The 55,780-nt window shown below is 71.0% G+C and carries 57 protein-coding genes, 4 tRNA genes and 1 pseudogene (1 of these 62 cut by a window edge); 44 read left to right on the top strand and 18 right to left on the bottom strand.

The window, feature by feature from the left end:
* Positions 1–157: the 5' end (the start) of a TrkH family potassium uptake protein gene (locus OXR63_RS13140; RefSeq protein ID WP_267423955.1), read on the bottom strand. Its footprint begins 1,277 nt before the window's first position; 157 of the gene's 1,434 nt are visible here — the first part of the coding sequence; it begins with the start codon at positions 155–157; its stop codon lies off the left edge, out of view.
* 71 nt (positions 158–228) lie between these two features.
* Here OXR63_RS13140 and OXR63_RS13135 point away from each other — a divergent pair, with 71 nt between their 5' ends.
* From OXR63_RS13135 to OXR63_RS13120, 4 genes are all read left to right on the top strand, one after another.
* The gene (locus OXR63_RS13135) at positions 229–744 is read left to right on the top strand and encodes an ArsR/SmtB family transcription factor (RefSeq protein WP_267423953.1); all 516 of its coding nucleotides are present in this window, start codon (positions 229–231) and stop codon (positions 742–744) included.
* Between the two features lie 109 nt (positions 745–853).
* Positions 854–1,048, top strand: a complete 195-nt coding sequence (locus OXR63_RS13130; protein WP_071270101.1) for a helix-turn-helix domain-containing protein — start codon at positions 854–856, stop codon at positions 1,046–1,048.
* 130 nt (positions 1,049–1,178) lie between these two features.
* Positions 1,179–1,277 (top strand): 30S ribosomal protein bS22, encoded by a 99-nt coding sequence (locus OXR63_RS13125; RefSeq protein WP_003792170.1) that lies wholly within the window; start codon positions 1,179–1,181, stop codon positions 1,275–1,277.
* Between the two features lie 72 nt (positions 1,278–1,349).
* Positions 1,350–1,604, top strand: coding sequence for a glutaredoxin family protein (locus OXR63_RS13120; RefSeq protein ID WP_267423921.1), 255 nt, complete (start codon positions 1,350–1,352; stop codon positions 1,602–1,604).
* A gap of 68 nt (positions 1,605–1,672) precedes the next feature.
* Here the strand turns inward: OXR63_RS13120 and aspS are convergent, their stop codons facing one another.
* Entirely contained in the window at positions 1,673–3,013 is a 1,341-nt protein-coding gene (aspS, locus tag OXR63_RS13115; protein ID WP_267423920.1) for an aspartate--tRNA(Asn) ligase, read from the bottom strand.
* Between the two features lie 363 nt (positions 3,014–3,376).
* Entirely contained in the window at positions 3,377–3,772 is a 396-nt protein-coding gene (locus OXR63_RS13110) for a MerR family transcriptional regulator (protein ID WP_267423919.1), read from the bottom strand.
* 67 nt (positions 3,773–3,839) lie between these two features.
* Between OXR63_RS13110 and OXR63_RS13105 the strand changes: the two genes are divergently transcribed.
* The 6 genes from OXR63_RS13105 (at position 3,840) to ccsB (ending at position 10,134) form a co-directional block, all read left to right on the top strand.
* Positions 3,840–5,321, top strand: a complete 1,482-nt coding sequence (locus OXR63_RS13105) for a SulP family inorganic anion transporter (protein WP_267423917.1) — start codon at positions 3,840–3,842, stop codon at positions 5,319–5,321.
* Positions 5,322–5,388: 67 nt separating this feature from the next.
* Positions 5,389–6,045: a histidine phosphatase family protein gene (locus OXR63_RS13100; RefSeq protein WP_267423916.1), complete on the top strand. Its 657-nt coding sequence runs from the start codon at positions 5,389–5,391 to the stop codon at positions 6,043–6,045.
* A complete protein-coding gene (locus tag OXR63_RS13095; RefSeq protein WP_267423914.1) occupies positions 6,042–6,656 on the top strand; it encodes a TlpA family protein disulfide reductase in 615 nt (204 codons plus the stop codon). Before OXR63_RS13100 ends, OXR63_RS13095 begins: the two co-directional genes overlap by 4 nt.
* A 4-nt stretch (positions 6,657–6,660) precedes the next feature.
* On the top strand, positions 6,661–7,404 hold the full coding sequence (locus OXR63_RS13090) for a cytochrome c biogenesis CcdA family protein (protein WP_267423912.1): 744 nt from the start codon (positions 6,661–6,663) through the stop codon (positions 7,402–7,404).
* Positions 7,388–9,115, top strand: coding sequence for a cytochrome c biogenesis protein ResB (resB, locus tag OXR63_RS13085; protein WP_267423911.1), 1,728 nt, complete (start codon positions 7,388–7,390; stop codon positions 9,113–9,115). Before OXR63_RS13090 ends, resB begins: the two co-directional genes overlap by 17 nt.
* Before the next feature lie 5 nt (positions 9,116–9,120).
* Positions 9,121–10,134, top strand: a complete 1,014-nt coding sequence (ccsB, locus tag OXR63_RS13080) for a c-type cytochrome biogenesis protein CcsB (RefSeq protein ID WP_267423980.1) — start codon at positions 9,121–9,123, stop codon at positions 10,132–10,134.
* A 600-nt stretch (positions 10,135–10,734) separates the two neighbouring features.
* Here ccsB and OXR63_RS13075 read toward each other — a convergent pair.
* On the bottom strand, positions 10,735–11,724 hold the full coding sequence (locus OXR63_RS13075) for an o-succinylbenzoate synthase (RefSeq protein WP_267423910.1): 990 nt from the start codon (positions 11,722–11,724) through the stop codon (positions 10,735–10,737).
* 335 nt (positions 11,725–12,059) lie between these two features.
* Here OXR63_RS13075 and OXR63_RS13070 point away from each other — a divergent pair, with 335 nt between their 5' ends.
* From OXR63_RS13070 to OXR63_RS13055, 4 genes are read left to right on the top strand one after another with little or no spacing between them, the layout of a single operon-like run.
* Complete coding sequence (locus OXR63_RS13070) at positions 12,060–12,413, top strand: hypothetical protein (RefSeq protein ID WP_267423908.1); 354 nt, start codon at positions 12,060–12,062, stop codon at positions 12,411–12,413.
* A gap of 39 nt (positions 12,414–12,452) precedes the next feature.
* Positions 12,453–13,382, top strand: a complete 930-nt coding sequence (locus OXR63_RS13065) for a 1,4-dihydroxy-2-naphthoyl-CoA synthase (protein ID WP_267423906.1) — start codon at positions 12,453–12,455, stop codon at positions 13,380–13,382.
* On the top strand, positions 13,382–14,518 hold the full coding sequence (locus OXR63_RS13060) for an AMP-binding protein (RefSeq protein WP_267423904.1): 1,137 nt from the start codon (positions 13,382–13,384) through the stop codon (positions 14,516–14,518). The genes OXR63_RS13065 and OXR63_RS13060 overlap by 1 nt, the downstream gene beginning before the upstream one ends.
* A gap of 11 nt (positions 14,519–14,529) precedes the next feature.
* Complete coding sequence (locus OXR63_RS13055; RefSeq protein ID WP_276584780.1) at positions 14,530–15,534, top strand: 1,4-dihydroxy-2-naphthoate polyprenyltransferase; 1,005 nt, start codon at positions 14,530–14,532, stop codon at positions 15,532–15,534.
* 53 nt (positions 15,535–15,587) lie between these two features.
* On the opposite strand, the gene OXR63_RS13050 is transcribed toward OXR63_RS13055, so the two are convergent.
* The gene (locus OXR63_RS13050; protein ID WP_267423901.1) at positions 15,588–15,914 is read right to left on the bottom strand and encodes a DUF4229 domain-containing protein; all 327 of its coding nucleotides are present in this window, start codon (positions 15,912–15,914) and stop codon (positions 15,588–15,590) included.
* A 63-nt stretch (positions 15,915–15,977) separates the two neighbouring features.
* Between OXR63_RS13050 and OXR63_RS13045 the strand changes: the two genes are divergently transcribed.
* Together OXR63_RS13045 and menD are read left to right on the top strand one after the other, a co-directional pair.
* Positions 15,978–16,331 (top strand): PLDc N-terminal domain-containing protein, encoded by a 354-nt coding sequence (locus OXR63_RS13045; RefSeq protein ID WP_267423899.1) that lies wholly within the window; start codon positions 15,978–15,980, stop codon positions 16,329–16,331.
* A 76-nt stretch (positions 16,332–16,407) separates the two neighbouring features.
* A complete protein-coding gene (gene menD, locus OXR63_RS13040) occupies positions 16,408–18,078 on the top strand; it encodes a 2-succinyl-5-enolpyruvyl-6-hydroxy-3-cyclohexene-1-carboxylic-acid synthase (protein WP_267423898.1) in 1,671 nt (556 codons plus the stop codon).
* A gap of 313 nt (positions 18,079–18,391) precedes the next feature.
* On the opposite strand, the gene OXR63_RS13035 is transcribed toward menD, so the two are convergent.
* The gene (locus tag OXR63_RS13035; RefSeq protein ID WP_267423896.1) at positions 18,392–19,651 is read right to left on the bottom strand and encodes an isochorismate synthase; all 1,260 of its coding nucleotides are present in this window, start codon (positions 19,649–19,651) and stop codon (positions 18,392–18,394) included.
* Positions 19,652–19,826: 175 nt separating this feature from the next.
* Here OXR63_RS13035 and OXR63_RS13030 point away from each other — a divergent pair, with 175 nt between their 5' ends.
* The 4 genes from OXR63_RS13030 (at position 19,827) to OXR63_RS13015 (ending at position 24,379) form a co-directional block, all read left to right on the top strand.
* Positions 19,827–20,645, top strand: coding sequence for a demethylmenaquinone methyltransferase (locus tag OXR63_RS13030; RefSeq protein WP_267423895.1), 819 nt, complete (start codon positions 19,827–19,829; stop codon positions 20,643–20,645).
* A gap of 48 nt (positions 20,646–20,693) precedes the next feature.
* The gene (locus tag OXR63_RS13025; protein ID WP_267423893.1) at positions 20,694–21,770 is read left to right on the top strand and encodes a polyprenyl synthetase family protein; all 1,077 of its coding nucleotides are present in this window, start codon (positions 20,694–20,696) and stop codon (positions 21,768–21,770) included.
* 80 nt (positions 21,771–21,850) lie between these two features.
* Positions 21,851–23,278: an FAD-dependent oxidoreductase gene (locus OXR63_RS13020; RefSeq protein ID WP_267423891.1), complete on the top strand. Its 1,428-nt coding sequence runs from the start codon at positions 21,851–21,853 to the stop codon at positions 23,276–23,278.
* A 3-nt stretch (positions 23,279–23,281) separates the two neighbouring features.
* Positions 23,282–24,379: a heparan-alpha-glucosaminide N-acetyltransferase domain-containing protein gene (locus tag OXR63_RS13015; RefSeq protein WP_267423889.1), complete on the top strand. Its 1,098-nt coding sequence runs from the start codon at positions 23,282–23,284 to the stop codon at positions 24,377–24,379.
* Positions 24,380–24,709: 330 nt separating this feature from the next.
* On the opposite strand, the gene cls is transcribed toward OXR63_RS13015, so the two are convergent.
* Together cls and OXR63_RS13005 are read right to left on the bottom strand one after the other, a co-directional pair.
* Positions 24,710–26,170, bottom strand: a complete 1,461-nt coding sequence (gene cls / locus OXR63_RS13010; protein WP_267423888.1) for a cardiolipin synthase — start codon at positions 26,168–26,170, stop codon at positions 24,710–24,712.
* A 41-nt stretch (positions 26,171–26,211) separates the two neighbouring features.
* A complete protein-coding gene (locus tag OXR63_RS13005; RefSeq protein ID WP_267423886.1) occupies positions 26,212–26,700 on the bottom strand; it encodes a YajQ family cyclic di-GMP-binding protein in 489 nt (162 codons plus the stop codon).
* A gap of 113 nt (positions 26,701–26,813) precedes the next feature.
* Between OXR63_RS13005 and OXR63_RS13000 the strand changes: the two genes are divergently transcribed.
* From OXR63_RS13000 to OXR63_RS12980, 5 genes are all read left to right on the top strand, one after another.
* Positions 26,814–26,895: transfer RNA gene (locus tag OXR63_RS13000), tRNA-Tyr, on the top strand.
* A gap of 292 nt (positions 26,896–27,187) precedes the next feature.
* Complete coding sequence (locus tag OXR63_RS12995; RefSeq protein WP_267423884.1) at positions 27,188–28,009, top strand: inositol monophosphatase family protein; 822 nt, start codon at positions 27,188–27,190, stop codon at positions 28,007–28,009.
* Positions 28,010–28,116: 107 nt separating this feature from the next.
* Complete coding sequence (locus OXR63_RS12990) at positions 28,117–29,391, top strand: M23 family metallopeptidase (RefSeq protein ID WP_276584779.1); 1,275 nt, start codon at positions 28,117–28,119, stop codon at positions 29,389–29,391.
* 90 nt (positions 29,392–29,481) lie between these two features.
* A tRNA-Thr gene (locus tag OXR63_RS12985) sits at positions 29,482–29,553 on the top strand.
* A gap of 32 nt (positions 29,554–29,585) precedes the next feature.
* A tRNA-Met gene (locus OXR63_RS12980) sits at positions 29,586–29,659 on the top strand.
* A 165-nt stretch (positions 29,660–29,824) separates the two neighbouring features.
* On the opposite strand, the gene OXR63_RS12975 is transcribed toward OXR63_RS12980, so the two are convergent.
* Positions 29,825–30,211, bottom strand: a complete 387-nt coding sequence (locus OXR63_RS12975) for a hypothetical protein (protein WP_267423882.1) — start codon at positions 30,209–30,211, stop codon at positions 29,825–29,827.
* A gap of 134 nt (positions 30,212–30,345) precedes the next feature.
* Here OXR63_RS12975 and OXR63_RS12970 point away from each other — a divergent pair, with 134 nt between their 5' ends.
* The 3 genes from OXR63_RS12970 to OXR63_RS12960 are packed head-to-tail and all read left to right on the top strand — an operon-like array spanning position 30,346 to position 32,245.
* Positions 30,346–30,795 (top strand): FAS1-like dehydratase domain-containing protein, encoded by a 450-nt coding sequence (locus tag OXR63_RS12970; RefSeq protein WP_267423880.1) that lies wholly within the window; start codon positions 30,346–30,348, stop codon positions 30,793–30,795.
* Positions 30,792–31,214, top strand: coding sequence for a MaoC/PaaZ C-terminal domain-containing protein (locus OXR63_RS12965; protein WP_267423878.1), 423 nt, complete (start codon positions 30,792–30,794; stop codon positions 31,212–31,214). Before OXR63_RS12970 ends, OXR63_RS12965 begins: the two co-directional genes overlap by 4 nt.
* Entirely contained in the window at positions 31,211–32,245 is a 1,035-nt protein-coding gene (locus OXR63_RS12960; protein ID WP_374116133.1) for a UDP-N-acetylmuramate dehydrogenase, read from the top strand. The genes OXR63_RS12965 and OXR63_RS12960 overlap by 4 nt, the downstream gene beginning before the upstream one ends.
* Positions 32,246–32,276: 31 nt before the next feature.
* Here the strand turns inward: OXR63_RS12960 and OXR63_RS12955 are convergent, their stop codons facing one another.
* A complete protein-coding gene (locus tag OXR63_RS12955) occupies positions 32,277–33,509 on the bottom strand; it encodes a pyridoxal phosphate-dependent aminotransferase (protein ID WP_267423875.1) in 1,233 nt (410 codons plus the stop codon).
* Between the two features lie 138 nt (positions 33,510–33,647).
* Here OXR63_RS12955 and OXR63_RS12950 point away from each other — a divergent pair.
* The 6 genes from OXR63_RS12950 to OXR63_RS12925 all read left to right on the top strand — a co-directional run bounded on the left by OXR63_RS12950 (position 33,648) and on the right by OXR63_RS12925 (position 37,335).
* Positions 33,648–33,720: transfer RNA gene (locus OXR63_RS12950), tRNA-Trp, on the top strand.
* A 36-nt stretch (positions 33,721–33,756) separates the two neighbouring features.
* Positions 33,757–34,020, top strand: coding sequence for a preprotein translocase subunit SecE (gene secE / locus OXR63_RS12945; RefSeq protein ID WP_267423978.1), 264 nt, complete (start codon positions 33,757–33,759; stop codon positions 34,018–34,020).
* A 146-nt stretch (positions 34,021–34,166) separates the two neighbouring features.
* Complete coding sequence (gene nusG, locus OXR63_RS12940; protein ID WP_267423874.1) at positions 34,167–35,288, top strand: transcription termination/antitermination protein NusG; 1,122 nt, start codon at positions 34,167–34,169, stop codon at positions 35,286–35,288.
* Between the two features lie 139 nt (positions 35,289–35,427).
* Complete coding sequence (gene rplK, locus OXR63_RS12935; protein ID WP_022904426.1) at positions 35,428–35,859, top strand: 50S ribosomal protein L11; 432 nt, start codon at positions 35,428–35,430, stop codon at positions 35,857–35,859.
* 89 nt (positions 35,860–35,948) lie between these two features.
* The gene (rplA, locus tag OXR63_RS12930; RefSeq protein ID WP_071270183.1) at positions 35,949–36,638 is read left to right on the top strand and encodes a 50S ribosomal protein L1; all 690 of its coding nucleotides are present in this window, start codon (positions 35,949–35,951) and stop codon (positions 36,636–36,638) included.
* 82 nt (positions 36,639–36,720) lie between these two features.
* Positions 36,721–37,335: a Pr6Pr family membrane protein gene (locus OXR63_RS12925; RefSeq protein WP_267423873.1), complete on the top strand. Its 615-nt coding sequence runs from the start codon at positions 36,721–36,723 to the stop codon at positions 37,333–37,335.
* Here the strand turns inward: OXR63_RS12925 and OXR63_RS12920 are convergent.
* Entirely contained in the window at positions 37,332–38,018 is a 687-nt protein-coding gene (locus tag OXR63_RS12920) for a YqaJ viral recombinase family protein (RefSeq protein ID WP_374116129.1), read from the bottom strand. The two genes, OXR63_RS12925 and OXR63_RS12920, sit on opposite strands and share 4 nt — an antisense overlap.
* A 47-nt stretch (positions 38,019–38,065) precedes the next feature.
* Positions 38,066–39,277 carry an ROK family protein gene (locus OXR63_RS12915; RefSeq protein WP_267423872.1) on the bottom strand — a complete coding sequence of 404 codons (1,212 nt, stop codon included), beginning with the start codon at positions 39,275–39,277 and terminating at the stop codon, positions 38,066–38,068.
* Between the two features lie 144 nt (positions 39,278–39,421).
* On the opposite strand from OXR63_RS12915, the gene OXR63_RS12910 reads away from it, so the two are divergent.
* The 6 genes from OXR63_RS12910 to OXR63_RS12885 all read left to right on the top strand — a co-directional run bounded on the left by OXR63_RS12910 (position 39,422) and on the right by OXR63_RS12885 (position 45,737).
* A complete protein-coding gene (locus tag OXR63_RS12910) occupies positions 39,422–40,168 on the top strand; it encodes a sugar phosphate isomerase/epimerase family protein (protein WP_267423871.1) in 747 nt (248 codons plus the stop codon).
* A complete protein-coding gene (locus OXR63_RS12905) occupies positions 40,165–41,322 on the top strand; it encodes a Gfo/Idh/MocA family protein (protein ID WP_267423870.1) in 1,158 nt (385 codons plus the stop codon). Before OXR63_RS12910 ends, OXR63_RS12905 begins: the two co-directional genes overlap by 4 nt.
* 134 nt (positions 41,323–41,456) lie before the next feature.
* Positions 41,457–42,758 carry an ABC transporter substrate-binding protein gene (locus OXR63_RS12900; protein WP_267423869.1) on the top strand — a complete coding sequence of 434 codons (1,302 nt, stop codon included), beginning with the start codon at positions 41,457–41,459 and terminating at the stop codon, positions 42,756–42,758.
* A 101-nt stretch (positions 42,759–42,859) separates the two neighbouring features.
* Positions 42,860–43,852, top strand: a complete 993-nt coding sequence (locus OXR63_RS12895; RefSeq protein WP_194627079.1) for a carbohydrate ABC transporter permease — start codon at positions 42,860–42,862, stop codon at positions 43,850–43,852.
* Positions 43,845–44,684: a carbohydrate ABC transporter permease gene (locus tag OXR63_RS12890; RefSeq protein WP_071270201.1), complete on the top strand. Its 840-nt coding sequence runs from the start codon at positions 43,845–43,847 to the stop codon at positions 44,682–44,684. The genes OXR63_RS12895 and OXR63_RS12890 overlap by 8 nt, the downstream gene beginning before the upstream one ends.
* Positions 44,685–44,798: 114 nt before the next feature.
* The gene (locus OXR63_RS12885; RefSeq protein WP_267423867.1) at positions 44,799–45,737 is read left to right on the top strand and encodes a biopolymer transporter Tol; all 939 of its coding nucleotides are present in this window, start codon (positions 44,799–44,801) and stop codon (positions 45,735–45,737) included.
* Between the two features lie 137 nt (positions 45,738–45,874).
* On the opposite strand, the gene OXR63_RS12880 is transcribed toward OXR63_RS12885, so the two are convergent.
* From OXR63_RS12880 to OXR63_RS12860, 5 genes are all read right to left on the bottom strand, one after another.
* Positions 45,875–46,618: an ABC transporter ATP-binding protein gene (locus OXR63_RS12880; RefSeq protein WP_267423866.1), complete on the bottom strand. Its 744-nt coding sequence runs from the start codon at positions 46,616–46,618 to the stop codon at positions 45,875–45,877.
* Positions 46,619–46,671: 53 nt separating this feature from the next.
* On the bottom strand, positions 46,672–48,198 hold the full coding sequence (locus OXR63_RS12875) for an ABC transporter permease (protein WP_267423864.1): 1,527 nt from the start codon (positions 48,196–48,198) through the stop codon (positions 46,672–46,674).
* A gap of 121 nt (positions 48,199–48,319) precedes the next feature.
* Positions 48,320–49,030, bottom strand: coding sequence for a glycosyltransferase (locus OXR63_RS12870; RefSeq protein WP_267423861.1), 711 nt, complete (start codon positions 49,028–49,030; stop codon positions 48,320–48,322).
* A gap of 92 nt (positions 49,031–49,122) precedes the next feature.
* Entirely contained in the window at positions 49,123–50,475 is a 1,353-nt protein-coding gene (locus OXR63_RS18460) for a PIG-L family deacetylase (protein WP_267423859.1), read from the bottom strand.
* On the bottom strand, positions 50,469–51,536 hold the full coding sequence (locus OXR63_RS12860; RefSeq protein WP_267423857.1) for an acyl-CoA dehydrogenase: 1,068 nt from the start codon (positions 51,534–51,536) through the stop codon (positions 50,469–50,471). The genes OXR63_RS18460 and OXR63_RS12860 overlap by 7 nt, the downstream gene beginning before the upstream one ends.
* Positions 51,537–51,640: 104 nt before the next feature.
* Between OXR63_RS12860 and OXR63_RS12855 the strand changes: the two genes are divergently transcribed.
* The 4 genes from OXR63_RS12855 to rplL all read left to right on the top strand — a co-directional run bounded on the left by OXR63_RS12855 (position 51,641) and on the right by rplL (position 55,207).
* A complete protein-coding gene (locus OXR63_RS12855) occupies positions 51,641–52,381 on the top strand; it encodes a response regulator transcription factor (RefSeq protein WP_308202120.1) in 741 nt (246 codons plus the stop codon).
* A gap of 4 nt (positions 52,382–52,385) precedes the next feature.
* Positions 52,386–53,882 carry a sensor histidine kinase gene (locus OXR63_RS12850; protein ID WP_267423855.1) on the top strand — a complete coding sequence of 499 codons (1,497 nt, stop codon included), beginning with the start codon at positions 52,386–52,388 and terminating at the stop codon, positions 53,880–53,882.
* Between the two features lie 374 nt (positions 53,883–54,256).
* Positions 54,257–54,772 (top strand): 50S ribosomal protein L10, encoded by a 516-nt coding sequence (gene rplJ, locus OXR63_RS12845; RefSeq protein ID WP_267423853.1) that lies wholly within the window; start codon positions 54,257–54,259, stop codon positions 54,770–54,772.
* 51 nt (positions 54,773–54,823) lie between these two features.
* A complete protein-coding gene (rplL, locus tag OXR63_RS12840; protein WP_071270222.1) occupies positions 54,824–55,207 on the top strand; it encodes a 50S ribosomal protein L7/L12 in 384 nt (127 codons plus the stop codon).
* A 219-nt stretch (positions 55,208–55,426) separates the two neighbouring features.
* Here rplL and OXR63_RS12835 read toward each other — a convergent pair.
* A pseudogene (locus OXR63_RS12835) lies at positions 55,427–55,780 on the bottom strand (hypothetical protein); the annotation flags it as partial.

The raw sequence follows: 55,780 nt of genomic DNA, 5'->3' as shown, positions 1-55,780 counted from the left end.
GCGGGGTCATGAACAGGGCCGTGAAGACGAAGACCAACGCGACGAAGACCACGATCGCCAGGCGTGACGGCGACGAGCGGAGGACCGTCCCGATGCGCGACGGACGCTTGCGACTCGGGGTCGGCGGGACCTTCGGGGCCTCCGTGCGATCGAGCATCGTATGCCTCCGAGGACATGGGCGGGACGCATCGCATGGTACATCCGCGGTCGGCCGGTTAGCCTCTCCCCATGGCCGACATCTTCAGCGTGGTCGCGGACCCGACGCGCCGGGAGCTCCTCGGGACGCTGCTCGCCGCGTACGGTTCCGACGCCACCGCGGGGGAGCTCAGCGTCGGGCAGCTCGTCGAGAAGCTCGGGGTCAGCCAGCCGACGGTCTCCAAGCACCTCCGCGTGCTCCGGGACATCGGCCTCGTCACCTCGCGAGAAGAGGGGCAGCACCGCTTCTACCGGCTCGACCCGGAGCCGCTGCTGCACATCGAGGAGTGGGTCATGCCGTTCACCGGCGCGGTCGACGCCGACGGCACCCCAGCCACCACCGCGTGGACGCCCGACGGGCAGCCCGTGTCGGTGCGGCGGAACGGCGTCGCGGGCAAGGCGACGGTGGAGGTCGGCATCGAACTCGGGCGGGTCATGGCCGAGGCCTCGCACCGCGCGACCGCCGCGTTCTCGGGTGCGCAGCAGGGCTGGGAACGGGTCGTGGAGACCTCGCGTCGGCGCTTCACGAAACGGCCCGACCAGGACTGACCCGGCAGCCTGGACACGGACCGCACGCGCCCCTACAGTTGCCAGTGACCACTCAGGTCACACCAATCTCCCGCGTCCAGATCAGAGCGCGAGCGACCGAAGGCGGACCATGGCCGGCAGTTTCGACGACGTCCGCTTCCTCACCGTCGCTGAGGTCGCCGAGATGATGCGCGTCTCGAAGATGACCGTGTACCGGATGGTCCACGCGGGGGAGCTCCCCGCGATCCGGTTCGGCCGGTCCTTCCGCGTGCCGGAGTCCGCCGTCGCCGAGGTCCTGCGCGGCGGGATCGCCGACGTCGGCTAGCGCCACCCGGCCCCGGCGAGTCGGCGCGTTCGACATCACAGTCGCGCTCCGGTAGCATCGGGCAGGTTGATTTTCCGCGGCTTCATCGGCCCGGTGTCCGTACATCACCATCAGTCCGAGCGAGGTCCACATGGGTTCTGTCATCAAGAAGCGTCGCAAGCGCATGGCGAAGAAGAAGCACCGCAAGCTCCTTCGCAAGACGCGCCACCAGCGTCGCAACAAGAAGTAAGTCGAAGGACTTGCCGCAGAAGCCCCGGTTCGCCGGGGCTTTCGCATTTCCCGGGCGGTCTACCCTGGACCCATGCCAGCCGTGACGCTCCTCACCAAGCCCGGATGCCACCTCTGCGACGACGCCAGACCGATCGTCGAGTCCGTCGTCGCCGCCCACCCCGGCGTGACGCTGACCGAGCGGTCGATCCTCGACGACGAGGCACTCCGGCTCGAGTACGCGGAGGACATCCCCGTCGTGCTCATCGACGGCCGGGTGCACAGCAACTGGCGCGTGGACGCCGCTCGACTCACGGCAGCGCTGGAGCGCGCCGGCAGTCACGCGTAGTCCGCGAGACAGCGAACGCCGCCTCCCGGTGTCGGGGGCGGCGTTCGCTGTGCACTGGGACGTGGTGCCTACGGGGTGAGGCGCGTCGGGCCGCGGAACAGGTAGGTGACCTCGCGGATCGACGGCTCGCCGAGCATGAGCATCAGCACGCGCGCCAGGCCCATGCCGAACCCGCCGTGCGGCGGCACGCCGTACCGGAAGAAGTCGAGGTACCAGCCGAGCTCGGCGGGGTCGAGGCCCTTCTCCTCCGCCTGCGCGGTGAGGACGTCGACGCGGTGCTCGCGCTGGGCGCCCGTGGAGATCTCGGCGCCGTTGAACAGCAGGTCGTAGCTGTTCGTGAGCGTCGGGTCGTCGGCGTGGCGCATGTGGTAGTACGGCCGGATCGAGGCGTCGTAGTCGGTGACGAAGACGAACTCGGAGCCGTGGTGCTCCTTGGCCCAGGCGGACACGCGGCGCTCGCCCTCGGGGTCCAGGTCGCCGTCGGCGCGGACGACGTCGTGACCGCTCTCGGCGACGATCGTGCGGGCCTCGGCCAGGGTCACGCGCGGGAACGGCGTGGACGGGACCTGCAGCTCGAAGCCGAAGACCTCCTGGATCGCGTCGCCGTACTTCTCCTTGACGGCCGTGATGCCCGCGACGAGGACCTCCTCGTGCATCGCCATGACGTCCTCGTGCGACTCGATCCACGAGAACTCGGCGTCGACGCTCGTGAACTCGGTCGCGTGGCGCGAGGTGAACGACGGGTCAGCGCGGAAGGCGTCGGCGATCTCGAAAACGGCACCGAAGCCAGCGGGCTGCGCCATCTGCTTGAAGTTCTGCGGCGACTGCGCCAGGTAGGCGGTCGTCTCGAAGTACTCGAGCTGGAAGAGCTCCGCGCGCGACTCGGACGCCGACGCCATCAGCTTCGGGGTGTGGATCTCGATGTAGTCGCGCTCGACCCAGTAGGTGCGGAAGGCATGCTCCAGCGTCGTCTGGATGCGGAAGATCAGGTTCTGCTTGCGGTTGCGCAGGTCGAGGAAGCGCCAGTCGAGGCGCTTGTCGAGCGAGGAGTCGTCCGCGATCGGCGTCTCCGGGATGGCGGCGCTGACGACGGTCAGTTCGCCGACCTTGACCTCGAGGCCACCGAGCTTGACGCGCTCGTCGTGCTTGAGCGTGCCGGTCACGTGGATGAAGGAGCCGTGCGCCAGACCGGAGATCGACTCCGTCGTGGCGAGCGCGGTCGCCGAGGCGTCGTCGCCCTCGACGGCTTCGCGCGTGGCGGGGTTGACGAGCTGGACGGCGCCGGTCTCGTCGCGGAGCACGACGAACTGCACCTTCTTCTGGTCGCGGACGGTCTCGACCCATCCGGCCACGGAGACGGGACCGTCGGGGAGTGCTGCGAGGTCGCTGATGCGGGTGCGTTCGATCACGGTCGTCGAGTCTACCGGGACGGGCGCGGCGGTCCATGTGCGCGGGATTGCTTCCCTCCACAGGTCGGCTCGCGTCGGTCGTTCTCCACCGATGCGGACGGGAGGCTCGGCTCGACCCGGGCGCTCCGTAGCGTTCTCGACGTGGCCGGGTCGCGAGCAGGGGAGGAGGTCCTCATGACGGCGGGGACCGAGGTGCTCGCGGCCTGGCCGCCCGCGGCGGTGGCGACGGTCGTCGCGGCGATCGGGACTGCGGCACTGAACGAGATCGGACTCCGAGCGTTCCAGGCGGTGTACGACATGCAGATCGCTCGCGATGAGGACGTGGTGTTCGTCACGATCGTGCAGCGAGACCGGCGGCGCTGGTCAGGGGAGGGTGGCGCGCAGGGTGCCGAGCGTGCCGATGAACTCCTCGGCCATGCCCGCCCGCTCGACGAGCTTCGCGTGCCGGGCTCGGGCGTCCTCGAGGAAGGCGTCGAGGCGCGCTGCCCGTGCGGCCGTGTCGTCCGCGTCGGCGCCCGGCAACCCGTCGACGATGCTGAGCAGGTCGCCCATCTCCTCGAGTGAGAACCCGAGGGGCTTCATCCGACGGATCACCAGCAGCCGCTCCAGGTCGCCGTCGGTGTAGACGCGGAAGCCGCCGGTGGTGCGGGCGCTCGGCACGAGCAGGCCGACCTCGTCGTAGTGCCGGATCGTGCGGAGCGACATCTCGGCGCGCTCGGCGAGTTCGCCGATGTGCATGGTCTGGGTCACGTCGGACATGGTGGCAGACCTCCTCCGGCGCGTGCGGGTCTGACTCTACCCTCACGTGACGGTAGAGTCGCCCGTGATGTCGACCACCGCGCACGCCCCGACCGTCCTCTCGGCCCTCCGCTCGCCCCGGCTGCTCTCGCGCGAGGTCCTCGCGGGGGTCGTCACCGCGCTCGCCCTCATCCCCGAGGCCATCTCGTTCTCCGTCGTCGCCGGCGTCGACCCGGCCGTCGGGCTGTTCTCCAGCGTCGTGATCGCCGTGGTGATCTCGATCGTGGGCGGCCGTCCGGCGATGGTCTCGGCCGCCGCCGGCTCGGTCGCGCTCGTGATCGCCCCGCTCGTCCGTGACCACGGCATCGACTACCTCGTCCCGACGATCGTGCTCGGCGGCCTGATGCAGCTCCTGCTCGGGTTCCTCGGGGTCGCACGGCTGATGCGGTTCATCCCGCGGAGCGTCAACGTCGCCTTCGTGAACGCCCTGGCGATCCTGATCTTCACCGCGCAGCTGCCGAACCTGCTCGGACCGGACGTCCCCCTCGTCGTGTGGCCGCTCACCGCCCTCGGTGTCGGCATCATCGTCGCCTTCCCGTTCCTGACCAAGGCCGTGCCCGCGCCGCTGATCGCGGTGGTCGTCATCACGCTCATCACGGTCGTGTTCAGCATCGCCGTGCCGACCGTCGGCGACGAGGGCGCGCTGCCGACGGCACTGCCCGGGTTCAACGGCATCACCGTGCCCCTCTCCTTCGACACCCTGACGACCATCGCGCCGTACGCGTTCGGCATGGCGATCGTCGGCCTCATCGAGACCCTCCTCACCGCGCAGCTCGTCGACGCGATCACCGACACGGGGTCGAGCAAGTGGCGGGAGTCGTGGGGGCAGGGCGTCGCGAACATCGCCTCCGCGTTCTTCGGCGGGACCGGCGGCTGCGCGATGATCGGGCAGACCGTCATCAACGCGAAGACGGCCGGTGCCCGCACGCGGATCTCCACCTTCGCGGCCGGCGCCTCCGTGCTGGTGCTCACGATCGTGCTGCACGACGTCGTCGCACGGATCCCGATGGCGGCGCTCACCGCGGTGATGCTCATGGTCTGCGTGGCGACGTTCGACTGGCACAGCATCCGCCCGCGCACGCTCCGTCGGATGCCCCTCGGTGAGACGGCGGTCATGGTGATCACGGTGCTGGTGGTCGTCGCCACGGACAACCTCGCGACCGGGGTGCTGGTGGGCGTGGTCCTCGCCGCCCTGGTGTTCGCCCGGCGGGTCGCGCACGTGGTTGAGGTCGTGCGGGAGCCCGTCGACGACCGGACCGTCCGGTACCGGGTGCGCGGGGCGCTGTTCTTCGCGTCGTCGAACGACCTCGTGACGCGCTTCTCCTACGCCGACGACCCGGAGCACGTCGTGATCGACATGTCCGAGGCCCACGTGTTCGACGCGAGCACGGTCGCCGCCCTCGACGGCATCGAGCAGCGGTTCGCCAAGCACGGCTCCAGCGTCGAGGTGGTCAACCTGAACACGGGCTCGGTCGCGCTGCACGGCAGGCTCTCCGGGCACCTCGACTGAACGGTCCCGAAGCCGTGGATCCGCTGGGCGGGCAGTGGGGTCGGTGGATCGACCTACACTGGAACCCATGCCCGCGACCCGAATCCACCTCGTGCGACACGGCGAGGTACACAACCCGGACCGTGTGCTCTACGGACGGCTCCCGGGCTTCGGACTGAGCGACCTCGGCGCCCGCATGGCTGCCGCGTCCGCGACCGCGTGGAAGACCGCGGGCGTCGACGTCCGCCGGATCGTGGCCTCGCCGCTCCAGCGCACGCAGGAGTCCGCGGCGCCGTGGTCCGAGCTGTACGGGCTCGACGTCGCCCTCGACGAGCGGCTCATCGAACCGACGAACCGGTACGAAGGCCAGCCGCCCGGGTTCACGAAGCGCTCGGTCCGTCGCCCGGCCGAGTGGCCCTGGATCGCGAACCCCTGGCGTCCCAGCTGGGGTGAGGCCTACGAGTCGATCGCGAACCGCATGGTCGCCGCGATCACCACCGCCTGGGAGAGCGTCGACGACGGCGACGTCGTCCTCGTCAGCCACCAGCTCCCGATCTGGATGGTGCACCGCCGACTCGCGGGGGAGCCCCTGTGGCACGACCCGCGCAAGCGCCGTTGTGACCTGTCGAGCATCACCACCCTCGAGCGTGTGCCCGCCACCTCGAGCGGTCGGTTCACCGAGGTCGGGTACGCGGACCCCGCGCTGGAACTGCGCGCGTCCGCGATCGACGAAGGAGCAGTGTGACCGTCAGCAGCATCAGGAAGCGTCTCCTCGTGGTCGGTGCGACGGCCCTCGTCTCCGCCCTCGCCCTGACCGGGTGCTCCGGCGGTGGCGACACCCTGGCGAAGCAGTACGGCAACGGCACCACGCAGAACTACATCTCAGGCGACGGCGCGGTGACCGAGGTCTCCGCGAAGGACCGCAAGGACACGGTGGACTTCTCCACGAAGGACTCCGACGGCAAGCGCGTCTCGTCGAAGGCCCTGCGCGGCAAGGTCGTGGTGCTGAACTTCTGGTACGCCAGCTGCCCGCCCTGCCGTGCCGAGGCGAAGTACCTCAGCACGGTCCAGGCGAAGTACGCCGACCAGGACGTCCAGTTCATCGGCGTCAACGTCCGTGACCAGGCCGCCACCGCCGCCGCGTTCGAGCGCACCTTCAAGGTCGACTACCCGACGGTGCTCGACGCGGACAAGGGCACCATGCAGCTCGCGCTGTCCGGGCAGATCGCGCCGAACGCCGTCCCCGCGACGATCGTCCTCGACACGAAGGGCCGGGTCGCCGCACGCGTCCTCGGCGCCGTCGACGGCACGAGCATCCTCGACACCCTGGTCAGCGACGAGCTCAAGGCGTCCTGACCCCATGAGCGGCAACCCCTTCTCCGACGCGATCCTCAGCGGGCAGATGCTCGTCGCCCTCCCGGTGGCGCTGCTCGCGGGGCTCGTGTCGTTCCTGTCGCCGTGCGTCCTGCCGCTCGTCCCCGGGTACCTCGGGTACGTCAGCGGCATCGCGGACGCCGGTCGTCGGGGCCGCGGACGCGTCGTCCTCGGGGTGCTGCTCTTCGTGCTCGGCTTCACCGCGGTGTTCGTGGCCTACACGACCGTCTTCGGCGCGCTCGGCTTCTGGCTGGTGCGCTGGCGCGACGTGATCACGCAGGTCCTCGGCGTCGTGGTGATCCTGATGGGCCTGGTGTTCATCGGCCGGTTCACCTTCCTGCAGCGCTCGCTGAAGCCCTCGTGGACCCCGGCGACCGGGCTCGTCGGCGCTCCGCTGCTCGGCATCGTGTTCGGCCTGGGCTGGACCCCCTGCCTCGGCCCGACGCTCGCCGCCATCAACCTGCTCAGCGTGCAGTCGGGCAGCGCCTGGCAGGGCATGTGGCTCGGCATCGCCTACTGCCTCGGGCTCGGCATCCCGTTCCTGCTCGTCGCCCTCGGCGCCGGGTGGGCAGCCGGAGCGATCCGCGCCGTGAAGCGCCACATGCGCACCGTCAACATCATCGGAGGATCCATCCTGATCGTCATCGGCCTGCTCATGGTCACCGGCATCTGGTCGGCCGTCATGTCGAGTGCCGGGGCGGTGATCCAGAGCTTTGTCCCCGCGGTCTGACCCCACGAACGACGTCACGGGCACCGACGAGTCCGGCGCAGACGTCGCCTCCGACCCGCAGCGGCCGTCTGACCACGTCGACGGCACCGCACAGGCGGCGTCCGACGGCGTGAACCAGCCGAAGCTCGGCGTGCTCGGCTACGTCCGGTACTTCTGGCGCCAGCTCACGAGCATGCGCACGGCGCTGTTCCTGCTGATGATGCTCGCCCTCGCGGCGATCCCGGGCTCGCTCGTGCCGCAGCGCACCGCGGACCCGAACGGTGTCGTGCAGTACAAGGCCGACCACACCACGCTGTACCCGATCCTCGACAAGCTCCAGGTCTTCGACACCTACACCTCCGTGTGGTTCTCGGCGATCTACCTGCTGCTCTTCGTCTCCCTCATCGGCTGCATCATCCCCCGCACGCGGCACCACTGGCAGGCCCTCCGGACGCGTCCCCCGAGGACCCCGGCGCGTCTGACGCGACTCGCCGGCTTCCGCAGCGCGGCCGTGCAGCGCGACACCCTGACGGACGGTGGCAGCGAGCCGGACGCGGCCACGAGCCTCCCGTCGGTCGACCACGCGATCTCGCGCGCCACCGCGATCCTGAAGCGCTCCGGGTACCGGGTCGAGCGCTTCGGCGACTCGGTGAGCGCGGAGCGCGGCTACCTCCGCGAGACCGGCAACCTGGTGTTCCACGCGGCGCTGGTCGGGGTCCTGGTGGCCGTCGGCATCGGCGGCGGGTTCGGGTACACCGGACAGCGCCTGCTGGTGGAGGGCCAGACGTTCTCGAACGTCCTCGGGTCCTACGACTCGTTCAACCCCGGTCGCTGGTTCCAGCAGACCGACCTCAAGGGCTACAACCTGACGCTCGACAAGTTCGTGACCAAGTACGAGGAGCACAACCTCAACGCCCTCGGGCAGGCGCTGGACTACTCGGCGACCGTGACGAGCCGGGAGAAGGGCGGCACCCCGAAGACGACCCGCCTCGGCGTGAACGACCCGCTGTCGATCGGCGGCACCAACGTCTACCTCCTCGGCAACGGCTACGCGATGCAGGTCACCGTGCGCGACGGCGACGGCAACGTCGCACTCAAGGACGTCGTGCCGTTCCTGCCGGCTGACGCCAACTACACCTCGACCGGCGTCATCAAGGTGCCGGACGCCGCCCCGACGCAGCTCGGCATGGTCGGGTTCTTCTACCCGACGGCCGTCAAGCAGGCCTCCGGAGCGTTCTCGTCGTCCTACCCGGACACGGAGAACCCGGTGCTGAGCCTGCAGGTCTACACGGGTGACCTCGGCCTGGACGACGGCGTGCCGCGCAGTGTCTACCAGCTCGACACCAAGGGCCTGAAGCAGATCGCCGGGACGAAGGCCGACGCAGCCAGCGTCCAGCTCAAGCCCGGGCAGTCCAAGACCCTGCCCGACGGTGCCGGCTCGATCACGTTCGACGGCGTCAAGCGCTACGTGTCGCTCGACGTCCACCACGACCCCTCGCAGCTGTGGGTCGGCGGGTTCGCGATCCTCAGCGTCCTCGGGCTGCTGACCTCGCTGTTCGTCCCGCGCCGTCGCGTGTGGGTCAAGGCGGTGCCCCGGAACGGTTCCGACCAGGGCGAGTACGACCTCGAGTACGCGGGCCTGGCCCGCGGCGAGGACCCCAACCTCGAGCGCGCCGTCGCCGAGATCGCCAACCGGCACTTGTCGGACCTCGGAGTTAGGATGCCCTCGTGAATGACATGACTGCGAACCTCGCGACCTACTCGGTCGTCCTCACGTACTCGGCGATGGCCGTCTACGTGATCGCGTTCATCTCGTTCGCGCTGGACATGGCCAAACGCTCCGGTGACGTCCGCGTCGCCGAGGGCGCCGACCGCGGCGCGGACGTCGCTGCGACCGCGTCGAAGCGGCAGGCCAAGACCGTCGCCACCGTGCAGGGCGGCACCGTCGTGCTCGAGCGCGTCGAAGCCCCCGTGAAGTCCGGCTCCGGTCGTGGCGGCGGCTCGCGGTTCGAGCGGGTCGGCATGGCGATGACGATCCTCGCGCTCGTGCTGCACGTCGGGGCGGACGTCCTCCGGGGCATCGCGGCCGACCGTGTGCCGTGGGGCAACATGTTCGAGTTCTCCCTCACGGGCACGGCGCTGATCATCGCGATCTTCCTGCTCGTGCAGCTCTGGCAGAACCTGAAGTTCCTCGGCGTCTTCATCACCGGCCTGACGATCATCCTGCTCGGCATCGCGACGGTGAACTACTACGTCCCCGTCGTCCCGCTGCAGCCCGCCCTGCAGTCGTACTGGCTCGTCCTGCACGTGTTCGTCGCGATCTCCGGCACCGGGTTCTTCGCGCTCGGTGCGGGGCTCGCGGTCTCGCAGCTCGTCCAGACCTACCGGCTCGGCCACAGCGGAGCGGCGAAGAAGCTCCGCTTCATGGAGACGCTGCCCGACGCCGACCGGCTCGAGGTCCTGACCTACCGCGTCCTGCTCGTCGGCTTCGTGCTGTGGACCTTCACGCTCATCGCCGGTGCCATCTGGGCCGAGCGTGCCTGGGGTCGCTACTGGGGCTGGGACACGAAGGAAGTCTGGACGTTCATCATCTGGGTCATCTACGCGGGCTACATCCACGCCCGTGCGACCCGCGGCTGGCGGGGTGCGCGGTCGTCGTGGCTGGCGCTCATCGGCTTCGGTGCCGTGATGTTCAACTTCTCGGTCGTCAACGTGTTCTTCAAGGGGCTGCACAGCTACTCCGGTCTGTGAGTCGCCGCTGACGCGTCCTCCCAGGAGGCCCGGTGCAGGTCCGCCTCGCACCGGGCCTCCGGCGCGTCCGGGGTCTGGTTCGGTCTCCGTGTCGGCGTCCGGCGTTGGCGCGTGCTGAGATCGCACTCCGTGTCGGCTCCCGGTCGCCGGAGGCGACACGAAGTGCGATCTCACCGGGCGCTGCGCGCTGCGGGCGCTGCGGGCGCTGCGGGCGCTGCGCCCGGTGCACCGCGCGATGCGCGTTGGCCGGCGGCCCGGACGCCCCGGCCCGCGCCCAACGGTCGCGACACCCCGTCAGTCGGAGGCCGACCGGCCGCCGATCGTCGGTCCGCTGGCGCTGGACCGACGGTCGGAGACCGCTCGACGGACCTGAGCGGGGTGTCGTGACCGCTCGCGAGTTCGACGGTCGGGAGCCGGAGCGCGCGCAGCGCGCACCGCACACGCTGTCCCGTCCCGTCCCGTCCCGTCCCGTGAGATCGCACTTCGTGTCACCTCAGCGTCGCCGGAGGCGACACGAAGTGCGATCTCACCGGGGATGGGGCGGGTGCATGCGCCGGGCGCGCTACGCGCCGCCGCCCGCGCTACGCGCCGGCGCCCGCGCTACGCGCCGGCGAGCAGCGCGTGCACGCGCTCCAACCGGCCCCGCCACCACGCCGCCCGCTCGGGCGCGGCTCCGAACCGGGCCACGAGCTCGGGTGAGACGTCGACGCGACGGACGGCGATCCTCCCGGCTGCGGGCAGGAGCGGCGCAGCGGTGACGTCGCCCTCGAACATCACACCGGTCCCGAGCCCCGCGGCGTAGCCCGGGGACATCGCCGACGCGGCGAGGAACGCCCCCATCCCGAGCCCGACCGACGTGTCGAGCGCGCTGGACACCACGCAGGGCAGGCCGGCCTCGGCGATGACGGCCTGCGCCGCGGTGATGCCGCCGAGTGGCTGCGCCTTGACGACGAGGACGTCGGCGGCTCCGGCCCGGGCGACGGCGAGCGGGTCCGAGGCCCTGCGCACGCTCTCGTCCGCAGCGATCTGCACGCCGAGTCCGTCGATCCGGCGTCGCAGCGCTGCGAGTTCGGGGACCGTGCGGCACGGTTGTTCGGCGTACTGCAGGTCGAAGGGCGCCAGCCGTTCCAGCGCGACGACGGCCTCGTCCACGCTCCACAGCCCGTTCGCGTCGATGCGCACCGCGGCGTCCGGGCCCATCACGCGCCGGACCTCGGCGACCCGGGCGACGTCGTCCTCGACCGTGGTGCCGGGTTCGGCGACCTTGACCTTCGCCGTCGTGCAGCCGGGGTACCGCGCGAGCAGGTCCGCGACGGCCGAGGGTGTGATCGCCGGCACCGTGGCGTTGACCGGAACGGAGTCAGCGGCGGCCTCGTGCTCCGTCCAGCCGAAGTCGATCGCAGCGCGCAGCCAGGCGGTGGACTCCTGGTCGTCGTACTCGACGAAGGGCGAGAACTCGGTCCAGCCGGCCGGGCCGCGGAGGACGAGGGCCTCGCGGACGGTGATCCCGCGGAACCGGACGCGCATCGGGAGGGCGACCACGTGCGCGTCGGCGAGCAGGTCGGTGAGAGCAGGAAGTGACGGGACCACGTCCCCATCCTCCCAGCGTCGCCGCCTCCCGGTGCCGTCCGGAGGGCCTCGATCGGCGCTCGACTGCTGCCCAGCGGACCTCACGGTTCCTCGGAGGGGACCGCCAGCGCGGGGCATTAGCATGCATCGGTCGGCCCCGGTCGACCGCAGCCATGACGACAGAAGGAGGCTCCGTGACGCCAGATCCGCATCAGCGGTCGTCACGAAGCCCGTCGTCATCCCGAGCAGCGAAGGCTCCGGCAGCCAGGACGCCCGCCACGAAGGCACGGGCTGCAGCACGAGCCTCGGCGGCGCGGACCGCGCCCTCGTCGGGGACCGACGAGTTCGCCCGGCTGATGCGGAACAACACCGTCGACGTCCGCCAGCAGCAGGCATCGGCCCGGCGTCAGCGCAAGAGCCCCCTGGCCGGCAAGCTCGCCCTCGGCCTCGCGGTCGTGTCCGCCGCGGTCGACGCCAGTGCCTTCGCGGTCTACATGGGCGGCGACACCACCTTCGCGTTCGGCATCTGCTTCGTCGTCGTGTTCCTGACCCTGATCGCCGCGATCCTCGGGTTCATCGCCGCCGTCGGTGGGCTCGGTCGCTGGTACGGCGCGATCGGCGTCGTCCTGGCGTTCTTCGCCAACCCGGTGATCCTCATCGTGCTCGTCGTCATGGTGGCCCCGGAGCTCCTGACCGACATGAGCTCGTAGACCGCAGGACCCTCCGGCGAGCGGCAGTACCGTGGGGGCATGCCCGCTCCCGTCTCCGACCTGTTCGACCCCGACGTCTGGACCGAGGCCCCCGTGGCCGCCTCCTTCACGGACATCACCTACCACAAGCACGTCGACCACGGCATCGTCCGGGTGGCCTTCGACCGGCCCGAAGTCCGCAACGCGTTCCGTCCGCGCACGGTCGACGAGCTGTACCGAGCCCTCGACGACGCCCGCCAGGACCCCCGCGTCGGCGTCGTCCTGCTCACCGGCAACGGGCCGAGCCCGAAGGACGGCGGCTGGGCGTTCTGCTCGGGCGGCGACCAGCGCATCCGTGGCCGGAGCGGCTACCAGTACGTCGGCGACGAGGGCGCACCGCCGGAGGGCGTCGACCCCGCGGCCGCGCAGGCCTCGATGGGCCGCCTGCACATCCTCGAGGTCCAGCGCCTCATCCGGATGATGCCGAAGGTCGTCGTCGCCGTGGTGCCGGGCTGGGCGGCAGGCGGCGGGCACTCCCTGCACGCGATCTGCGACCTCACGATCGCCAGCGCCGAGCACGGGAAGTTCAAGCAGACCGACGCGGACGTGGGCTCGTTCGACGGCGGGTACGGCAGCGCCTACTACGCCAAGCAGATCGGCCAGAAGCTCGCGCGGGAGGTCTTCTTCCTCGCCGAGGAGTACTCCGCCCAGCGCGCGTACGAGATGGGCGCCGTCAACAAGGTGGTGCCGCACGCGGACCTCGAGCGCGAGGCGATCCGCTGGGGCGAGACCATCCTCGGCAAGTCGCCGACCGCGATCCGGATGCTCAAGTACGCCTTCAACGCCGTCGACGACGGGCTGGTCGGCCAGCAGGTCTTCGCCGGTGAGGCCACCCGCCTGGCGTACGGCACGGACGAAGCCGTCGAGGGCCGCGACTCCTTCCTCGAGAAGCGCGCCCCCGAGTGGACGTCCTTCCCCTGGCACTACTGATGCCCCGGCCACTGGTCGCGCTGGACGCGTCCGACCCGCTGGCCGTGCTGCGCGGCCTGGAGGCGGCACTCGCCGGCGGCCCCGCACTGCTGCCCCTCGACCAGGACGCCCCGGCGCTGCCGACACCGCCACCGGCAGACGTGCAGCAGCGGGTCGCCCTCGTCGTGACCACGAGCGGGTCCACCGGCACCGGCAAGCGGGTGGCGCTGTCCTCGGAGGCGCTCCTGGCCGGAGCCGCCGCCGCCGACGCGGCGCTCGGCGGACCGGGCGGCTGGGTGCTCGCGCTGCCGACGCACTACATCGCCGGCCTCAACGTGCTGACGCGGTCGATCACCGCGGGCACGGCACCCAGCGTCGTCGCACCCGGGCACTTCACGGCGACGGCGTTCGCGGAGGCGGCCGAGCGGCTCGTCACCGGGCCGGCGGCACCGCGGCGGTACACCGCGCTCGTCCCGGTGCAGCTCGCCCGGGTGCTCGACGACGAGCGTGCCGCGAGGGCACTCGCCGGCTTCGACGCGGTCCTCGTCGGCGGGCAGTCCACCCCGGCGCCGCTCCGGGCACGGGCCGTCGAAGCGGGCGTCCGGGTGGTCACGACGTACGGCGCCAGTGAGACGAGCGGCGGCTGCGTCTACGACGGCGTGCCGTTCGGGACCGTCCGCACGGAGCTGGTCGACGGCGAACTGCAGCTCGCCGGCCCGATGCTCGCCGAGGGCTACCTCGGTGACGACGACCGGACCGCGTCGACCTTCGTCGTGCGGGACGGCCTGCGGTGGTACCGCACGAGCGACGCCGCCGAGGTCGAGGACGGCCGCGTCCGGGTGCTCGGTCGGCTCGACGACGTCGTGATCTCCGGCGGTGAGAAGGTCCCGCTCGGGGCCGTCGAACGGCTCGTCCGGGAGCTCCCGGGCCAGGACGGCGCCGTCGTGACACGACGCTCGTCGGGGGAGTGGGGTGAGGTCCCCGTCGTCGTGACGGCCGTTCCCCTCGACCTCGAGCGGGTCCGTGACCACGTCGGGACCACCCTCGGTCGGGCTGCGCGCCCGGCGGCCGTGGTCCTCGTGGACGCGGTGCCGATGCTCGCGTCCGGCAAACCCGACCGTCGGGCAGTCCGCGCCGTCGCCGATCCGGACGCCTGACGCCGGTACGCTTGGCGGTCGTGGCACGAGCGAAGAACACGACCCAGAAGAAGGGCCGCTCCGGCAACCCGGCGAAGGCCGCGGCACCGGCACGGACGAAGCGACGCGCGACCGCGAGCGACTGGATCGGCGGCGCCCGCCTCCGCACCCTGACGCTCGGTGTCGTCCCGGTCGTCCTCGGCACCGCCGTCGGCTTCGTGGACAGCGGCACGACCGGCGACTTCGGGACCTACCTGCGGCAGGACGGCCACCTCGCGCTGGCGATCCTGGCGCTGCTCGTCGCACTCTTCCTGCAGATCGGCGTCAACTACAGCAACGACTACTCGGACGGCGTCCGCGGCACCGACGAGTTCCGGGTCGGCCCCGCACGTCTCACCGGGGCCGGTCTGGCCGCTCCGCGCACGGTGCTCACCGTCGCGCTGACGTTCTTCGGGCTCGCCGCGGTCGCCGGGATCGTCATCGTGGTGCTCACACAGCTGTGGTGGCTGCTGCTCGTGGGCGCGGCCGCGATCGTCGCCGCGTGGTTCTACACCGGTGGCAAGAAGCCGTACGGGTACAACGCCCTCGGCGAGGTCTTCGTGTTCGTCTTCTTCGGCCTGGTCGCGGTGCTCGGCACGCAGTACGTGCAGATCCGCGAGGTCACGGCCAGCGGGTGGGTGGCTGCCGTCGCGGCGGGGTTCTTCGCCTGCGCGGTGCTCATGGTGAACAACATCCGCGACATCGACGAGGACCGGCTCGCCGGCAAGCGGACCCTCGCGGTCCTGCTCGGCCGCCCCGTGGCCCGCGCGCTGTACGGCGTCTTCCTGATGCTGCCCTACGTCGCGCTGCTCTGGTTCGTGCTGCTGTACTTCCGGTCCGGCTTCACGTACTTCACGCTGCTGCTCGCCCTGCCGGCGCTGGTGATCGGCGTCACGTCCAGGAAGCCGCGCGAGCTCATCACCGCGCTGCAGCTGTCGTCGTTCTCGGCGCTGGCGTACGGCGTGGTGCTCGCGATCACCCTGGCCGTCCAGCCGTAGCGAGCCAGCCAACCAGCGCAGTCAGCGCAGCGACGGAGCAGCCGGGCCGGCGCTCAGTCGGCCGTCGGGTGCTCCCGACGCTCCGCGTGGCGTTCCGCGTCCGACACGGGCCGCGCCGCGGGGGCGTCGGTGTCCTCGGCGTCGACGAAGTCGTCCTCGAAGTCCGAGTCGGCGTCGTGGTCCGGACGCACCCGTCGAGTGGCCAGGCTCGTGGTCACGCGGTCGCGGAGCCGAGGCAGGGCGATGTAGGACACGAGCAGTCCGATGAGGGCCGCCCCGATGGTCGCCCAGTACCAGGGCAGCCCCACCACGAACAGGACGACGAGCGCCGCCGCGAAGATGCCGAGCCGGGCGAGGGTGTACACGAGCCACGCTTTCACCCGGCAAGTCTACGGACGCGTGACCATGAGTCGGGTCACAGAATCCCGACCTAGACTCCCCGCATGGTCCGTCTCTGGCTCGTCGTCGTCGTCGCCGCCGTGGCGTTCACGGTCTACGCGGTCATCGACTGCGCGACGATGCCGCGGCCGCGGATCCGGTCGCTGCGACGCGGACTCTGGATCCTGCTGATCATCATCCTGCCGGTGCTCGGCGCGGTCCTCTGGTTCCTGCTCGGTCGTGCGCCCGCCGCTCCGGAGCGCGTGGCCCGGTACCGTGGTCCCGAAGACGACCCGGACTTCCTCGGCGAGCAGGCTCCCGAGCGGCCCCGCACGGACAAGGACCAGGACGACGTCACCCTCCGAGATCTCGAAGACCAGTTCCACGACACCGACGACGACGGCCGCGCCGATCGCTGACGGCGACCCCGCGGCGGGCACGGCGTCCGACGGGCGCACGGCGTCCGGCAGCCCGGCGTCGGACTTCGCCCTCGCGATGCTGCAGGAGTTCGCATCCGCCGGGGTCACCGACGTGGTCGTCAGCCCCGGATCCCGGTCGCAGGCGCTCGCCCTCGCCGCGGTCGCCCTCGAGCGCGCTGGCGGCATCACCGTGCACGTGCGGCTCGACGAGCGGACGGCCGGGTTCTTCGCACTCGGGCTCGCCGTCGAGAGCGGGCGGCCCGCAGCGATCGTGACGACCTCGGGCACCGCGGTCGCGAACCTGCACCCCGCCGTCCTCGAGGCCCACCACTCCGGCGTGCCGATGATCGTCCTGTCCGCCGACCGACCGGGGGAGCTCCGCGGCATCGGGAGCAACCAGACCACCGTGCAGCCGGGGATATTCGCGTCCGCGGTGTCCTTCGTCCGTGAGGTCGAGGCCCCCACCGCCCACGGCGTCGACGCCTCCACCCGCCAGACGCTGCGCGAACTCGTCCGCCAGACCGTCGCGGCCGCTGCGGGACACACCGGACAGCCGGGTCCGGCGCAGGTCGACGTCGCCTTTCGTGAGCCCCTCTCGGCGACGCTGACCGACGTCGAGGGCGTGCCGGACGACGCGATCGACCTCGACTTCGCCCGTCGCCGGGTCCACACCGGGCTGCCCGTCGCCGAGCTCACGCCCGACGACGACCCCGGCACCGTGGTGATCGCCGGGCACGAGGCCGGCGAGGACGCCGAACGGATCGCGTGGGAGCTCGGTGCGCCGCTGCTGGCCGAGGTGTCGAGCGGGGCGCGCTTCGGGCGGAACCTCGTCGTCGCCTACCGCGAGCTCCTCCGCGACCCGGACTTCGGCGGGCGCGTCCACCGTGCCGTCGTGCTCGGCCACCCCACCCTCTCCCGGGAGGTCCCCGCGCTCCTGCAGCGCGCCGACGTCGAGGTGGTGACCGTCCGCGGGGCGGGAGCCGACCCGTTCGACCCGAGCCGAGCCTCCCGGCTGGTCGCCGACGTCCGCGTGACGGGCCGGACCGCACCGACGCACCGCGCCTGGGTCGGGCGCTGGGTCGCCGCCAGCCGGACCGCGCTCGGGGACGGCGACGCCGGTCCTGACCTCGGCGCCAAGCGGTCCGAGGACCGCGTCGAGCGCAACCGGTTCCTCAAGGACGAGGTCGCGCTGCGCCGCCGCCCCGTCGACCGCGCCATGCTCGCCGAGGCTGTCTGGGGCGTCACGTGGCCGCACGACCGGCTCGTGCTCGGCGCGTCGCAGATCATCCGGGTCGCCGACGGCCGCGTGCTGGGCAAGAAGATCCGCGTGCACGCCAACCGCGGGCTCGCCGGCATCGACGGCACCGTCTCGACCGCGCTCGGGATCGCCGCAGCACTCGAGCGCACCTCGGCGGCGGTCGGCACGACACGCGTCCTGCTCGGTGACCTGACCCTGCTGCACGACGTCGGTGCCTTCGTCACCGGCACCCACGAGCCCACCCACCGCGTCCAGGTCATCGTCGGGAACGACGACGGCGGGGCGATCTTCCGCGGGCTCGAGGTCGCCGAGACGACCCCGCCCGAGGACATGGCACGCATGATGACCACGCCGCAGCACGTCGACGTCGAGCGTGTCGTGACCGGGCTCGGGTGGGAGTACCGCCGGGCCGCGACGTGGGGCGACCTCGAGCGCGTCCTGACCGACCCCGCCGAGCGCGTCGTCATCGAGGTCCCGCTGGCCGACTGACGCGCGCGGTGCGAGGTTGGCCACCCGGTGCGCGCCCGTCGGCCCGCACGGGGTGACCGATCTCGCACCAGCCGGGGGACCGCGCACGGTGCGAGGCGGCTGCTGCCGCTGCGGACGGGAGGCTCGGTGCCGGACCGGCACCGAGCCTCCCGGCCGGTGGAGCGCAGGTCAGCGCGTGCCTGCGCGCGTGGTGCGAGGTCGGCCACCCGGTGCGCGCCTGTCGGCCCGCACGGGGTGACCACGCTCGCACCAGCCGGGGGACCGCGCACGGTGCGAGGCTGCTGCCGCTGCTGCCGCCGCCCCGCCCCGCCCGCTACGCGAGCGCGTCGCGGATCGGGCGGAACTTCAGCGCGGTCTCGGCGACCTCGCGCGCCGGGTCGGACCCGGCGACGATGCCCGCGCCCGCCCACGCGGTGACGGTGCCGTCCTCGTCGATTTGGGCGCTGCGGAGCGCGAGCATCCACTCGCCGTCACCGGACGCACCGAACCAGCCGACCGGGCCGGCGTAGCGGCCGCGGTCGCCCCCTTCGAGCTCGGCGACGAGGCGGACGGCGACGTCCGTCGGGGTGCCGGCCACGGCGGCGGTCGGGTGCAGGGCGTCCGCGACGTCGAGCGAGGTGGTGCCGACCGGGAGCGTCGCCTGGACGTCGCTCGCGAGGTGCCAGAGGTTCGGCAGCTGCAGGCGGAAGGGCTCAGGGTCCACGCGGAGGTCCGTGGCGAGGGGCCGCAGGGCGTCGACCAGGCTCGCGATGGCGAAGGTGTGCTCCTGGACGTCCTTCGCGCTCCCGGCGAGGGCCTCGGCCGCCGCACGGTCGGACAGCGGGTCGCTGCCTCGCGCGGCGCTGCCGGCGAGCACCCGTGCCGTGAGCCGGGTGCCGTCGGTGCGGGCGAGCGTCTCCGGTGTCGCCCCGACGAGCCCGTCGACGGCGAACGTCACGCACTGGGGGTAGGTCGCGGCGAGGTCGAGCAGGAGCGCACGCCGATCGGCCCCGGCGGGCAGCGTCCCCACGAGGTCGCGTGCCAGGACGACCTTGCGGGCGTCGCCGGCGGTGATGCGGCGGACGGCCTCGGCGACCGACGCGGCGTAGGCGTCCTCGTCGATGCGGCCGGGGCCGAGGGCGACGGAGAGGTGCCCGCCCACCTGGGGGACCGGGACGGACGTCCTGGTGAAGGCGAGCGGCTCCGGGTCGACGGTGGTGTCGACCGCGGTCAGCCAGGCCTTGCCGCGCCGACGTCCGACGACGACCCGCGGGACGATGAGCACGCTCGTGGCGGCGGAGTCGTCGGCGAACGCGAACGAGCCGAACGCGACGAGCCCGGAGCCGCGGAGCTGCACCGGGTCGTCCACCTGCGCGGTCGCGACGATCGAACGCCAGACACGGGCGGCGTCACGCATCCGCTCGGGACCGGAGAACTCGTACCGGACGGCCTCACCGATGCCGACGATGCCGTCCCCGTTGCGCACGAACGCGAGCGGCTGGTCGGGGAGCGTGTGGCGGAGCACGGCGCCCGGGTCGTCGAGGATCCGGGTCGAGACCGTGAGCGGCGGGGCCGCCGTGGCGGATCGGGACACGCTCTGATCGTACGCGCCGGGCGGCCCCCGGACCGTCGCGGCGGCGGTGCGTGGCTGACGCGTCCTCGGAGTGTGGTCGGTGCCCGGCCGGTGTCGGTGACGGCCAGGCGAGGTCGGTCGCACCGACTCGCCGCACGTCCCGGGAACGCACGGCACCGCCCTCTAGGATTGGACCGTGAGCAGAGCGGACATGCAGAAGCGGCCGGACGAAGTGGCGGCCATGTTCGACGACGTCGCGGAGAAGTACGACCTGACGAACGACATCCTCTCCGCCGGCAACGCCCCGCTGTGGCGGGTCGCGACCGTACGCGCCGTCGACCCCCAGCCGGGCGAGCGCGTCCTCGACATCGCCGCGGGCACCGGGACGAGCGCCGCCGTGCTCGCCAAGAAGGGTGCCGAGGTCACCGCACTCGACCTCTCCGCGGGCATGATCGCCGTCGGTCGGCAGCGCCACCCCGAGATCACGTTCGTCGAGGGCGACGCGGAGCACCTGCCCTTCGAGGACGACACCTTCGACGCCGTCACGATCTCGTTCGGCCTCCGCAACGTGAACGACCCGATGCAGGCCCTCGGCGAGATGCTCCGGGTGCTCAAGCCCGGCGGCCGCGTCGTCATCTGCGAGTTCTCCACGCCGCCGCTCGCCGCCCTGCGGTTCGGGTACTTCTCGTACCTCAAGCGCGTCCTCCCGGGGATCGCCCGCGTCTCGAGCAGCAACCCCGCCGCCTACCGCTACCTGGCCGAGTCCATCGAGGCCTGGCCCGAGCAGCAGGTGCTCAGCCAGTGGCTGCGCGGCGTCGGCTTCACCGTGGTCGCCCACCGCAACCTGACCGCCGGCATCGTCGCGCTGCACCGCGGCCGCAAGCCCGTCGCCGGTACCGTCCGCGAGTCGGCGGCACGCCGGGCCAAGGCGCGCCGCGACCACCACGCCACCGGCGAGCAGCCGACGGTCGACCCGACCGCCGATCGGCCCGGTGCCGACTCGGCCGACAGCTGACCGGTCCCTCCCCCCGCACACGGACTTCCCCCGAACACGGAGCACCACTTGAACCCGAGCGTCCCGGTCGCACGCCGCGCACCGAGTCTCCGAGCGTCGCTCGGCATCGGCGAGCGGTTGTTCGCCAGCCCCACTGAGCGCCGGTTCATCAGCGCCGTGGACGACGGACTCGAACTCGTCGAGCAGGGGCTCGAGGACGCCATGCGCTCCGCTGACACCCTGGCCGACACGACGAGCCGGTACCTGCTCTCCGCGGGTGGCAAGCGGATCCGCCCGACGCTGACCCTGCTCATCGCGCAGCTCGGCAACGGCGTGACCGACCACGTCGTCAAGGCCGCGGTGAGCGTCGAGACGACTCACCTGGCCTCGCTCTACCACGACGACGTCATGGACGAAGCGCCCGTGCGCCGAGGGGTCCCGGCCGCGCACGTGACGTACGGCAACAACGTCGCGATCCTCACCGGGGACCTGCTCTTCGCCCGCGCCAGCCTGATCACCGCCGACCTCGGGCCCGAGGGCATCCGGATGCAGGCCGAGACCTTCCAGCGCCTCTGCATGGGGCAGCTGCACGAGACGACGGGCCCGCAGCCCGAGGACGACCCGGTCGAGCACTACATCCAGGTGCTCAGCGACAAGACGGGCTCCCTCATCGCGACCGCCGCGCGCGCCGGGGTGCTCTTCTCCGGGGCGGACCGCGCCTACCTCGAGGCCGTCGGCACCTTCGGCGAGAAGGTCGGCGTCGCCTTCCAGCTCGTCGACGACGTCATCGACCTCGCCCCGGCGAAGGACAAGACCGGGAAGATCGCCGGCAACGACCTGCGCGCCGGTGTCGACACCCTGCCGCTGCTCCAGCTCCGTCGTCGTGCGGCGACCGAACCCGGCGCAGCAGCCCTGGTGGAGCGCATCGAACGGGACGTCACCGGCGCTCCCGACGACGCCGTCACCACCGACGCCTACCTCTCCGCCGTCGCGGCCCTGCGCGACCACGAGGCCACCGCCGCGACCCGTGCGCTCGCGGCGCAGTGGGCCGGCGAGGCCGTCGTCGCCCTCGAACCCCTGCCCGACGGCGTGGTCAAGCGGGCCCTCACCCGCTTCGCGGAGTCCGTCGTGGACCGCAGCCGCTGACCGTCGGCACCACCGCCACACGGACGACGGCGACACCGCCCGTCCCCGGAGCACACCGCTCGAACGAACTGGAGACCCACGTGCCCACCCTCCGCCTCGCCATCGTCGGCGCCGGTCCCGCCGGCATCTACGCCGCGGACATCCTCCTGCGGGAAGCACACGCGTACGACGTGTCGATCGACCTCTTCGAGCAGCTCCCGGCGCCGTACGGTCTGGTCCGCTACGGCGTCGCGCCGGACCACCCCCGCATCAAGGGCATCATCAACGCGCTCCGCGACGTGCTCGACAGCGGGCACATCCGCATCTTCGGCAACGTCGAGTACGGCAAGGACATCACCCTCGACGACCTCAAGAAGCACTACAACGCGGTCGTCTTCTCGACGGGTGCGGTGAAGGACGCCGACCTCGACGTCCCGGGTGTCGAGCTCGAGGGCTCCTACGGCGCGGCGGAGTTCGTCAGCTGGTTCGACGGGCACCCCGACGTGCCGCGCACCTGGCCCCTCACCGCCGAGAGCGTCGCGGTCATCGGCAACGGCAACGTCGCGCTCGACGTCTCCCGCATCCTCGCCAAGCACGCCGACGACCTGCTGCCGACCGAGGTGCCGGACAACGTCTACCAGGGGCTCAAGGCCTCCCCGGTCACCGACGTCCACGTCTTCGGCCGCCGCGGCCCGGCACAGGTGAAGTTCACCCCGCTCGAGCTCCGCGAGCTCGGTGAGGTCCCGGACGTCGACGTCGTCGTGTACGACGAGGACTTCGACCACGACGAGGCCTCGCTCACGGCGATCCAGACGAACAAGCAGGTCATGGTCATCGACCGCGTGCTGCAGCAGTGGCGCAAGCGCGAGGTCGGCACCGCCAGCCGCCGCCTGCACCTGCACTTCTACGCGAAGCCGCTCGAGTTCGTCGGCGACGACCAGGGCCGCGTCGCCGCGATCCGGTACGAGCGCACGCGTCCGAACGGGCAGGGCGGTGTCGAGGGTACCGGCGAGATCCGCGAGATCCCCATCCAGGCCGCCTACCGCGCCGTCGGCTACTTCGGGTCGCCGCTGCCGGGGCTGCCCTTCGATGAGCGTCGCGGCGTCATCCCGAACCACGAGGGCCAGGTCCTCGACGACGACAACCAGCAGATGCCGGGCGTCTACGCGACGGGGTGGATCAAGCGCGGACCGGTCGGCCTCATCGGTCACACCAAGTCCGACGCGATGGAGACCGTCCAGCACGTCGTCAACGACCAGGCCCAGTGGTGGACGCCGGAGGACCCCTCCGACGAGGCCGTGCCGGCACTGCTCCGCGAGCGCGGGGTCGAGTACACGGACCTCGACGGCTGGCACCGCCTGGACGAGCACGAGATCGCCCTCGGTGCGCCCCATGGCCGCGCCCGGGTCAAGGTCGTCCCGCGCGAGGAGATGGTCGACGCCTCGCTCGGTCGCATCGACGCGCCGAGCATCGTTGCCCCGAACCTCGACGCACCGAGCATCGACGCACCGAGCATCGACCAGGTCTGACGAATGACCGCCGTGCGCCCCGCCCCGGTCACCCGGGTGCGGGGCGCTCGCTTGTCCGGGGTCGACGTGGCCCGCGCGGTCGCGTTGCTCGGCATGATGGCCGCGCACGTCGGAGGCATCACCGACCACCTCGACTGGTCGGACCCGTCGTCCTGGTCCGCCGTCGTGAACGGCCGGTCGTCGTCGTTGTTCGCCGTCCTCGCGGGCGTCTCGGTCGGCCTGGTCAGCGGCCGCACGAGCCCGCCCGGGCCGCCGGAGATCGGTCGCGTCCGGGCACGCCTCGGGATCCGCGCCGTCCTGATCGTCATGATCGGTGTGGCGCTGATGCTGCTCGGCACGCCGGTCTACGTCATCCTCCCCACCTACGGCGTGCTCTTCCTGCTCGTCCTGCCCGCGCTCCGCTGGCCCCGGTGGGCCGTGTTCTCCGCCGCGGGGGCGTGCGCGCTGCTGTCCGCGCCGTTCGCGGTCGCGATCGCGCCCCTGTTCGCCGGCACCAGCTCCTTCGAGCAGGAGCTCGGCCTGGTCTACCCCGTGGTCACCTTCCTGACCTACGTCCTGGTCGGTCTCGGCGTCGCCCGGAGCGGCCTGGAGGCTCGCAGCACCCAGGTCGCGCTCCTCGCGTCCGGCGTCGTGGTCGCCACCACCGCCTACGTCGTCGGCGTGGTGTCCGCGCCGATCTCGGCCGACGCGGGGAACGCCTTCCCGGGGGTGCCGTACGTGCCCCGGGGTTCGACCGCGGGACAGGCCGTGGTGCAGGTGTTCCTCTCGCCGCGCGACCACTCGTCCTCGATCGTCGACGTCGTGGGCACCGTCGGGGTGGCGCTCGCGGTCATCGGGCTGTGCTCGCTCCTCGTCGACGGGCGCGCGAGGATCGTCCAGCGCATCGCGTTCCCGCTCGTCGCGATCGGCTCGATGCCGCTGTCGATCTACGCGCTGCACCTCGTCGTGATCGCCGCGGTGCCCGGACTGCCGCGAGGCCTCGCCACGTGGTGGTGGTTCGCCGTCGGTGCGGCGGTGTTCGCGATGCTGTGGCAGCGGTTCCTCGGGCGAGGGCCGCTCGAACGCCTGATCGCCCACATCGCGAGCACCGTCCCGCGCTGACCCCGCCCGTGACGCCCCCGTCCGCACGAAACGCCCCTGTCTGCGCGGAACGCCCCTGTCTGCGCGGAACGCCCCTGTCTGCACCGAACACCCCTGTCTGCGCGAGACGCCCCCGTCTGCGCCGCGGCCGACCGCCGGTGCGAGGTTGTCCACCCCGTGCGAGGACATGGGCCCGCACCGAGTGCACGACCTCTCACGGGGCGGACCGCCTCGCACGGTGCGAGCCATGCACGACCTCGCACGGGGCGGAGCGCCTCGCACGGTGCGAGCCGCAACCGCCAACGCCACCGCAGCCGACGTGGCGGACGCGGGGGAGCCTCCCGGCCGGCGCTACTGCAGGGCCGCGGTGAGCCGCGCGACGTTGTCGAGCACCTGGGACCGACGCGTCCGGCCGAGCCACTCGTCGAGGTCGAGCTCCGTGCTCTGCGAGCGGTAGGCGTCCTGCACGCCGCGCAGGGCGTTGACGAACCGCTCGCCGCGCACGAGCACCGAGATCTCGAGGTTCAGGCTGAACGAGCGCATGTCCATGTTGCTCGACCCGATCACCGCGACGTCGTCGTCGATCGTGAAGTGCTTGGCGTGCAGGACCGTCGGGGCCTTGTACAGCCAGATCTTCACGCCCGCGCGGAGGAGGCCCTCGTAGTAGGACCGCTGCGCGTGCCACGTCATCGCGTGGTCGCCGATCTCACCCACGAAGAGCTCGACCTCGACCCCGCGCTGCGCCGTCGTCGTGATCGCGTAGAGCATCGAGTCGTCGGGGACGAAGTAGGGCGAGGTGATCGACACCCGCTTCTGCGCCGAGTACAGCAGCGCGTTGAACAGGCGCAGGTTGTTCTCGCCGTCGAAGCCCGGCCCCGACGGGACGACCTGGCAGTCGAGGGCGTCGCCACGGTCGGCACGGTGGACGGGGTCGCTCTCGCGGAGCAGGAGCTCGTCGGTCTCGCTGTACCAGTCGGTCACGAACAGGGCGTTGATCCCCGCGACGACCGGCCCCTCGAAGCGGGCGAACAGGTCCTTGTAGGCCAGACCCCGCGCGATGTTGCCCTTGAGGTCGTACGACTTGTCGATGAGGTTCTGCGACCCGGTGAACGCGATCGAGCCGTCGATCACCATGATCTTCCGGTGGTTCCGCAGGTCCGGGCGCTGGAACTTCCCCTGCAGCGGCTGCAGCGGGAGCATCAGGTGCCACTCGATGCCGGCGTCGTCGAGGAACGCGAGGGTGTCCTTGAACGCCGGGTACCCGCGGCTCGCCCAGTGGTCCATGAGGAAACGGACCCGCACGCCACGCGCCTGTGCCCGCGCGAGGGCGTCGAAGAACGGTCGGGTGGTGTCGTCGAGCGTCGCGATGTAGAACTCGACGTGCACGAAGCGCCGCGAGCCGTCGATCGCCCGGGCCATCTCGAGGATCGCGTCCTCGGAGTCGGGGTAGAGCTCCGCGGAGTTGCCACCCACCAGCGGCATCGCGCCGAGCTTCCGGTTCAGCTCCGTGATGCTCTCGAACCACGGCGGCCACGGGTGGTCACGGCGCACCCGCTCGATGCCCTCGGTCTGCTCGAGGATGTACGCGTTGATCTCGGTCTGCTTCTCACGCCGGGCCTTCGGGAGCTTCGTCGACCCGATGATGAGGAAGACGATGAACCCGATGTAGGGGATGAGGAAGATCGCCAACAACCACCCGGTCGCCGTCTGCGGCTTGCGGTTGATCGGGACGTAGATGATCGCGAACACGCGGATCGCGAAGTCGAGCAGGACCAGCAGGACGGTCAGGGCGACGGTGAGCCAGTGCTCCACAGGGGTGTCGTGTCGTCAGCGGGTCGGCGCGGGCGGGCGCGTCAGCGGAAGTTGATGAACTGGAGCGGGACGTCGAACTCTTCGCCCTTGAGCAGCTGGATGGTGTTCTGCAGGTCGTCGCGGCTCTTCGACGAGACCCGGAGCTCGTCGCCCTGGATCTGGCTCTTCACCGTCTTCGGGGCCTGTGCCCGGAGGAACGCGCCGATCTTCTTCGCGACGTCCTGCTCGATGCCGTTCTTGAACTTGACCTCGATGCGGAACTCCTTGCCCGAGGCGTACGGCTCGCCGGCGTCGAGGCTCTTCAGGCTGATGCCGCGCTTGATCGCCTTGGACTCGAACACGTCGAGGACGGCCGTCGCACGCTCGGCGGTGTTCGCCTTGATGAGGACGTCCTCGCCGCTGAACGCGATCGAGGCGCCGACACCCTTGAAGTCGTAGCGCTGCTCGATCTCCTTGGCGGCCTGGTTGAGGGCGTTGTCCGCCTCCATCTTGTCGACCTTGCTGACCACGTCGAAGGAGCTGTCTGCCATGCCGACCACCCTATCCGGCGACGCCGACCTCGGGTGGTCACGACCACGTTCAGCCATCCGGTATGCTGTTCTGGCGCCTCCGGTTGGTGATCACACGGGCTGGGTGCGCACATGGCGAGTTACCCAAGCGGCCAAAGGGATCTGACTGTAAATCAGCCGGCGTAGCCTTCGGGGGTTCGAATCCCTCACTCGCCACGTGTTCATTCGCTGAAGAACGCTCTGCGAGTGGCCGAGGAACCAGAGCAGGGCCCCGTTTCTGACGGGGCCCTTTCTCGTTGCACCCTCGCGTGACGCGGTCGTGCCGGACTGGAGGCTCGGTGCCAGCTGGCACTGCGCCTCCAGTCCGTCAGTCGCGCACATTCCTTCCCCTCACGCCCGCGACGGGAAGTCGAATCGCGCGTCGGAGACCGGGAGAACGGACGCGCAACGCGCGATCCCACCGCCCGCGCCTGGGACCACCACCCGCCCGTGCTGGGAGGATCAGCGCATGAGTGCTGCGCCGACCCCGACCGAACTCGCCGACCTCGCGGAGTCCATCGCGACCGAAGCCGCGGCCCTCGCCGCCCGACACCGAGCAGAAGGCGTCGAGGTCGCCGACCGGAAGTCGAGCATCGCCGACGTCGTCACCGCCGCGGACCAGGAGGTCGAGGACCTCATCCGCGCCCGCATCGCCGCCGCCCGTCCCGACGACGCGTTCTTCGGCGAGGAGACCGGCGCGAGCACCGGCAGCACCGGCCTCACCTGGGTGGTCGACCCGATCGACGGCACCGTCAACTACCTCTACGGCAGCCCCGCCTACGCCGTCAGCATCGGCGTCGTCCGCGGCGAGCCCGACCCCGCACGCTGGGAGCCCGTCGCCGGCGTCGTCATCGCACCGGCGACCGGGGACGTCTTCCGGGCCGTCGCGGGGGAGCCCGCGACGCTGAACGGCACGCGCCTGAGCGTGTCCGAGCCGGCGTCCCTTGCCGAGACCCTCGTGGCCACCGGGTTCGGGTACACCGTCGACCGCCGCCGGGAGCAGGTCGCGGTGCTCGCCGGGCTCCTCGGCGACGTGCGGGACATCCGCCGTGGCGGGTCCGCCGCGCTCGACTGCTGCGCCGTCGGTGCCGGCACGGTCGACGCCTACTACGAGCGCGGCATCAACCCGTGGGACATGGCCGCCGGGTCGATCGTCGCCGTGTGCGCTGGCGCCGTCTCCCGCACGTGGGAGGCGGGCGGCACCCGGTCCTTCCTGTTCGCCGCACCCTCGATCGCGGAGGAGCTCGAGGTCCTGGTCCGCCGGGCGGAAGGGGACGTCCTCGGCGGCTGAGGGCTGCAGTGCCCCTCCCTCTGGGCGCATCTGTGGGCATGCCCACGACTGGCGTGACGCCGTGACCCCTGGTAGCGTCGTCGAGTCCCGTTATCTGCTCGTTACCAATGAGCGCATCTGCCCCGATCAGGATCATCACCGCACGTATGCCCCAGACTCCGCTCTCGCCCGTCGTCTCCGGACGAACCACCACCGACGCAACGGCGCAGTCCCCGCAACCGACCTCGGTCGTGCACCTCACCCGCCGCGCCCGCATCGAAGCGGAACGCGCGGCCGTGAAGCAGGGCGTCCAGCGCATGTCGGCGTCGGACACCCCCGTGCTGCCGGCTCCGGTCGCCGCCGCTCCGACGGGCACCGCTCCGGTCTCGCCCGTCACCACCGGCTCCGCTGACTCCGCCGCGATGCCCGTGACGCCGCCGGCCCCCGCGTCCCCGGTCCTGCCGGCCTCGGCGTTCGGCCCCGTGACGCCCCCGGCGCCGAGCTCGCCCGTCGTCGCACCGACCACGAAGCGCGCCAGCACCCGTCGGCGCACCCCGTCGGCCGCCACGAAGCGCGCCAGCACCCGTCGGCGCACCCCGAAGCCCGCGCCCGTCGCGAAGAAGCCCGCGGCCGTCCGCGTCGACCGTGCGACCCGCCACCTCGGAGCCGTCCAGCGCCCGACCGCGGTGCCGACCCCGCGCGGGGGAGCGGCCTTCCGCCGGAACGCCTCGCGCGTCACGGCCGTCGGCGCGCTGCTCTTCGCCGCCGGTCTGGTCGTGTCGACCTCGCTGCCCGCGCAGGCGCTCTACACCGCAGAGCCCGGTTCGCCGATCGCTGCCGCTGCCGCTGCCGGTGACGCGCAGTCCTTCCGCGCCGGCGACACCACCACGGGGTCGATCGACCGCGACGCCTACACGGTGACGGCCGCCGCCGCGCAGCCCAAGGTCACGGACTCCTCGTCCTTCACGAACGACCCCACCGGCACCATCCAGTGGCCGTTCCTCACCGGCGTCCCGATCACCTCCGGGTTCGGCGGGCGCCAGGTCGCCGGCTGTTCCTTCTGCTCCACGAACCACCAGGGCGTCGACTTCGCCCCGGGCGCCGGCACCCCGATCCACGTGATCGCCGCCGGCACGGTCGTCAAGGTGCAGGCCCACGACGGCGGCTTCGGCAACGACGTCTGGGTCGAGCACGAGGTCGACGGCAAGCAGTTCACGAGCGTGTACGGCCACATGCAGGACAACTCGTTCCAGGTCATGCAGGGCCAGCAGGTGCAGGTCGGGGACGTCCTCGGCCTCGTCGGCAGCACCGGCAACTCCACCGGCCCGCACCTGCACCTCGAGGTGCACGTCGACGGCGTCCCGGTGGACCCGCTGGCGTGGCTCAAGGCCAACGCGAACTGACCTCCGCGGACGGCACGCCCGGGCGTCGCGGTCGGTTCCAGACCACCGTCCGGGTTCTGCTATCCTCGTGTGGTGCCGCTCGCGGTACACGCCCCGATAGCTCAGTGGTAGAGCACTTCCATGGTAAGGAAGGGGTCGTCAGTTCAATCCTGACTCGGGGCTCCGACCCGGCGTGAACACAGCGCCGGATCTCTGGCGGGGTAGCTCAGTTGGTTAGAGCACACGACTCATAATCGTGGGGTCGCGGGTTCAAGTCCCGCCCTCGCTACCGCAAGCCCGGCGTCCGCGCCGGGCTTTCGTCGTTCCCGGGGCGCGATGCCGCGCGGCCAGCCGGACGGGAGGCTCCCCACCGGTCCGCCACCGAGCCTCCCGTCTGCGCCCTGGCGCCTCACCGACACGAGGCTCCCCGCCCGCGTTGCTCGCCGCCCGCGCGCTACCGCGCCCGGTCCACCCGCCCGACGAGCACGCCCGCGGACCGCAGGGCACCCTCGACCGAGGACGTCACCTGCTGCCAGCGCGCCCGTCGCCGCGACGCCCCGATCGACCCGCCCGCGACGGCGGTGCAGTGCGCCGCGTGCCGGAGCGTCAGGAGTGACCGACAGCCGGTCGTGGAGACGACGACCTCGTAGCGGCGGTACTCACGGGACGGATGGACCATCGCCCCGAGCAGCGTCGTCAGCACCCGGTTGCCGGACGTGGCGGTGATGGAGCCGGGCAGGGCCTCGACCCGGTGCCCCGCGGTGCGGAGCGCGGAGCCGGCGGCCTCCATCGCGGTCCGTCGATCGCCGGTGTGGACGGCGAACTCGATCGTGTCCTCCATGGTTCCCCCCGAGAGTCGTGACGACCCGGACGGTGCCGGGCCTGGCGACGTCCCCCGACGTCACCGCGCCCAGGGTAACCGATGCATGCTCATGGACTCCAGCGGTGTCCGGGTGCGTCGGTAGACTTCCGGTCGTGTCAGTGAACCCCGAGCTCGTCGGCAGGACGTTCCCGCCGGCCCCGCCGTACCTGGTCGGCCGTGAGAAGGTGCGCGAGTTCGCCCGCGCCACGTTCGCCACGAACCCGATCCACCACGAGACCGCCGCCGCCCGGGCTGCCGGCCACGACGACCTCGTCGCACCGGCCACCTTCGCGGTGGTCGTGCAGGAAGCCACCCTCGCGCAGCTCCTGGCCGAGCCGGACGCCGGCATCGACTTCACGCGCGTGGTCCACGGCGAGCAGAAGTTCGCCTACGACCGGCCGATCGTCGCGGGTGACGAACTCACCGCCACCCTCACCGTCACCAGCGTCAAGACCCTCGGCGGCAACGCGATGGTCACGGCGGAGAGCACCATGACCGACGCCACGGGGGAGCACGTCGTCACGGCCACGTCGACCCTCGTCGTCCGAGGAGACGACGCATGACCACCGACAGCACCACCGCCGAGGTCGGCACCGTCGTCGCCGAGCGCGACGTCCACCTCACTCGTGACTCCCTGGTCCGCTACGCGGGAGCCTCCGGCGACTTCAACCCGATCCACTACCGCGACGACGTCGCCGCCTCCGTGGGGCTCCCCGGGGTGCTCGCGCACGGCATGCTCACGATGGGCCTCGCCGTCCAGCCGGTGTCCGAGTGGCTCGGTGACCGGGGGTGGATCGCGTCCTACGGCGTCCGGTTCACCCGTCCCGTCGTCGTCGACCCTGAACAGGGCGCCACGGTCAGCGTCGTCGCGAAGGTCGGCACCCTCGACGACCAGGGCCGTCCCGCACGCATCGACCTCACCGTGACCGCCGCCGGGCAGACCGTGCTCGGCAAGGCGCAGGTCACGGTGGCCTTCCACTGACCGTGGCAGCGACGACGCTCGCCGACCTCACCACCCTCGGAGTCGGTGGCGACGCCGGCCGTCTGCTGGTCGCACACACCACCGACGAGCTCGTCGCGCACGCGCAGGACGCCTGGGACGACGACGACTGGCTCGTCGTCGGCGGTGGCAGCAACCTCCTGGTCGCCGACAGCGGCTTCGACGGCACCGTCGTGCTGGTCCGCACGCGCGGCATCGAGCACGAGCGCACTGCCGGCGGCGTCACCGTCCGCGTCGCCGCCGGCGAACCGTGGGACGCGTTCGTCGCGTCGACCGTCGAGTTCGGCTTCACCGGCCTGGAGGCCCTGAGCGGCATCCCGGGCACCGTCGGTGCGTCCCCCGTGCAGAACATCGGGGCGTACGGGGTCGAGCTCTCCGACGTGCTCACCCGCGTCGAGTTCCTCGATGCAGCCACGGGGAAGCGCGCGTGGCTCGACGCCGCCGAGCTGGAGCTCGGGTACCGCACGAGCACCCTGAAGCACGGGCGCCGCGGGGTCGTGCTCACCGTGGAGTTCGCCCTCGGCACGGACACCGACGGCGGTGTCCCGGTGCGCTACGCCCAGCTGGCCGGGTCGCTCGGGGTCGAGCTCGGTGCTCGAGTCGACCCTGCCGTGGTGCGCTCGACGGTGCTGGGGCTGCGCGCATCGAAGGGCATGGTCCTCGACGCCGCCGACCCTGACACCCGGAGTGCCGGGTCGTTCTTCACGAACCCGATCGTGTCCGCGGGCTTCGCCGAGACCCTGCCCGACGACGCGCCACGGTGGCCGGCCGGCGACCAGGTCAAGCTCAGCGCCGCCTGGCTCATCGAGCACGCCGGGGTCCACCGGGGGTACGGCATCGCCGGGTCCCGCGCGGGGATCTCGACGAAGCACACGCTGGCCCTAACGAACCGCGGCGGTGCGTCTGCCGCGCAGGTCGCGGAGCTCGCCCGGTACGTCCAGGTGAGCGTCCTGAACCGCTTCGGCGTGACGCTCGTGCCGGAGCCCGTCGTGGTCGGCGACCTGCTCGCCTGAGCCACGCCGGGCCTCCCGGCTGTTCGTCCTGTCAGCTGAAGAACGCGGCCAGGCGGGCGACGCCCTCGGCGATGTCCTCGTCGCCGAGCGCGTAGGACAGTCGCAGGTACCCGGAGGGGCCGAAGGCCTCGCCGGGGACCACCGCGACCTCGGCGTGCTCGAGGACCAGGTCCGCGAGCTCGAGGGTGGTGGTCGGGGTGCTGCCGGCCCACTCGCGGCCGAGCAGCGCGGTGACGTCGGGGTAGACGTAGAAGGCGCCCTCCGGCGTGGGCGTGACGAAGCCGGGGATCGCGTTGAGCCCGTCGACGATGGCCTTCCGGCGGCGGTCGAAGGCCTCGCGCATCGCCACGACGGGCTCCTGCGGACCGGTGAGCGCCGCGATGGCCGCCCGCTGGGACACGTTCGACACGTTCGACGACAGGTGCGACTGCAGGTTGGACGCGGCCTTGACGGCGTCCACCGGGCCGATGAACCACCCGACGCGCCAACCGGTCATGGCGTACGTCTTGGCGACGCCGTTCACCAGGATCGTGGTGTCGGCGAGTGCGGGCACGGCCTCGAGGATGCCGGTGAAGGTGATGCCGTCGTAGACGAGGTCCTGGTAGATCTCGTCGCTGATCACCCAGATGCCGTGCTCGAGGGCCCACTCGCCGATCGCACGGGTCTGCTCGGCGGAGTACACCGCGCCGGTCGGGTTCGAGGGGGAGCAGAACAGCAGCGCCTTCGTCTTCGGGGTGCGCGCTGCCTCCAGCTGCTCGACCGTCACGAGGTAGCCCTGGTCACTGCCCGCGAAGACCTCGACGGGCTCGCCGCCGGCCAGCCGGATCGCCTCGGGGTAGGTCGTCCAGTACGGAGCGGGGAGCAGGACCTCGTCACCGTCGTCGACGATCGTGGCGAAGGCCTGGTAGACGGCCTGCTTGCCGCCGTTCGTGATGATCACCTGCGACGGGTCGACCGTGATGCCGGAGCTCCGTGCGGTCTTGTCGGCGACAGCCTGCTTCAGCTCGGGGAGCCCGGTGGCGGGGGTGTACCGGTGGTTCTTCGGGTCCTTCGCTGCGGCGACGGCGGCGTCGACGACGTGGTCCGGCGTCGCGAAGTCCGGCTCGCCGGCGGCGAAGGAGATCACCGGGCGCCCGGCGGCCTTCAGCGCCTTCGCCTTGGCGTCGACCTTCAGCGTCGCGGACTCGGCGATCGCGGCGATGCGCGAGGCGATGCGCGGTCGCTGGTGGGCGGTGGACTCGGGGCCGGGGGCTGCGGTGCTCACCCGCCCAGCCTATCGGCGCGGCACGCCGGAGCACCGCTCAAGTGGACACCGCGTGACGCACTCCCGTACACTCATCTGCGGTGGTCACGGCCTGCCTGATGGCGGACGTGTCCACTCGGGAGACGAACGGTCTCCTGAAGGGCGGTGGCTCAATTGGTAGAGCAGCGGTCTCCAAAACCGCAGGTTGCAGGTTCGAGTCCTGTCCGCCCTGCACATCTGGAAAGGTGACGAGTTGGCCAGCAAAGACATGGAGACGACGGCGGACGACGTCGTCGCCCAGGCGAAGCAGGACCGGGCCACGCGCCGCGGGCCGTTCGCTGCCATCGCGCTGTTCATCCGCCAGGTCATCGGCGAGCTCCGCAAGGTCGTGACGCCGACCCGCAAGGAGCTCTTCAGCTACACCGGCGTCGTGCTGGTGTTCGTCGTCGTGATGATGGTCCTCGTGTCGATCCTCGACTTCGTGTTCGGCCTCGGCGTCGGGTACGTCTTCGGCAACGGCCCCACGGCCTGACCCGCTCGGACGCCCGTCCCGACCCACCGGCAGGCCGCCAGCGGTCGTCGTCGGCGCAGATCGAAGACCGTGCCGACGGACCTCGTCCGCACGGACAACGGGCCGACCGCAACCCGATCCGAACCACCGAACGGAAAGAACCGACAGTGTCTGACTACTCCCGCGACGACATCGACCTCGCGACCGCTGCAGAGCAGTCCTCCGAGGTGGAGGAGAACCAGGAAGGCAACGTCGAGACGGGCGAAGGCCGTTCGGCCGAGTCCGCCGAGGAGCGCGCGATCGGCATCGATGACGAGGACGACGAGTCCCTCGGCCTGAGCGCCGAGCCCGACGACGGTGACGTCGACGGCATCGACGAGACGCTGACCGCCCTCGCGGAGTCCCGCGACCCCGAAGCCGACGCCGTCGTCGACGACGCGCTCGAGATCGACACCCCCGACGAGGCCGAGGCCGCCGTCGAGGCCGTCGAGGACGAGGAAGAGTCCGAGCTCGAGGACGAGACCCCCGCAGAGGCGAACGAGACCATCGCCGCCGAGGAGTCCGCGGACACCCTCGGAGCGATCGCTCCCGAGTCCGAGGTCGACCTGGCCGCCGACACCGAGGTCACCATCGTGGCCGAGGACGCCGACACCGAGGACGACGAGGACGTCGAGGTCGACCCGTACGAGGCCTTCAAGGCCGAGCTGCGGATGAAGCCGGGCAAGTGGTACGTCATCCACTCCTACGCGGGCTTCGAGCGCCGCGTGAAGTCGAACATCGAGAACCGCATGGTCTCGATGTCGATGGAGGACTACATCTACCAGGTCGAGGTCCCGATGGAGGACGTCGTCGAGATCAAGAACGGTCAGCGCAAGCTCGTCACGCGCGTCCGGATCCCCGGCTACGTGCTCGTCCGCCTCGACCTCAACGAGGACTCGTGGTCCGTCGTCCGGCACACCCCGGGCGTCACCGGCTTCGTCGGCAACGCGCACAACCCCACCCCGCTCCGCTTCGACGAGGCCTTCGGCATGCTGAAGTCCCTGGTGCAGGTCGCCGAGACCGCACCGTCGAAGGGCGGCAAGGGCTCCGGCAACCTGCAGGCCCAGCCGGCCGCCGAGGTCGACTTCGAGGTCGGCGAGACGATCACCATCAAGGAGGGCTCGTTCGCGGGTCTCCCCGGGTCGATCTCCGAGATCAAGCCCGAGAGCGGCAAGCTCACCGTCCTCGTCTCGCTCTTCGAGCGTGAGACCCCGGTCGAGCTCAGCTTCGACCAGGTCACCAAGCTCTAGCGGTCACACATCCACTAGACTCATCGAGTTTGGGCCTGCTGCGTTCGCGCCGCAGACCCGTCACCGCGAGCCGGATCCGCCGGCCACGCGGGAGAGTGCACGGATTCCCCGTGCGTTCGATCCCAGGAGGAAAGCGAACATGGCACCGAAGAAGAAGGTCACGGGCCTGATCAAGCTGCAGATCAACGCGGGCGCCGCCAACCCGGCACCCCCGATCGGTCCGGCGCTCGGTCAGCACGGCGTGAACATCATGGAGTTCTGCAAGGCGTACAACGCCGCGACCGAGTCGCAGCGCGGCAACGTCGTCCCGGTCGAGATCACCGTCTACGAGGACCGTTCGTTCACGTTCATCCTCAAGACCCCGCCGGCCGCTGAGCTCATCAAGAAGGCTGCGGGTGTGCAGAAGGGGTCCTCGACCCCGCACACGGTCAAGGTCGCGAAGATCTCGATGGACCAGGTCCGTCAGATCGCCGAGACCAAGCAGGCCGACCTGAACGCCAACGACATCGAGCAGGCCGCGAAGATCATCGCCGGCACCGCACGCTCGATGGGCATCACGGTCGAGGCCTAGGCCTCACCGCCTCAGGCACACACCCCAGACACCCTTCCGTGGGAGAGCCTCGCCGGCTCGCCAACCACGTATCTCGCAAGGAGACCACCATGGCGAAGAAGTCAAAGGCCTACCAGGCCGCGGCCGCGAAGATCCAGGCCGACAAGTTCTACACCCCGACCGAGGCCGTCGCCCTGGCCAAGGAGACCGGCTCTGCGAAGACCGACTCCACGGTCGAGGTCGCGCTGAAGCTCGGCGTGGACCCCCGCAAGGCGGACCAGATGGTTCGCGGCACCGTCATCCTGCCGCACGGCACCGGCAAGACCGCCCGCGTCATCGTCTTCGCGACGGGCGCTGCGGCCGAGGCCGCGATCGCCGCCGGCGCCGACGAGGTCGGTGGCGACGAGCTCATCGCGAAGGTCGCCGAGGGCTACACCTCGTTCGACTCCGCCGTGTCGACCCCCGAGCTCATGGGCAAGGTCGGTCGTCTGGGCAAGGTGCTGGGCCCGCGTGGTCTGATGCCGAACCCGAAGACCGGCACCGTGACCCCCAACGTCGCGCAGGCCGTGAACGACATCAAGGGCGGCAAGATCGAGTTCCGCGTCGACAAGCACTCCAACGTGCACTTCGTCGTCGGCAAGGCCTCGTTCACCCCGGAGCAGCTCGACGAGAACATCTCGACCGCGCTCGAGGAGATCAACCGCCTCAAGCCGAGCGCCTCGAAGGGCCGCTACGTCATGAAGGGCGCCGTCTCGACGACCTTCGGACCGGGCATCCCGCTCGACGTCAACAGCATCTGATCGTCCTGATCTGATCGCCTCGAACGCCCCGTACCGACATCGGTTCGGGGCGTTCGTGCGTCCTGCCCACTAGCGTGGCACCGTGCGCACGTTCGTCAACACCCTCCGGCTCGTCGCCGTGGTCCTGGTCGTCGCCGCGATCGTCGCGCAGTTCCTGCGGAGCATCGCGAGTCCGACGTTCAACCCGTTCAACTTCTTCGGGTACTTCACGATCCAGTCGAACGTGTTCATCGCCGTGGCGCTGGCCCTCACGCTGGTGTCCGCGGCGAAGCGGCAGCGCGAGGGGCTCGGGGCGTCGGTGTTCCGCGGTGCGTCGACCGTGTACATCGCGACGACGGGCATCGTCTACAACACGCTGCTCGTGCACGCGTCGCTCGACCAGTCCTTCACGGTGCAGTGGTCGAACGACGTCCTGCACCGGGTGCTCCCCGTGTACGCAGTCCTCGACTGGCTGCTGTTCTCGGACCGGGCGCGCCTGCTGCTGCGGCACGTCTGGCTGTTCCTGATCTACCCGGCCGTCTGGCTCGTGGTGGTGCTGGTCCGCGGTGCGACCGACGGCTGGGTGCCGTACCCGTTCCTCGACCCGGCCCAGGGCTACGGCGTCGTCGCGCTGTACAGCCTCGGCGTCGCGGTGTTCATCGGCTTGATGGGGATCCTGGTGGTCGGCATGAGTCGACTCCGCCTCGTCAAGGTCTAGCGGGCGTCTCGGAGCCGGTCGAGCACCATGTCCGCGAGGCCGATGAGCCCGCGGATCTGGTCGTCGTCGCGGTCGATCCACCGGCACTCGGGTTCGTCGGCGACGGGCACGAAGTCGTCGTGCTTCTCCCAGACGAACAGGGTCCGCTCGGCGCCGAGGACGTACTGCTGCCACCACACCTGACGGAGGTAGTGGCGGGGGATGCGCTTCCAGCCGTTCGACGTGGTCTTGATCTCGGCGAGCAGGAGCCGGCCGTCGCGGTCGTGGCCGACGCCGTCCGGGGTGGCCAGGTGCGCGCGGTTGGCGGCGGCGTGGAACAGGTGCGCCGACGGCAGGATCCCGTGGGTCGCGGCGACCCAGGCGGCCAGGACGGGCTCGCGGTCCTTGCCGTGCTCGGTGTAGACGTTGCCCGAGAACCGGGAGCCGTACCGCTTGTCGGTGACGACGGCCTCCACAGCGCGGAGCGACGCCAGCCGTGCGACGTCCGTCGCGGTGATGCCCATCGCGCGGGCACGGAGCCAGGCGACGCGGTCCGAGGAGTGTGCGACGATCCGCTCGGTGTGGCCGCGCAGCGCCGTGAAGCTGTCCCGTCGGGCAGCCGGGGAGTGCGCGACCGCAGCGGACTCGCCGGGGCCGGTCAGGGCCTCCAGGCTGTCCCACAGGGTGGGCTGCACGATCGTCACCAGACGATTCTCCACCCACGCACCGACGTGCCGGAACCGGCGCGCGGTCAGGACACGAGCTCCCGGCCCTCGGCGTATGTGACGAGCTCGTCGACACCGGCGGGGGAGAGGGCGTAACCGATGGCGAGGGCGGCGGCTCCCTGGAGTGCGGCGATGCCCCCGGCGCGGGACTGGGCGATGACGAGGTGCTCGGTGGCGAGGGGCATCGAGCGGGAGTAGACGACCTCCCGGACGCCGGCGAGCAGGTGCTCCCCGGCCTGCGTGATCGAGCCGCCGAGGACGATCACCGACGGGTTCATCAGCGACACGCACGTGGCGAGGACCTCGCCGATGTCGCGGCCGGCCTGGCGGACCGCGCCGATCGCGTCGAGGTCCGACCGGGTGACCAGGTCGATGACGTCCGCGCTCGTGTGGACGTCGTGTCCCTTGGCCCGGAGCGCGCGGGCGATCGCGGGACCCGACGCGACGGCCTCGAGGCAGCCGGTGTTGCCGCAGTGGCAGGGGACGCTGCCGGCACTGGAGACCCGGACGTGACCGATGTCACCAGCGGTGCCCTGGGCGCCGCGCTGGAGCCGACCCTCGGACACGATGCCGGATCCGATGCCCGTCGCGACCTTGACGAAGAGCAGGTGGTCGACGCCCGACCAGCCGTGCTCGCGCTCGCCGAGTGCGGCGATGTTGACGTCGTTGTCGAGCAGGACGTGGGCCTGGATGTGCTGCCGGAGCCAGGCGGGGACGTCGAAGCCGTCCCAGCCGGGCATGATCGGCGGGTTCGCGGGGCGTCCGGTGGAGAACTCGACGGGGCCGGGCACGCCGATGCCGATCGCGATGACGTCGTCGCGGGTCCGACCGACCTCGTCGAGGAGGTCATCGATGGCCTGCACGAGCCAGGTGAGCGTGGGGACGGGACCCGCGGCGATGTCGATCTGGGCCTCGCGGGTGGCGAGCGGTCGCGCGACGAGGTCGGTCACGGCGACGCGGCCGTGGGAGGCACCGAGGTCGGCGGCGATCACCAGGCGGGAGGTGGGCCGCAGTGCGACCTGCGCGGGCGGGCGTCCGCCGGTGGACGCGGCCGTCTCGACCGCACCGACCAGGCCGACGTCGATGAGGGCGTCGAGGCGCACGCCGATGGTCGAGCGTGCTGCTCCCGTCAGGGCGGCGAGTTCCGACCGGGTCCGCGGCACACCGTCGCGGAGGATCTGGAAGAGCTCGCTCGTCCCGACCGGAGGCGACGCTGCCGTCCGTGCCAAGTCGACCATGATGCGAGTGAAACACACTTCGAATGCGCCACGCAACGAAGTGCGTCGAACGTCTGCGGACTTCTGCTTGACGACCGACAGAAGTACTCGTAGTGTGACGATCGGTCAGTGACGACCCGCACCAACTCGACGAGGAGAACACCGGTGACTCAACCGCTTTCGGTCCAGCTCTACACGGTCCGTGACGCGCTCTCGGCCGATCTGCCCGGCACGCTGCAGCGCATCGCCGACATCGGCTTCACGAACGTGGAGCTCTTCGGCTACGTCGACCGCGCTGACGAGTACGCGTCCGCACTGCGGGACGCCGGCCTCGTCGCACCGAGCGGCCACGCCCGTCTGCTGGACGCCGGCGAGCAGGACCTCGAGCAGATCTTCCACGCCACCTCGACGGTCGGCACGGGGACGCTCATCGACCCGCACATCGACGAGGCCCGCTGGACCACCCGCGAGGACGTCGAGGCGATCGCCCGCGAACTGAGCGCCCTCGCGCCCCGCGCCGCCGACCACGGCCTGACGCTCGGCTACCACAACCACGCGTTCGAGTTCTCGAACCGCATCGACGGCGTCAGCGCCTACGAGGTCTTCGCCGACGCGCTGTCCGACGACGTCGTGCTCGAGCTCGACACCTACTGGGTCACGGTCGGCGGTGACGACCCGGTGGCGATCATCGGCAAGTACGGCAACAAGGTCCAGTTCCTGCACGTCAAGGACGGCGACGGCTCGCACGACGACAAGAAGCAGGTCGCCGTGGGCAACGGCATCATGCCGATCGCGGCGATCATCGCCGCGGCGCCCGACGCCCAGCACGTGATCGAGCTCGACGACCACGAGGGCGACGTGTTCCAGGCCGTCACCGACTCGTACGCATTCCTCCAGGGAGCACACGCATGACCGACACCACGACCGACACGACGTCGGCCCCCACCTCCGCGACGACCCGGAAGACCGGCCCCGTCGGGGTCGGCGTCATCGGCGCCGGGGTCATCTCCGACCAGTACCTCGGCAACCTCACCGTCTTCCCGGACGTGCAGGTCCGCTTCATCGCCGACATCGACCTGCCCCGCGCCGCGGCCCAGGCCGAGAAGTGGGGCGTCCCCGCCTCCGGCACCGTCGAGGAGCTCCTGGCGGACGACGACATCGAGATCGTCGTCAACCTGACCATCCCGGCCGCGCACGTCGAGGTCGCCATGCAGGCCATCGCCGCCGGCAAGCACGTCTGGGGCGAGAAGCCCTACGCCCTCGACCGTGAGAGCGCCACGCAGCTCCGTGACGCCGCGGCCGCCGCCGGCCTGACCGTCTCCGTCGCCCCGGACACCTTCCTCGGCGCCGGCCTGCAGACCGCGCTCCGCACGATCCGCGACGGCCGGATCGGCACGCCGCTGAACGGCCTGACGCTCTTCCAGAGCCCCGGCCCGGAGTCGTGGCACCCGAGCCCCGAGTTCCTCTTTGCCTACGGCGCGGGCCCGCTGTTCGACATCGGCCCGTACTACATCACCACGCTCGTCCAGGCCTTCGGCCCGGTCAAGAAGGTCACGGCCACCGCGTCGAAGTCCCGTGCCACGCGCACGATCGGCTCCGGCCCGAAGGCGGGCACCGAGTTCCCGGTTGACGTCCCGACGAACCACTCCGCGCTCATCGAGTTCGAGGACGGCGGGAGCGCGCAGAGCGTCTTCTCGTTCGAGTCCGACCGTGGCCGGACCGGCTTCGTCGAGATCGCGGGCGAGACCGGCACGGTCGTCTTCCCCGACCCGAACAACTTCGACGGCGACACCGAGCTGTACGCGCTCGGTTCCGAGGAGCCGGAGACGATCCCGGCCGTCGGGTCCACGTACTCGCGGGGGACCGGTGTGGTCGACCTGGCCCGCTCCCTCCGTGCCGGCGAGGAGAACCGGGTCCCCGGGGCCCTCGCCTTCCACGTCCTCGACGTGATGGTCTCCATCGCCGAGGCCGCCGAACGTGGCGAGGCGGTGCTCGTGAGGAGCACCGTGTCGCCGTCCCAGACCCTCACCGAAGGCTGGGACCCCGCGGAACAGACCCTGGTCTGACCCGCAGAACACCGCAGCACCGAACACCGCACCACCGAACACCGCACCACCGAACACAGCAGCACCCGAACCGCTCCTCCCGGAGCACAGCACCACCCCCTTGCACCATCTCAACGACGAGAAAGTAGAGAGTCATGCGCACTGCCATCCGCGCACTGGCCATCACCGCGGCCGCGGCACTCACCGTGACCGGCCTCGCAGCCTGCTCCGCCGGAGGGTCCGGTTCCTCGGGCGACTCCAAGACGCTCACCTACTGGGCGTCGAACCAGGGCACGTCCCTGCAGAACGACAAGGAGGTGCTGACCCCCGTCCTCAAGAAGTTCACAAAGGAGACCGGGATCAAGGTCAACCTCCAGGTCATCGGCTGGAACGACCTCCAGACGAAGATCCAGACCGCCGTCACCTCGGGCCAGGGCCCGGACGTCGTCAACATCGGCAACACGTGGGCGACTTCACTCCAGGCCACCGGCGCCTTCAAGGAGTTCGGCACCTCGGAGATGAAGTCGATCGGCGGGTCCGACAAGTTCGGCAAGGTCGCGCTCTCCACCGGTGGCGCACCCGGCAAGACCGTCACCAGCGTCCCGCTGTACGGCCTCGCCTACGGCCTGTACTACAACAAGCAGATGCTGCAGGACGCCGGGATCACCCCGCCCACCACGTGGGAGGACCTGGTCACCGACGCGAAGAAGCTCACCACCGGCGGCAAGTACGGCTTCAGCCTCGCGGGTGGTTCGTACACCGAGAACGCGCACTTCGCGTTCATCAACTCGGCGCAGAACGGCGGCGAGTGGTTCGACAAGAGCGGCAAGCCGACCTTCACCTCGAAGGCCAACGTCGACGGCATCAAGCGCTACCTCGACCTGATGCAGGACGCCAAGGTCGCGAACCCGTCGAACGCCCAGTACGACAACGCGACCCAGTCGGTCACGGACTTCGCGAACAAGAAGGCCGCGTTCATCCTCAACCAGAACAACGCGAACAACACGATCGAGTCCCTCGGGATGAAGTCGGACGAGTACGGCGTCGTCGCGCTGCCCGCCCCGGCGGACGGCAAGGAGATCGCCAGCTTCCCGGCCGGCATCAACCTGTCCATCTTCAAGAACACGAAGAACGCGGACGGCGCGCTCAAGTTCGTCAAGTACATGACGAGCGCGAACACGCAGACCACGCTCGACAAGCCGTACTCGGCCCTCCCGGTGCTCGCCGCCGCGGCTGACTCGGTCACCGACGAGCAGACGAAGACGTTCCTCGACATCTACAACAACAAGGCGAAGCCGCTCCCGCTGGTGCCCGCCGAGGACCAGTTCGAGTCCACGGTCGGCAAGGCGATGAACGACATGTTCGCCAAGATCGCGACCGGTGGCACCGTCTCCGCCAGCGACATCAAGTCCGCACTGCAGACCGCCCAGGACCAGGTGTCCCAGGCGAACGGCTGATCCACACCCAGCCCGGAGGCTCGGGGCGCGTCCGCTGGACCGCCCCGGGCCTCCACCCCGCATCACCAGACTCGAACTCCTGAAGCCGAAAGGCCCTGCCCATGTCCACGACGGTCCTGCCTGACTCCGAGGCCATCGACCTGACGCACACGAAGGCCCCGACCCTGTCGGGTCCTCCGCCCAGGGGGAAGCGCCGCCTGCAGTGGCTGCCGTACGCCCTCGTCGGTCCTGCCATCCTCTTCGAGCTGCTCATCCACATCGTGCCGATGCTCGTCGGCATCTGGATCAGCTTCGTGCAGCTCACCAAGTACTTCATCGCGAACTGGGGTGCCGCGCCCTTCGCCGGGCTGCACAACTACTCCGTCGCGATCGACTTCAACCAGGCGATCGGCCGTGGGCTCCTCAACTCGTTCCTGATCACGTGCGCGTTCACCGTGCTCGTCGTCGGGCTCTCGTGGGGCTTCGGCATGGCGGCCGCGGTCGCCCTGCAGAAGGAGTTCCGTGGTCGCGGCCTGTTCCGCACGTTGTTCCTGGTGCCGTACGCACTGCCGATGTACGCCGGCGTCATCACCTGGAAGTTCATGTTCCAGCGTGACTCCGGTGCGTTGAACCACCTGCTCGTCGACCAGCTGCACCTGTTCAACCAGGCGCCGTTCTGGCTCATCGGCAACAACGCCTTCGTGGCCGTGGTCGTCGTGGCGATCTGGAAGACCTGGCCCTTCGCGTTCCTCATGCTGATGGCGGGCCTGCAGTCCGTGCCGGCCGACGTGTACGAGGCCGCATCGGTCGACGGCGCGAAGCCGTTCCGCCAGTGGCGCTCGATCACGCTGCCGATGGTCCGCCCGGTGAACGTGACGCTCGTGCTCGTGATGTTCCTCTGGACGTTCAACGACTTCAACACGCCGTTCGTGCTCTTCGGCTCGACCGCGCAGCCGCCGGCAGCCGACCTGCTCAGCTTCCACATCTACAACGCGTCGTTCATCACCTGGAACTTCGGCTCCGGTGCCGCGATGAGCGTGCTGCTCCTCATCTTCCTGCTCATCGTGACCGGCATCTACCTCGCCGTGACCAACCGGAGGTCCGTCCGTGCGTGAAACAGTCGGCGCCAAGTCCTTCAAGGTCGTCGTCCTGACGCTCCTGACGATCTTCACGGTCGTCCCGCTCTACGTGATGATCACCACGGCCATCAAGCCGCTCGGTGACGTGCAGAACGACTTCACGTGGATCCCCACGCGGATCACGTTCCAGCCGTTCATCGACATGTGGTCGACCGTCCCGCTGGGGCAGTACTTCATCAACTCGCTCGTGGTCTGCACGGTCGCGACGGTGTTCTCGCTGATCATCGCCACGTTCGCCGCCTACGCGGTGTCCCGCTGGAACTTCAAGGGCAAGAGCGCCTTCACCACGACGGTGCTCTCGACGCAGATGTTCCCCGGCGTGCTGTTCCTGCTCCCGCTGTTCCTGATCTTCACGAACCTCGGGCAGACGCTCGGCATCCAGCTCGTCGGCAGCTGGCTCGGCCTGATCATCACGTACCTGACCTTCACGCTGCCGTTCTCGATCTGGATGCTCGCGGGCTACTTCGAGACGATCCCGCGGGAGCTCGACGAGGCCGCGATGGTCGACGGCTCGGGCCCGATGGGTGCGCTGTTCCGGATCATCCTGCCGTCGGCCCGTCCGGGTCTGGTGGCGGTTGGCATCTACTCGTTCATGACGGCATGGGGCGAGGTCCTCTTCGCCTCCGTCATGACGAACGGCAACGGGCAGACGCTCGCGGTCGGTCTGCAGCAGTACTCGACGCAGACGAACGTGTACTGGAACCAGATCATGGCGGCGAGCCTCGTGGTGAGCATCCCCGTCGTCATCGCCTTCCTCGTGGTCCAGCGCCAGTTCGTCGCCGGCCTGACCGCCGGTGCCGTGAAGTAGGGCGGACGCACGCCTGACCGAGTCTCGGCTCGGCGGACATCGTGCGGGGTGCAGACCCCGCAGGACGTCCGCCGGGCCGAGTCTCGTCTCCGCTCGACCCAGGAGGATGGACCCATGAGCTTCACCAGGGGGCGGCAGCTGCTGCCCGGACAGACCAGCCGCGTGCACGTGTACGACGTCGCCACGAGGACCGCGCGGCTCGTGTTCGCGTCCGACACGGTGCTCGTCGAGGCCCCGAACGTGCTCGACGACCGCACCCTCGTGCTGAACGGCAACGGCGACCTGTGGCTGCTGCCCCTGCCGGCGCCCGGGGACGACACCGTGCTCGACGAGACCGCGCTCGTGCCCGTGCCGATGGACGGCGTCGACGAGATCAACAACGACCACGTGCTCGACCCGTCCGGCACCTCGGTCGTGGTGAGCGCCCGGAACGGCGAGCTGTACCGCGTGCCGCTGCCCGACGGCGGTCCCACCGACCGGATCACCGACGTCGCCGCGGCGCTGCCCGTGACCCGCAAGTACTACCTGCACGGCATCGCGCCGGACGGGTCCTCGCTCGCGGCCATCGTCGGCGACCTGTCCGAGGACGGCGTCTGGACGACCGACGTCGCGCTCGTCGACCCGACCTCCGGGGCGACGACCTTCGTGACACGGGACGAGCACCCGACGGACGGCTGCTCCTTCGCCGACGACGTGCTCGTCTACAACTCGGAGCGCTTCACCCCGGGGACCGCGCAGCTGGTGTCCCTGCGCTCGGGTGCGAGCGACCCCGTGCAGATCACGGCCGACGACCGAGTGAACTGGTTCCCGCACGTCTCGCCGGACGGCGCGCACCTGCTGTACCTGTCCTACGAGCCCGGCGTGCAGGGTCATCCGGCCGACCACCGCGTGGAGCTCCGGCTGCTGCCCGGGAGCCTGGTCCGCGGTGCCCGGATCGCGGTCCTGCCAGAGACCCTCGTCGCACTCGACGGCGGGCAGGGGACGGTCAACGTGCCACCGTGGGCCCCGGACTCGACGTGGTTCGCCTACTGCGACTACCCCGTCGCCGGCTGACCGCAGCGCCGCGCCGCACACGACGACCGCGCCGCACACGACAACCGCCCCGCACACGACGCGACCGCCTGGAGGCCCGGTGCCGGTCCACGAGACCGGCACCGGGCCTCCAGGCGGAGACGCGCGCCGCCCGCGCGTCAGGGACGCGACGTCAGCTCGCGCACCTGCCCCTGCTGCAGGAGCAGCCGCCGCTCCGCGCGCTTCGCGACCCACGAGTCGTGCGTGACGACCACCACGGTCAGGCCGCGCTCGCGCCACTGCCGCTCGATGATCGCCATGATCTCGTCGCGGGTGCCCTCGTCGAGGGCGCCGGTCGGCTCGTCCGCCAGGAGCACCCGCGGGTCCTTCACGAGAGCCCGGGCGATCGCGACGCGCTGCTGCTGCCCGCCCGAGAGCTCGGCGGGCAGGTGGTCCAGCCGTTCGCCGAGGCCCACCTCCTGCAGGGCCTCGCTCGCACGGCGACGCACCTCCTGCCGGGACTGCTTCGCAAGCGATCCCGCGAACGCCGTCTCGACGTTCTCGAGCGCGGTGAGCGTCGGGATCAGGTTGAAGCTCTGGAAGACGAAGCCGATCTCGGTGGCCCGCAGGTCGGTCAGCGCCCGGTCCCCGAGCGTCGCCACGTCACGACCGGCGAGCTCCACCGATCCCGCGCTCGGTCGGTCGAGCGCGCCGAGCATCTGGAGCAGCGTCGACTTCCCGCCGCCGGTCGGCCCCTGGATCGCCACGAGCTGGCCCGCGGGGATCACCAGGTCGACGTTCGTCAGGGCCGAGACGGTCCGTTTCCCCTGCTGGTACGTCTTGCTCACGTCGGTCAGGCGGTAGACGGGCCGGGAGGCCGCGCTCCGGTCGTCCGTGTCGGCTGCAGGGGCGGTGGTGGTCACGGTGGCTCCTCGGGTCGGGTCGGTCGGTTCGGTGGTCGGGGACGTCGCGCGCATCAGGCGACGCTCCGCAGCGCCTCGGCGGGGCGCAGTCGGGAGGCTCGCCAGCCGCCGAGCGCGCCGGCCACCAGTCCGCCGAGGACCGCCAGGCCGATCGCGAGGAGGAACACCTCGACGGTGACGGGGGCGTGCAGGACGACGTCGGTGGTGGACGCGGCGCTCGCGCCGCCGCCGAACCCGCCGGCGGGAGCCCCGCCGGTCGTGCCGCTCCCGGCAGCGGCCGTCGCGGCCGCACCGGGCATCCCGCCGGATCCGGGGCCGCGGGTGGTCGTGGTCGCGGCGCTCGCCGAGACCGTCGGGGCGATGACGTTGACGACGAGGATGCCGATGAGCCCGGCCGCGGCGCCGATCACACCGCCGATGAGGCCCTGCACGAGGGACTCGCCGGCGACCTGCCGGGTGATGCGGCCGTTCGACCAGCCGATGGCCTTCAGGGTGCCGAACTCCCGCGTGCGCCGGGTGACGCCGGAGATCGTGAAGAGGATCGCGATGAGGAACGCCGCGGCGAGGACGAGGATCGACAGCCACCGGCCGAGGTTCGCGACGAGGCTCGAGGCCGTGGCGAGGGACCCGGACACGCTCGAGGCGAGGTCGGCCTCCGTGGAGACGGTGGCACCCGAGAGCTTCGCCTGCAGGGCGGTCTTCACCGCGGCGACCTCCGACGACGACGTCGCCGAGACGTACACGGACGTCACCTTGCCGTCGAGGTCGGCGAGCGCCTGGGCCGTGTTGAGGGGCACGTAGGTGTTCGAGCCGGTGGTGCTCGCCGACCCGGTCGAGGCGACGATCCCGATGACGGTGAACTTCGTGCCACCGATCTCGAGCGTGTCCCCGACGGCCTTCGACTCGCTCTTCGCGTAGGCGGCGTCGAGCACGACGACGTCCTTGCCGGTGTCCGAGGCGCGGAAGGCGCGGCCCTTCGTGACCTCGGTGCTCGTGAGCGGTCCGACGGTGTCGCCGGACACCGGGATGCCGGTCACGGTGAAGGAGTCGACGCTGAACGAGCCGCCGCCGAAGCCGCCGCCGCCCGTCCCGGCGTCGCCGCTCGGGGCCTGCCGGGTGGCGGCACTGTCGCTGCTGCTGCTGCTGCTGTCGCTGCCCTGCTTCACCGAGCCGGAGAACGTGCTGTTCTCGAGGGTCAGGACACCGGTGGCGGCCTTGACGCCGTCGGTCGCCGCGACGGCCGAGAGGTTCGCCGCGGACAGGGTGGAGGTGCCGCGGGTGACGGCGAGACGGGACTGGGACAGGTCGGTGCTGCCGGAGGAGCCCGACGAGCCCTGGTCGCCGAAGTCGAAGGACGGACGTCCGCCGCTCGTCGACGACGGGGTCTCGGTCTTGGTCACGGTGATGTCCGTGCCGACGCCGTACACGGACTGCAGGACGCTCGACTGCGCGGTCTTCACGCCGCTGGAGATCGAGGAGACGATCACGACGAGGGCGATGGCGAGCGCCATGCCGATCGCGATGATGACCGTCTGCTTCCTGCGGTTCGTGAGTTCGCGCCTGAGGTAGGTCAGGAACATGGTTCTCCTCGGTGGGGGCCGGCAGACAGTCACCGTCCGCGCACCGGATGCGCGGCGGGGCCGACCGAGGAGACGCTAGGCAGCCGTCCAGTGGCTGCCCCATGCCCTTCCGATGAACCGCCTAAGGAGCGTAGGTCTGGCGGAGGTGCTCCGCGTAGCCGCCCGGGGTGCGCCCCGCGAAGCGACCGCTCGTGACGACGGGGAGGTCGGTCGTCGCCTCGACCCGGAGGCCCAGCGCGTGCGCGCGCTCGACGAGGCGGACGTCCTCGTGCTCGGGGACGGGGTCGAACCCGCCGAGGGCCGTGTACGCCGCGGCGAGCACCCCGAGGTTCGCGCCGTGCACGTGACCGAGTGCGGCGCCCGGCGGGTGCGCGATCGTCCATCGTTCGAGCACGTCCGGGTCGAGGTCGCGCGGATCGGGCACCACGGCACCGATCAGCACGTGCCACCCCGCGAGGAGCGCGTCGGCCTGCTGGACGAGCCACCACTCGTCGACCCGCGAGTCCGCGTCGGTGTGGGCGAGCCACTGCCGCACCGGGTCGGGAGTGCCGGCGGCGCGGACGGCGTGTGCTACCCCGAGTGAGCGGGCGCGTCCGACCCCGACGTGCGCGGTCTCGATGTGGTCGGTCCCGTGGTCGCGGACGATCGCCGCGGAGTCGTCGGTACAGCCGTCGAGCACGAGGGTGATGCCGACCCGGATCGCCGGGCGTTCCAGCGCGAGGCGGACCACGGCGGCGTCGAGGGCGTCGAGGCTGGCGCCGATCCGGTCCTCCTCGTCGTGGGCGGGCACGACGACGTCGATGCGGTGCACGACCTCGGGCGTCGTGGTCACGGTCGTCGTGTCCGTGTCCGTGTCCGTGTCCGTTGCCGTTGCCGTTGCCGTTGCCTTCGTCGTTCCCGTTCCTGCTGCCGTTCCGGCGTCCGTCACCGGACGAGTCCTTCGCCCCGCGCGACGGAGACCACACCGGCGCCGGGCAGGACGCTCAGCACGAAGTCGTCCTCGACGTGCCGGACGATCGCGGGCCGGGGCCAGCGCTCGGTGAGCCGGGCGTCGACCACGTCCCCGCTGGAGACCGCCTCGTCGTCGGGGTGGCGCCAGTGGCAGGCGACGAGCACGCCGTCGTCGGCGAGCGACGCGATCACGTGGTCGATCGTCCGGTCGAGGTCGTCGGGGGAGAGGTAGTAGCCGACCTCGGACATCACGACGAGGTCCCAGGTGCCCTCTGGCCAGTCGTCCGGCAGCGCGGCCTGCAGGAACCGGGCGTGCGGCGCGCGGGAGCGGGCGCGTTCGAGCGGTGCGGCGGCGATGTCGGTGCCGAGGACGTCGTCGGCACGGTCGGACAGGGCGGCGGTCAGCACACCGGTCGCGCAGCCGATCTCGAGCGCCGATCGGTAGCGCTCACGGGGCAGCGCCGCCAGGGTCACGGCACGCTTTCGACGCTCGTACCAGGAGCCGTCGAAGTCCCACCCCTCGGGCTTCCTGGCGTAGTGCGCGTCGAAGGACTCGCGGGAACGCGAGCGCTGCCCACCGAAGAACCACTCGGTGCGGCGGAGGTGGTGGGCCGCGTGCCGGTCGTCGACGATCGGCTCGTCGCCGGGCGCGGGGGAGAGCGGCAGCACCTGCGACCGGTAGGCCGCGAGCGCGGCGCGCTTCCGGTCGAGGACGTCGTCGGTCAGCGCGAGTGCATGGGCCGTGGGCCACGGCGCGACGGGCTCGGCAGCGTCGTCCCAGTGCCAGGCCCAGATCGGGTAGGACAGCAGGTCGACGTCGGGCCGTTCGGCGCTGAGGGCCTCGGCGACCTCGCCAGCGACACGGTGGTCGCGGTGACCGTCCCCACGCCAGGGCGCGACGAGGAGCGAGCGGCCGGGCGTGGCGTCGAGCCGGGCGACCAGCGCGTCGCGCAACGTGTCCGGCTGCTCGCGGAGGCCGACGTCCGGCACGCCGAGCGACCCCGCCGTCACCTCCGGGTGGAGCAGTTCGAGGGCGTCCCGGAACTCGGTGGCACGGACCGCCGCGAGCTCGTCGGGGGTGGTCGTGGGGGAGTCGGGGTGCGATCCCTCGCCGAGCGTGACGAGCACGACGTGGACGGGGATGTCCGCGTCGGCCGCCGCGGCGATGAGGCCACCCGCCCCGAGGGTCTCGTCGTCCGGGTGCGGCGCGACGACGACGACCGCCTGGTACCCGTCGAGGTCGACCGCGTCGGGGGAGAGCGTGTCGAGGAACGTCGTCCAGGCCTCCGGATCGGTGCCCGGCTCCCGGTGGTCGAAGCTCACCACGCGACACCACCGTTCTGGAGGACCATCCGGCCGATGCGGGCGAGGTCCCGGTCGCCGTGGTCCTGCAGCACGTAGAGCTCGAGGTCGGCGACCCGCGCGGCGACGGCTGGGTCGGACGTCAGCGGGCCCGGGCCGATCGTGGAGACCACCCGGGTGCGGACGGCGTCCACCGCCCGGCGGACCCGCGAGCGGACGGTCTGGGCGACGAGGGGCCAGTCGACGTCTTCGTCGGCGTCGATGCGCGCGGCCGCGTCGGCGAGGGCGTCCTCGGCGTCGGCCAGGTCGGCGACCACGGCACCGAGCGCGACGCGGAGCAGTTCGGCGTCCGGACGCGCGGCGGCGTGGTCGCGGAGCACGCGGGCGAGCCCGACGGCCCCGCCCCACCAGCACGCGGCGACGCCGATGCCGCCCCACGCGAACCCGGGACGGGTCAGGTACCAACCGGGGTCGCCGACCGGGACGGCCACGACCCCGTCGAAGTCCACCGGGCCGCTCGGCACGTCCGGCATGCCGCGCGCGACCCAGGCGTCGTCGTGCGTGGTGACGCGGTCCTGCCGCAGGTCGACGGCGAACAGTTGCCGGTCGTCTCCGCGGTGCGCCGTCACGAGGGCGTGCGAGAGCTCCGACGCGAGCGAGCACCACGGCTTCGTGCCGTCGAGCACGACGCCGCCGACACCGTCGCCGGAGGCCTCGAGCCGGAGCCCCGGACCCTCCGCGGCGAAGACGCCCCAGGTCGACCCGGCCGGGACCTCGGCGTCCGCCTGCGCGAGGATCGAGAGCGCGTCCAGGTGCGGCTCGACCGTCCGGGCCAGGGCGACGTCCACGGCGGCGATCGCTGCGAGCGTGACGAAGGAGCGGGCGGCCGTGCCCGCGGTGAGCGGTGGCGTGGTGGCGGCGACCGCCCGTGCGACCGCGAGTCGGTCTGCCGGGGCCGAGCCGGGCCTCCCGGCGGTGTCCGTCAGCGCGGTGGCCGGACGTCCGGCGGCCGTGCGCGCGGTGGCCGTCAGCGTGGCGACGTCGACGGCGGCTGCGTCGGCTGGCCAGGCGGCAGAACGGATCATGGGCCCAACCTACGTATCGCGGACATGGTCAGTGACAGGTCATCCACAGACCGCTGCGTGCTGCTCCACAGACGCCTCATAGGATCTTCTCGATACTCGAAGACGTGACCATCTCCCAGCCCTCCGCAGCCCCACGCCTCACGCGTGCCGACGGTTCGCCGTTGCGCATCCTCGTCGTCGACGACGAAGCCAGCCTCACCGACCTGCTGTCCATGGCGCTGCGGTACGAGGGCTGGGACGTCACGAGCGCGAACGGCGGACAGGACGCCCTGGCGAAGGCGCGGGAGTTCAAGCCGGACGCCATGGTGCTCGACGTGATGATGCCCGACCTCGACGGACTGCAGGTCCTCAGTCGGCTCCGCCAGAACAACGACGACACCCCGGTCCTGTTCCTCACCGCGAAGGACAGCGTCGAGGACCGCGTCACCGGCCTCACCGCAGGCGGCGACGACTACGTGACGAAGCCGTTCTCCCTCGAGGAGGTGGTCGCGCGCCTCCGCGGGCTCATCCGCCGCTCGCAGATCTCGATCTCCGAGGCCGGCGACTCCCGCATCGTCGTCGGCGACCTGGTGCTCGACGAGGAGTCGTACGAGGTGTCCCGCGCCGGCCGGCCCATCGAGCTCACCGCCACCGAGTTCGAGCTCCTGCGCTTCCTGATGCGCAACCCGCGTCGTGTGCTGTCGAAGGCGCAGATCCTCGACCGCGTGTGGTCGTACGACTTCGGCGGCAAGTCCAGCGTCGTCGAGATCTACATCTCCTACCTCCGCAAGAAGATCGACGCCGGCGAGCAGCCGATGATCCACACCGTGCGCGGTGTCGGGTACGTCATCAAGCCCGTCGTCTGATCCCGTGACCCTGCGCCGCCGGCTCGTCCTGAGCATCGTCGCCCTCGTCGTCGCCGTCAGCGCGGTGATCGGCGCGGGCAGCATCGTCGCGTTGTTCTCGATCCAGCGCTCGGCGATCGACCAACAGCTGCAGTACGCCACGAGCCGCGCCCAGAAGTCGATCGAGGGGCAGGGGTCCGGCGGGCCAGGGCTCGACATCGGTCGTCCGTCCGGGCAGGCCGCCGGCACCCTCACCGCCTACTTCCTCAACGGCAACGCGGTCATCGGCAGCGTGCTCGAGGACGACGGCCACCTCGACAGCCTCGCTGCCTCTGCCGTCGAGCCGCTCGGCGGCGTGCGCGTCGACGGGCAGCCCCGGACCGTGGACCTCGGCGACGACCTCGGTCGCTACCGGGTGACCGCAGCGCCCGTCGGCCCCGCCGTGCTCGTCGTCGGCCTGCCCATGGTGCCCGTGTACGAGAGCGTCTGGAAGCTCTTCGGCGTCGTGCTCGTCGTGATGCTGCTCGCGCTCGTCGTCGCGTCCGCCGCCGCGGCGCTCGCCGTCCGACGATCCCTCCGACCGCTCGAGCGCGTCGCCGAGACCGCCACGACCGTCGCCGGCATGCCGCTGGACCGCAGTGACGCCCTCGACGGCATCCGCGTGCCGGACACCGACCCCCGCACCGAGGTCGGTCGCGTGGGCACCGCCTTCAACCGGATGCTCGGCCACATCGGGAACGCGATGCAGGCCCGGGAACGCTCCGAGCAGAAGGTCCGGCAGTTCGTCGCCGACGCCTCGCACGAGCTCCGCACGCCGCTGGCATCGGTCCGCGGGTACGCCGAGCTCACCCGCCGCATGGGCGGTGACCTGCCGCCGGACGTCGTGTACGCGATGAGCCGCATCGAGTCGGAGTCGCTGCGGATGACCTCCATGGTCGAGGACCTGCTGCTCCTGGCACGGCTCGACGAGGGCCGCGAGGTCCAGCTCGACGACGTCGACCTGACCGGGCTGGTGCTCGACGCCGTCAACGACGCCCACGCCGCATCGCCCGAGCACGTCATCGAGGTCGAGGTCCCACCCACCCCGGTCGTCGTGCTCGGCGACGCCGCCCGGCTGCACCAGGTCATCGTCAACCTCGTCACGAACGCCAGGACCCACACGCCTGACGGCACCCGCATCACCGTGGGCATCGAGACCGTCCCGGACGGCGTCGACCTGACCGTGCGGGACACCGGGCAGGGGATCGACCCGGCGTTCCTGCCGAAGCTGTTCGAGCGGTTCGCCCGCGCCGACAGCTCGCGGTCCCGCACGGCGGGGTCGACGGGCCTCGGGCTGGCCATCGTCGACGCGGTCGTGCAGGCGCACGGGGGCAGGGTCGGGGTCGAGAGCCGCCCGGGCGACACGGTCTTCACGGTGCACCTGCCGGCGCGGGCGGGTGCTGGTGCGGCGGGTGCTGCGGGTACTGCTGGTCCTGCCGCCGCGGCCGCGGACGCGTGGTCCGGCGTGCCCGATCGCGCGTAGGTGGTCGAATCGCGCGTAGCGGGCCGGAAGATCCGACCCGCTCCGCGCGATCCCGCTTGGCAGGTCGCGCGTGATGGGAAGGTCCGCACCCACCGGACGGGAGGCTCGTGACGGGCCGGTCCCGAGCCTCCCGTCCGGTGCTTGGTGGCGTCCACCACATCTGCTACAGTTCTCGAAGCCAAAGACCGCCGGTTTGCTGCTGTGCTCGCACAGCAGTCGAAGGTCCTCATCATGAGGCAGCCCGCGCAGGTGTTCCGAACCACTCCATCCGCTTGCGGGGGAGCAGCTCCGAGCCTCTGCGCCGGAGCTTTTTTCATGTGCTGTGTTCGTTGCAGTGGGACCTGGGGCTGCCGGCAAGACCCCCAAGGAGAACCATGGCGAACAAGGAAGCTGCGGTCGCCGAGCTCACGGAGTCCTTCCGTAGCTCGAACGCCGTTCTGCTCACCGAGTACCGCGGTCTCACGGTCGCGCAGCTCAAGGAGCTCCGCAACTCGATCCGTGAGCACGCCACGTACGCCGTGGTGAAGAACACGCTGACCAAGATCGCGGCGAACAACGCCGGCATCTCGTCGTTCGACGACGAGCTCGCCGGTCCGTCCGCTCTCGCCTTCGTCCACGGTGACACCGTCGCCGTCGCGAAGTCGCTGCGTGCATTCGCCAAGGCGAACCCCGAGCTCGTGGTGAAGGGCGGTTACTTCGACGGTAACCCGCTCACCGCGACCGAGGTGGACAAGCTCGCCGACCTCGAGTCCCGTGATGTGCTGCTCGGCAAGCTCGCCGGCGCACTCAAGGCCTCGCTGTTCGGTGCTGCGTACCTGTTCCAGGCACCCCTCTCGCAGGCCGTCCGCACGGTGGACGCCCTCCGCGAGAAGCAGGAGTCCGCGGCCTGACCAGGCACGCGTTCATCAACCACACGCACTAGCTAGTAGTAGGAGAAAATCATGGCGAAGCTTTCGCAGGACGAGCTCATCGAGGCCTTCAAGGAGCTCACGCTCATCGAGCTCTCGGACTTCGTGAAGAAGTTCGAAGAGGTCTTCGAGGTCACCGCTGCTGCCCCCGTCGCCGCTGCCGCGGTCGGTGGCGCTGCTGCCCCCGCCGAGGAGGTCGAGGAGAAGACCGAGTTCGACGTCGTGCTCAAGTCGGCCGGTGACAAGAAGATCCAGGTCATCAAGGAGGTCCGCAGCCTCACGTCGCTCGGCCTGGGCGAGGCCAAGGCCCTCGTCGAGACCCCCGACGCCAAGGTGATCGAGGGCGCGAACAAGGAGACCGCCGACAAGGCAAAGGCTTCCCTCGAGGCCGCCGGCGCCACCGTCGAGCTCGTCTGAGTCTGACCTTCTGGTCACGAAGGCCGCTGCCCCTCGGGGCGGCGGCCTTCGTCGTGTGCGGGGCGGGTGGTGCGGGCGGGGGCCGCCGTGGCGCCGAGTCTCGGCCGGGCGGACATCCTGCGCGCTCTGCGCCGCGCACAGTGTCCGCCAGCGCGAGACTCGGGTGCGCTGTTCGTCGCGGAGAGAGTCCGCCGGCGCGAGACTCGGGTGCGTCGGTCATCACAGACGGAGCCCGTGCAGACGGAGAGCAGCTCGGAAACGGTCGAGTTCCACGAGGTCCCACCAGATGACGCGGATGACCGATCGGACTTCTGGGAACGTCCGGAGTTGGTCCTCTCGTCGTTTCTCCTGCCAGAGCGCTTCGGCCGGGTCCTGTCCGTGCAACATCGAGGTGTCGACGTACTTCTGCTTGCCGTCGAACTCGATCACGACGCCGAGCTCGGGGATCCAGAAGTCCACGCGGACGAGTGAGCCGTCCGGCAGCCGGAACTCCTGTTGCGGCACGGCTTCCGGCAGACCCACTTCGACCATCCGGATCGCCGCGTAGGACTCTCCGACGGATTCGTGCGCCGG

The sequence above is a fragment of the Curtobacterium sp. GC_Cur_3 genome (genome assembly GCF_026544205.1).
Taxonomy (GTDB): domain Bacteria; phylum Actinomycetota; class Actinomycetes; order Actinomycetales; family Microbacteriaceae; genus Curtobacterium.
The sequence above is the reverse complement of the archived record's forward strand: the minus strand, read 5'-3'. Positions and strand labels throughout refer to the sequence as shown.

Excerpts from the sequence above, each read along its gene's own strand:
- OXR63_RS12895 (WP_194627079.1), top strand. The coding sequence starts at position 42,860 with ATGTCCACGACGGTCCTGCCTGACTCCGAGGCCATCGACCTGACGCAC.
- OXR63_RS12905 (WP_267423870.1), top strand. The coding sequence starts at position 40,165 with ATGACCGACACCACGACCGACACGACGTCGGCCCCCACCTCCGCGACG.
- menD (WP_267423898.1), top strand. The coding sequence starts at position 16,408 with ATGCTGCAGGAGTTCGCATCCGCCGGGGTCACCGACGTGGTCGTCAGC.
- OXR63_RS13015 (WP_267423889.1), top strand. The coding sequence starts at position 23,282 with ATGACCGCCGTGCGCCCCGCCCCGGTCACCCGGGTGCGGGGCGCTCGC.
- OXR63_RS13130 (WP_071270101.1), top strand. The coding sequence starts at position 854 with ATGGCCGGCAGTTTCGACGACGTCCGCTTCCTCACCGTCGCTGAGGTC.
- OXR63_RS12915 (WP_267423872.1), bottom strand. The coding sequence starts at position 39,277 with ATGGTCGACTTGGCACGGACGGCAGCGTCGCCTCCGGTCGGGACGAGC.
- OXR63_RS13090 (WP_267423912.1), top strand. The coding sequence starts at position 6,661 with ATGAGCGGCAACCCCTTCTCCGACGCGATCCTCAGCGGGCAGATGCTC.
- OXR63_RS13135 (WP_267423953.1), top strand. The coding sequence starts at position 229 with ATGGCCGACATCTTCAGCGTGGTCGCGGACCCGACGCGCCGGGAGCTC.
- OXR63_RS12885 (WP_267423867.1), top strand. The coding sequence starts at position 44,799 with ATGAGCTTCACCAGGGGGCGGCAGCTGCTGCCCGGACAGACCAGCCGC.
- OXR63_RS13045 (WP_267423899.1), top strand. The coding sequence starts at position 15,978 with ATGGTCCGTCTCTGGCTCGTCGTCGTCGTCGCCGCCGTGGCGTTCACG.
- OXR63_RS13105 (WP_267423917.1), top strand. The coding sequence starts at position 3,840 with ATGTCGACCACCGCGCACGCCCCGACCGTCCTCTCGGCCCTCCGCTCG.
- OXR63_RS13005 (WP_267423886.1), bottom strand. The coding sequence starts at position 26,700 with ATGGCAGACAGCTCCTTCGACGTGGTCAGCAAGGTCGACAAGATGGAG.
- OXR63_RS13125 (WP_003792170.1), top strand. The coding sequence starts at position 1,179 with ATGGGTTCTGTCATCAAGAAGCGTCGCAAGCGCATGGCGAAGAAGAAG.
- secE (WP_267423978.1), top strand. The coding sequence starts at position 33,757 with ATGGAGACGACGGCGGACGACGTCGTCGCCCAGGCGAAGCAGGACCGG.
- OXR63_RS12995 (WP_267423884.1), top strand. The coding sequence starts at position 27,188 with ATGAGTGCTGCGCCGACCCCGACCGAACTCGCCGACCTCGCGGAGTCC.
- rplJ (WP_267423853.1), top strand. The coding sequence starts at position 54,257 with ATGGCGAACAAGGAAGCTGCGGTCGCCGAGCTCACGGAGTCCTTCCGT.
- OXR63_RS12860 (WP_267423857.1), bottom strand. The coding sequence starts at position 51,536 with ATGATCCGTTCTGCCGCCTGGCCAGCCGACGCAGCCGCCGTCGACGTC.
- OXR63_RS13100 (WP_267423916.1), top strand. The coding sequence starts at position 5,389 with ATGCCCGCGACCCGAATCCACCTCGTGCGACACGGCGAGGTACACAAC.
- ccsB (WP_267423980.1), top strand. The coding sequence starts at position 9,121 with ATGACTGCGAACCTCGCGACCTACTCGGTCGTCCTCACGTACTCGGCG.
- OXR63_RS12990 (WP_276584779.1), top strand. The coding sequence starts at position 28,117 with ATGAGCGCATCTGCCCCGATCAGGATCATCACCGCACGTATGCCCCAG.
- OXR63_RS13110 (WP_267423919.1), bottom strand. The coding sequence starts at position 3,772 with ATGTCCGACGTGACCCAGACCATGCACATCGGCGAACTCGCCGAGCGC.
- rplA (WP_071270183.1), top strand. The coding sequence starts at position 35,949 with ATGGCGAAGAAGTCAAAGGCCTACCAGGCCGCGGCCGCGAAGATCCAG.
- OXR63_RS13060 (WP_267423904.1), top strand. The coding sequence starts at position 13,382 with ATGCCCCGGCCACTGGTCGCGCTGGACGCGTCCGACCCGCTGGCCGTG.
- OXR63_RS12900 (WP_267423869.1), top strand. The coding sequence starts at position 41,457 with ATGCGCACTGCCATCCGCGCACTGGCCATCACCGCGGCCGCGGCACTC.
- OXR63_RS12965 (WP_267423878.1), top strand. The coding sequence starts at position 30,792 with ATGACCACCGACAGCACCACCGCCGAGGTCGGCACCGTCGTCGCCGAG.
- OXR63_RS12875 (WP_267423864.1), bottom strand. The coding sequence starts at position 48,198 with ATGTTCCTGACCTACCTCAGGCGCGAACTCACGAACCGCAGGAAGCAG.
- rplL (WP_071270222.1), top strand. The coding sequence starts at position 54,824 with ATGGCGAAGCTTTCGCAGGACGAGCTCATCGAGGCCTTCAAGGAGCTC.
- OXR63_RS13120 (WP_267423921.1), top strand. The coding sequence starts at position 1,350 with ATGCCAGCCGTGACGCTCCTCACCAAGCCCGGATGCCACCTCTGCGAC.
- OXR63_RS13065 (WP_267423906.1), top strand. The coding sequence starts at position 12,453 with ATGCCCGCTCCCGTCTCCGACCTGTTCGACCCCGACGTCTGGACCGAG.
- rplK (WP_022904426.1), top strand. The coding sequence starts at position 35,428 with ATGGCACCGAAGAAGAAGGTCACGGGCCTGATCAAGCTGCAGATCAAC.
- OXR63_RS12975 (WP_267423882.1), bottom strand. The coding sequence starts at position 30,211 with ATGGAGGACACGATCGAGTTCGCCGTCCACACCGGCGATCGACGGACC.
- OXR63_RS13070 (WP_267423908.1), top strand. The coding sequence starts at position 12,060 with ATGCGGAACAACACCGTCGACGTCCGCCAGCAGCAGGCATCGGCCCGG.